Annotated in this window: 53 protein-coding genes, 1 tRNA gene and 1 rRNA gene (1 of these 55 cut by a window edge); 21 read left to right on the top strand and 34 right to left on the bottom strand. The window is 44.4% G+C overall.

What is annotated here, in order from left to right:
• Positions 1-101 (top strand): 5S ribosomal RNA (gene rrf, locus LZG94_RS21895); the annotation flags it as partial.
• A 503-nt stretch (positions 102-604) separates the two neighbouring features.
• On the opposite strand, the gene dxs is transcribed toward rrf, so the two are convergent.
• From dxs to mutL, 4 genes are all read right to left on the bottom strand, one after another.
• Positions 605-2,551, bottom strand: a complete 1,947-nt coding sequence (gene dxs / locus LZG94_RS21890) for a 1-deoxy-D-xylulose-5-phosphate synthase (RefSeq protein ID WP_233793867.1) — start codon at positions 2,549-2,551, stop codon at positions 605-607.
• 90 nt (positions 2,552-2,641) lie between these two features.
• Positions 2,642-3,556 carry a rhomboid family intramembrane serine protease gene (locus LZG94_RS21885; protein ID WP_233793856.1) on the bottom strand — a complete coding sequence of 305 codons (915 nt, stop codon included), beginning with the start codon at positions 3,554-3,556 and terminating at the stop codon, positions 2,642-2,644.
• A 9-nt stretch (positions 3,557-3,565) separates the two neighbouring features.
• Positions 3,566-4,351 carry a rhomboid family intramembrane serine protease gene (locus LZG94_RS21880; RefSeq protein ID WP_233793855.1) on the bottom strand — a complete coding sequence of 262 codons (786 nt, stop codon included), beginning with the start codon at positions 4,349-4,351 and terminating at the stop codon, positions 3,566-3,568.
• A 57-nt stretch (positions 4,352-4,408) separates the two neighbouring features.
• Positions 4,409-6,295: a DNA mismatch repair endonuclease MutL gene (mutL, locus tag LZG94_RS21875; RefSeq protein ID WP_233793854.1), complete on the bottom strand. Its 1,887-nt coding sequence runs from the start codon at positions 6,293-6,295 to the stop codon at positions 4,409-4,411.
• A gap of 238 nt (positions 6,296-6,533) precedes the next feature.
• Here mutL and LZG94_RS21870 point away from each other — a divergent pair, with 238 nt between their 5' ends.
• Entirely contained in the window at positions 6,534-6,698 is a 165-nt protein-coding gene (locus LZG94_RS21870) for a hypothetical protein (RefSeq protein WP_215235197.1), read from the top strand.
• Between the two features lie 84 nt (positions 6,699-6,782).
• Here the strand turns inward: LZG94_RS21870 and nagB are convergent, their stop codons facing one another.
• Positions 6,783-8,723 carry a glucosamine-6-phosphate deaminase gene (gene nagB / locus LZG94_RS21865; protein ID WP_233793866.1) on the bottom strand — a complete coding sequence of 647 codons (1,941 nt, stop codon included), beginning with the start codon at positions 8,721-8,723 and terminating at the stop codon, positions 6,783-6,785.
• Between the two features lie 333 nt (positions 8,724-9,056).
• On the opposite strand from nagB, the gene glyA reads away from it, so the two are divergent.
• From glyA to serS, 5 genes are all read left to right on the top strand, one after another.
• On the top strand, positions 9,057-10,361 hold the full coding sequence (glyA, locus tag LZG94_RS21860) for a serine hydroxymethyltransferase (RefSeq protein ID WP_233793853.1): 1,305 nt from the start codon (positions 9,057-9,059) through the stop codon (positions 10,359-10,361).
• A 228-nt stretch (positions 10,362-10,589) separates the two neighbouring features.
• Complete coding sequence (locus LZG94_RS21855) at positions 10,590-11,291, top strand: tetratricopeptide repeat protein (RefSeq protein WP_215235195.1); 702 nt, start codon at positions 10,590-10,592, stop codon at positions 11,289-11,291.
• Between the two features lie 93 nt (positions 11,292-11,384).
• Positions 11,385-11,897, top strand: coding sequence for a 6,7-dimethyl-8-ribityllumazine synthase (ribH, locus tag LZG94_RS21850; protein ID WP_233793852.1), 513 nt, complete (start codon positions 11,385-11,387; stop codon positions 11,895-11,897).
• Positions 11,898-12,064: 167 nt separating this feature from the next.
• Positions 12,065-13,423, top strand: coding sequence for an aspartate kinase (locus LZG94_RS21845; RefSeq protein ID WP_215235193.1), 1,359 nt, complete (start codon positions 12,065-12,067; stop codon positions 13,421-13,423).
• 55 nt (positions 13,424-13,478) lie between these two features.
• Complete coding sequence (gene serS / locus LZG94_RS21840) at positions 13,479-14,771, top strand: serine--tRNA ligase (protein ID WP_233793851.1); 1,293 nt, start codon at positions 13,479-13,481, stop codon at positions 14,769-14,771.
• 28 nt (positions 14,772-14,799) lie between these two features.
• On the opposite strand, the gene LZG94_RS21835 is transcribed toward serS, so the two are convergent.
• The 3 genes from LZG94_RS21835 to LZG94_RS21825 all read right to left on the bottom strand — a co-directional run bounded on the left by LZG94_RS21835 (position 14,800) and on the right by LZG94_RS21825 (position 18,714).
• On the bottom strand, positions 14,800-16,143 hold the full coding sequence (locus LZG94_RS21835) for a MutS-related protein (RefSeq protein WP_233793850.1): 1,344 nt from the start codon (positions 16,141-16,143) through the stop codon (positions 14,800-14,802).
• A 61-nt stretch (positions 16,144-16,204) separates the two neighbouring features.
• Positions 16,205-17,446: a hypothetical protein gene (locus LZG94_RS21830; RefSeq protein WP_233793849.1), complete on the bottom strand. Its 1,242-nt coding sequence runs from the start codon at positions 17,444-17,446 to the stop codon at positions 16,205-16,207.
• Positions 17,443-18,714 (bottom strand): hypothetical protein, encoded by a 1,272-nt coding sequence (locus LZG94_RS21825; RefSeq protein ID WP_233793848.1) that lies wholly within the window; start codon positions 18,712-18,714, stop codon positions 17,443-17,445. Before LZG94_RS21825 ends, LZG94_RS21830 begins: the two co-directional genes overlap by 4 nt.
• 186 nt (positions 18,715-18,900) lie before the next feature.
• Between LZG94_RS21825 and LZG94_RS21820 the strand changes: the two genes are divergently transcribed.
• Both LZG94_RS21820 and LZG94_RS21815 read left to right on the top strand, forming a co-directional pair.
• Positions 18,901-20,040 carry an acyl-CoA dehydrogenase gene (locus tag LZG94_RS21820; RefSeq protein ID WP_233793865.1) on the top strand — a complete coding sequence of 380 codons (1,140 nt, stop codon included), beginning with the start codon at positions 18,901-18,903 and terminating at the stop codon, positions 20,038-20,040.
• Between the two features lie 172 nt (positions 20,041-20,212).
• On the top strand, positions 20,213-21,142 hold the full coding sequence (locus LZG94_RS21815; RefSeq protein ID WP_215235188.1) for an AraC family transcriptional regulator: 930 nt from the start codon (positions 20,213-20,215) through the stop codon (positions 21,140-21,142).
• Between the two features lie 62 nt (positions 21,143-21,204).
• Here the strand turns inward: LZG94_RS21815 and LZG94_RS21810 are convergent, their stop codons facing one another.
• Complete coding sequence (locus LZG94_RS21810; RefSeq protein WP_233793847.1) at positions 21,205-21,633, bottom strand: nuclear transport factor 2 family protein; 429 nt, start codon at positions 21,631-21,633, stop codon at positions 21,205-21,207.
• 60 nt (positions 21,634-21,693) lie between these two features.
• Between LZG94_RS21810 and LZG94_RS21805 the strand changes: the two genes are divergently transcribed.
• Entirely contained in the window at positions 21,694-22,083 is a 390-nt protein-coding gene (locus tag LZG94_RS21805) for a hypothetical protein (protein WP_233793864.1), read from the top strand.
• Between the two features lies 1 nt (position 22,084).
• On the opposite strand, the gene nadD is transcribed toward LZG94_RS21805, so the two are convergent.
• From nadD to LZG94_RS21770, 7 genes are all read right to left on the bottom strand, one after another.
• Complete coding sequence (gene nadD / locus LZG94_RS21800) at positions 22,085-22,657, bottom strand: nicotinate (nicotinamide) nucleotide adenylyltransferase (protein ID WP_233793846.1); 573 nt, start codon at positions 22,655-22,657, stop codon at positions 22,085-22,087.
• A gap of 12 nt (positions 22,658-22,669) precedes the next feature.
• Complete coding sequence (gene gmk, locus LZG94_RS21795; RefSeq protein ID WP_233793845.1) at positions 22,670-23,239, bottom strand: guanylate kinase; 570 nt, start codon at positions 23,237-23,239, stop codon at positions 22,670-22,672.
• Between the two features lie 9 nt (positions 23,240-23,248).
• Positions 23,249-23,539 (bottom strand): phosphohydrolase, encoded by a 291-nt coding sequence (locus LZG94_RS21790; protein WP_229254751.1) that lies wholly within the window; start codon positions 23,537-23,539, stop codon positions 23,249-23,251.
• A gap of 82 nt (positions 23,540-23,621) precedes the next feature.
• On the bottom strand, positions 23,622-24,221 hold the full coding sequence (locus LZG94_RS21785) for a sigma-70 family RNA polymerase sigma factor (RefSeq protein ID WP_215235184.1): 600 nt from the start codon (positions 24,219-24,221) through the stop codon (positions 23,622-23,624).
• Positions 24,222-24,436: 215 nt separating this feature from the next.
• Positions 24,437-24,940, bottom strand: a complete 504-nt coding sequence (locus tag LZG94_RS21780; RefSeq protein ID WP_233793844.1) for a hypothetical protein — start codon at positions 24,938-24,940, stop codon at positions 24,437-24,439.
• A complete protein-coding gene (gene mreC, locus LZG94_RS21775) occupies positions 24,937-25,776 on the bottom strand; it encodes a rod shape-determining protein MreC (RefSeq protein WP_233793843.1) in 840 nt (279 codons plus the stop codon). The genes LZG94_RS21780 and mreC overlap by 4 nt, the downstream gene beginning before the upstream one ends.
• 34 nt (positions 25,777-25,810) lie before the next feature.
• The gene (locus LZG94_RS21770; RefSeq protein ID WP_215235181.1) at positions 25,811-26,836 is read right to left on the bottom strand and encodes a rod shape-determining protein; all 1,026 of its coding nucleotides are present in this window, start codon (positions 26,834-26,836) and stop codon (positions 25,811-25,813) included.
• Between the two features lie 173 nt (positions 26,837-27,009).
• Here LZG94_RS21770 and LZG94_RS21765 point away from each other — a divergent pair, with 173 nt between their 5' ends.
• The 3 genes from LZG94_RS21765 to LZG94_RS21755 are packed head-to-tail and all read left to right on the top strand — an operon-like array spanning position 27,010 to position 30,144.
• Positions 27,010-28,512, top strand: a complete 1,503-nt coding sequence (locus LZG94_RS21765; protein WP_233793842.1) for a GH3 auxin-responsive promoter family protein — start codon at positions 27,010-27,012, stop codon at positions 28,510-28,512.
• Between the two features lie 21 nt (positions 28,513-28,533).
• Positions 28,534-29,694, top strand: coding sequence for a 1-deoxy-D-xylulose-5-phosphate reductoisomerase (locus tag LZG94_RS21760; protein WP_233793841.1), 1,161 nt, complete (start codon positions 28,534-28,536; stop codon positions 29,692-29,694).
• Positions 29,695-30,144, top strand: coding sequence for a hypothetical protein (locus tag LZG94_RS21755; RefSeq protein WP_233793840.1), 450 nt, complete (start codon positions 29,695-29,697; stop codon positions 30,142-30,144). It abuts the gene before it with no gap.
• Between the two features lie 28 nt (positions 30,145-30,172).
• Here the strand turns inward: LZG94_RS21755 and LZG94_RS21750 are convergent, their stop codons facing one another.
• Genes LZG94_RS21750 through LZG94_RS21725 form a run of 6 tightly spaced genes read right to left on the bottom strand, consistent with a single transcriptional unit; the run spans position 30,173 to position 34,756 of the window.
• A complete protein-coding gene (locus LZG94_RS21750; protein ID WP_215235177.1) occupies positions 30,173-30,937 on the bottom strand; it encodes a glycosyltransferase family 2 protein in 765 nt (254 codons plus the stop codon).
• Positions 30,938-30,975: 38 nt separating this feature from the next.
• A complete protein-coding gene (locus LZG94_RS21745; RefSeq protein WP_233793839.1) occupies positions 30,976-31,806 on the bottom strand; it encodes a glycosyltransferase in 831 nt (276 codons plus the stop codon).
• A gap of 6 nt (positions 31,807-31,812) precedes the next feature.
• On the bottom strand, positions 31,813-32,037 hold the full coding sequence (locus tag LZG94_RS21740) for a DUF2283 domain-containing protein (protein WP_215235175.1): 225 nt from the start codon (positions 32,035-32,037) through the stop codon (positions 31,813-31,815).
• 2 nt (positions 32,038-32,039) lie between these two features.
• Positions 32,040-32,858: a phytanoyl-CoA dioxygenase family protein gene (locus LZG94_RS21735; protein ID WP_233793838.1), complete on the bottom strand. Its 819-nt coding sequence runs from the start codon at positions 32,856-32,858 to the stop codon at positions 32,040-32,042.
• A gap of 27 nt (positions 32,859-32,885) precedes the next feature.
• Entirely contained in the window at positions 32,886-33,821 is a 936-nt protein-coding gene (locus tag LZG94_RS21730; RefSeq protein WP_215235225.1) for a hypothetical protein, read from the bottom strand.
• Positions 33,822-33,874: 53 nt separating this feature from the next.
• Positions 33,875-34,756, bottom strand: a complete 882-nt coding sequence (locus LZG94_RS21725) for a class I SAM-dependent methyltransferase (RefSeq protein WP_215235173.1) — start codon at positions 34,754-34,756, stop codon at positions 33,875-33,877.
• 197 nt (positions 34,757-34,953) lie between these two features.
• Between LZG94_RS21725 and LZG94_RS21720 the strand changes: the two genes are divergently transcribed.
• Entirely contained in the window at positions 34,954-36,147 is a 1,194-nt protein-coding gene (locus LZG94_RS21720) for a M20 family metallopeptidase (protein WP_233793837.1), read from the top strand.
• Here LZG94_RS21720 and LZG94_RS21715 read toward each other — a convergent pair.
• The gene (locus tag LZG94_RS21715) at positions 36,137-36,871 is read right to left on the bottom strand and encodes a polyprenol monophosphomannose synthase (RefSeq protein ID WP_233793836.1); all 735 of its coding nucleotides are present in this window, start codon (positions 36,869-36,871) and stop codon (positions 36,137-36,139) included. The genes LZG94_RS21720 and LZG94_RS21715 overlap by 11 nt on opposite strands.
• A 48-nt stretch (positions 36,872-36,919) precedes the next feature.
• Positions 36,920-37,267: a DUF4296 domain-containing protein gene (locus LZG94_RS21710; protein WP_233793835.1), complete on the bottom strand. Its 348-nt coding sequence runs from the start codon at positions 37,265-37,267 to the stop codon at positions 36,920-36,922.
• Positions 37,268-37,363: 96 nt separating this feature from the next.
• Between LZG94_RS21710 and LZG94_RS21705 the strand changes: the two genes are divergently transcribed.
• From LZG94_RS21705 to LZG94_RS21690, 4 genes are read left to right on the top strand one after another with little or no spacing between them, the layout of a single operon-like run.
• Entirely contained in the window at positions 37,364-38,251 is an 888-nt protein-coding gene (locus LZG94_RS21705) for a DUF58 domain-containing protein (RefSeq protein WP_233793834.1), read from the top strand.
• 4 nt (positions 38,252-38,255) lie between these two features.
• A complete protein-coding gene (locus LZG94_RS21700) occupies positions 38,256-39,200 on the top strand; it encodes a hypothetical protein (protein ID WP_233793833.1) in 945 nt (314 codons plus the stop codon).
• 8 nt (positions 39,201-39,208) lie between these two features.
• Positions 39,209-40,225 carry a VWA domain-containing protein gene (locus LZG94_RS21695; protein WP_233793832.1) on the top strand — a complete coding sequence of 339 codons (1,017 nt, stop codon included), beginning with the start codon at positions 39,209-39,211 and terminating at the stop codon, positions 40,223-40,225.
• Positions 40,225-40,854 (top strand): ribonuclease HII, encoded by a 630-nt coding sequence (locus LZG94_RS21690; protein ID WP_233793831.1) that lies wholly within the window; start codon positions 40,225-40,227, stop codon positions 40,852-40,854. Before LZG94_RS21695 ends, LZG94_RS21690 begins: the two co-directional genes overlap by 1 nt.
• On the opposite strand, the gene LZG94_RS21685 is transcribed toward LZG94_RS21690, so the two are convergent.
• The 6 genes from LZG94_RS21685 to LZG94_RS21660 all read right to left on the bottom strand — a co-directional run bounded on the left by LZG94_RS21685 (position 40,812) and on the right by LZG94_RS21660 (position 44,725).
• Positions 40,812-41,348, bottom strand: a complete 537-nt coding sequence (locus tag LZG94_RS21685) for a DUF2480 family protein (RefSeq protein ID WP_233793830.1) — start codon at positions 41,346-41,348, stop codon at positions 40,812-40,814. The genes LZG94_RS21690 and LZG94_RS21685 overlap by 43 nt on opposite strands.
• Before the next feature lie 73 nt (positions 41,349-41,421).
• Positions 41,422-42,114, bottom strand: a complete 693-nt coding sequence (tsaB, locus tag LZG94_RS21680; protein WP_233793829.1) for a tRNA (adenosine(37)-N6)-threonylcarbamoyltransferase complex dimerization subunit type 1 TsaB — start codon at positions 42,112-42,114, stop codon at positions 41,422-41,424.
• A 39-nt stretch (positions 42,115-42,153) separates the two neighbouring features.
• On the bottom strand, positions 42,154-43,806 hold the full coding sequence (locus LZG94_RS21675; RefSeq protein WP_233793828.1) for a S41 family peptidase: 1,653 nt from the start codon (positions 43,804-43,806) through the stop codon (positions 42,154-42,156).
• A gap of 6 nt (positions 43,807-43,812) precedes the next feature.
• Complete coding sequence (gene rnpA, locus LZG94_RS21670) at positions 43,813-44,229, bottom strand: ribonuclease P protein component (RefSeq protein ID WP_233793827.1); 417 nt, start codon at positions 44,227-44,229, stop codon at positions 43,813-43,815.
• 96 nt (positions 44,230-44,325) lie between these two features.
• Entirely contained in the window at positions 44,326-44,484 is a 159-nt protein-coding gene (gene rpmH / locus LZG94_RS21665; RefSeq protein ID WP_149640067.1) for a 50S ribosomal protein L34, read from the bottom strand.
• Between the two features lie 168 nt (positions 44,485-44,652).
• A tRNA-Met gene (locus LZG94_RS21660) sits at positions 44,653-44,725 on the bottom strand.
• A 230-nt stretch (positions 44,726-44,955) separates the two neighbouring features.
• Between LZG94_RS21660 and era the strand changes: the two genes are divergently transcribed.
• From era to LZG94_RS21645, 3 genes are all read left to right on the top strand, one after another.
• Positions 44,956-45,873 carry a GTPase Era gene (gene era, locus LZG94_RS21655; protein WP_233793826.1) on the top strand — a complete coding sequence of 306 codons (918 nt, stop codon included), beginning with the start codon at positions 44,956-44,958 and terminating at the stop codon, positions 45,871-45,873.
• 58 nt (positions 45,874-45,931) lie between these two features.
• Positions 45,932-47,242: a ribosome biogenesis GTPase Der gene (der, locus tag LZG94_RS21650; protein WP_233793825.1), complete on the top strand. Its 1,311-nt coding sequence runs from the start codon at positions 45,932-45,934 to the stop codon at positions 47,240-47,242.
• A gap of 322 nt (positions 47,243-47,564) precedes the next feature.
• Positions 47,565-47,963, top strand: coding sequence for a hypothetical protein (locus LZG94_RS21645; RefSeq protein ID WP_233793824.1), 399 nt, complete (start codon positions 47,565-47,567; stop codon positions 47,961-47,963).
• 56 nt (positions 47,964-48,019) lie between these two features.
• On the opposite strand, the gene LZG94_RS21640 is transcribed toward LZG94_RS21645, so the two are convergent.
• The 4 genes from LZG94_RS21640 to uvrA all read right to left on the bottom strand — a co-directional run.
• Positions 48,020-48,856 carry a fumarylacetoacetate hydrolase family protein gene (locus LZG94_RS21640; RefSeq protein WP_233793823.1) on the bottom strand — a complete coding sequence of 279 codons (837 nt, stop codon included), beginning with the start codon at positions 48,854-48,856 and terminating at the stop codon, positions 48,020-48,022.
• A gap of 98 nt (positions 48,857-48,954) precedes the next feature.
• Positions 48,955-49,419, bottom strand: a complete 465-nt coding sequence (locus tag LZG94_RS21635) for an RES family NAD+ phosphorylase (protein ID WP_233793822.1) — start codon at positions 49,417-49,419, stop codon at positions 48,955-48,957.
• Positions 49,420-49,429: 10 nt separating this feature from the next.
• The gene (locus LZG94_RS21630; RefSeq protein WP_233793821.1) at positions 49,430-49,861 is read right to left on the bottom strand and encodes an antitoxin Xre/MbcA/ParS toxin-binding domain-containing protein; all 432 of its coding nucleotides are present in this window, start codon (positions 49,859-49,861) and stop codon (positions 49,430-49,432) included.
• A 51-nt stretch (positions 49,862-49,912) separates the two neighbouring features.
• Positions 49,913-50,909: the 3' end of an excinuclease ABC subunit UvrA gene (gene uvrA / locus LZG94_RS21625; RefSeq protein ID WP_233793820.1), read on the bottom strand. It continues 1,868 nt past the right edge of the window; the window shows 997 of its 2,865 coding nt (coding positions 1,869-2,865); its start codon lies beyond the right edge, outside the window; the stop codon is at positions 49,913-49,915.

The following is a 50,909-nucleotide window of genomic DNA, read 5'->3' as shown; positions in this document are numbered from 1 at the left end:
TTGGCCTGGTGTTCACCTCTTCCCATCCCGAACAGAGAAGTTAAGCCCAGAACCGCCGATGATACTTGGGTCAAACCTGGTAAAGTAGGTAGTCGCCACAATACCATTCATAAGACCATCCCCAAAAAGGATGGTCTTTTTTTATGACTGGCGGACCGCTATTAGGCTGCGTGAGCCCTAGAAATAGAGAACTTAACCGGCCCCGCTACAGTGGGACCCTTATGCGTAAGGCAATGCCCGAACGCCAATAAAATGCCGACTCGGGCAGACTTGCAGGTAGTACCAAATTCCTTTATAAAGCTTGCCTCAGAAAGTAGGTTTCCTTCGGAAGTTAACATTTTATATAGTTTCCTAAGATTCTAATACCGAATCCTAGCTTAGAACAGTAAGATTTACTAATTAAAAAGGAAATGGAAAGTAACTAGTCGGAGATTGAGGTAAGATGGAGTAATGCCGTTAGCAACGACAATCTTCCAAATTCATTAACCATAGATTACAGGCAAAGAGACTCCGGATACAGTTTAGTTAGGTGAAGCAAAGATTAATCTAAGGCAACAAAAGTCAACTACGTTAAATAATTAGCTAGCTGTAAACCCGTGGTCAACTATTCTAGAACCGCTGCTTTTGATCGTAATTCGATATTCATTAAGTCTTGAACGGACTTAGTAATCCCATTGGCATCCATACCGCATTCCTGATATAACTCCTGTGGTTCTCCGTGTTCAACAATAGTATCGGGCACTCCGATTCGTTTGACAAGGTTAGAATAGCCACTATCGGCCATAAATTCAAGTACAGCACTTCCAAATCCTCCTTGAAGACATCCGTCCTCTACCGTTACGATTCGTTCGAAAGAGGCGAAAATTTCGTGGAGCAACTTTTCGTCCAGGGGTTTTGCAAAACGCATGTCGTAGAGTGCAGCAGAAATACCCTTTTTTTCCAATAAGTCGCAAGCCTGATTTGCAAAATTGCCAAGTGGCCCAAAAGATAGAATAGCCGCATCTTTTCCGGCTCTTACCATTCTACCGCGTCCGATCGTAATTTCTTCGAATGGAGTCTTCCATTGTGGCATCACGCCAGCACCTCGCGGGTAGCGAATAGTTATTGCCTTGGTTCCTGATTGAAATGTACCCAATTGCGCAGTGTACATCATATTTCGCAGCTCCTGCTCATTCATCGGAGACGCAACGATCATATTTGGAATGCAACGCATAAAAGCAATATCATACACGCCATGGTGAGTAGGACCATCGGCGCCAACAAGTCCTGCTCTATCCAAACAAAAAACTACCGGTAGTTCCTGAATACAAACATCGTGCACGACCTGATCGTATGACCTTTGCATGAAGGTGGAGTAAATGTTACAGAAAACAACTTCACCCCGCGTCGCCATACCGGCCGAGAACGTCACGGCGTGTTGCTCTGCAATTCCTACGTCAAAAGCTCTTTCAGGAATTTCCTCCATCATGATATTCAACGATGAACCCGAAGGCATTGCAGGAGTAATTCCCACGATCTTCTTGTTCTCTTTGGCTAGCTCAACTATAGTGTGCCCGAATACATCCTGGTATTTTGGTGCCTGTGGTGTATCAAAAGTCTTTTTCTTGATCTCTCCGGTTATCTTATCAAAGATTCCTGGCGCGTGCCATTTGGTCTGATCCTTTTCGGCAGGACCGTAGCCTTTTCCTTTAACTGTAAGACAATGTAAAATTTTAGGTCCCGGAATACTTTTGAGATCGTGAAGAACCTCAGTTAGATGACTGATATCGTTTCCGTCAATAGGACCAAAGTATCTTAAACCAAGTGACTCGAATAAATTGCTTTGACGCAGAATAGCCGTTTTCATGACCGTTTCTACCTTAGATACAATATCCTGAGCACTTTTACCAAAATGGCTCATCTTGCCCAGAAGATTCCATACTTCATCTCTAAATTTATTATAAGTCTGAGATGTGGTGATATCTGTCAGATATTCTTTCAAGGCCCCGACATTCGGGTCAATCGCCATGCAATTGTCATTGAGAATAATTAGCAGATTTGAGTCAGTTGCTCCGGCATGGTTCATTCCTTCGAATGCCAACCCGGCCGTCATAGCACCATCTCCTATTACTGCAATATGCTGGCGCTCGTGGTTGTTCTCCAAAGCAGAAGCAACCGCCATTCCTAGTGCTGATGAAATGGACGTGGAAGAGTGTCCAACACCAAATGCATCGTAAATACTCTCCTTTCTTTTAGGAAATCCGGCCAGGCCGCCATAAGTTCGGTTTGAATGAAAAGTATCTCTTCTTCCGGTAAGTATTTTATGACCGTAGGCCTGGTGACCTACGTCCCACACAATTTGGTCGTCGGGCGTATTGAATACATAATGAAGGGCAACACTCAGTTCTACAACTCCAAGACTAGCTCCAAAATGGCCTCCGTAAACGGAAACGTTGTCAATTATAAATTGTCTTAGCTCATTGCATACATTGGGAAGCTGTGAGATATCCAGTTTTCGTAAATCTTCCGGACTATCAATTTTAGCTAACAATTTGCCAGGAGTTATAAGCATACGGCGGGGTATTAAGATAAGATATTCAGCAAACTCTTGGTTTTCAAACAATCAACGAAATTAAGAAATTCGCTGTAAAATCTGTCGACGTTATTTTTGCTGGCTTGCTTTGAACAACTTTTGCTTCTCTTCTTTGGTCAGACTCTCATACCCAGACTTGGATATTTTATCCAAAATCATGTCGATCTCAGTTTGATCAGGCATTTCGATTGTGCCCGAAGACGACGAAGAATATACACTTGTACTACGGTAAACCTGCCTTTCGCGATAGGTAACCTGCATAACAGGACGTTTTCTGAATAACCTCGACCAGCCGGCCATCACTGCATAAATAGGCTTTCCAAGGTCAGTTCCGCTTTGAAGCAATTTGATAAACATATACCCTACAAATGCACCACCCAGGTGAGCGAGATTACCGCCTGCATTCGGGCCGACGGTTTGGGCAAGTGAAAGGATGATGTAAAAGAGCGCAATAAATTTAATGCGTATCGGGCCAAGGAATATCAGATTAAAAGTATAATTCGGAAGAAGTGTGGAAGCGCCTACTGCAACTGAAAATGCCGCCGCCGAAGCACCCAGCATTCTTGAACCTTCAATATGCGCCTGAAAATAAGGAAGTACATTGTACAAAACCATGTAAGTCAAACCTCCCGCAATACCGCCCAAAAAATACAGCGCGATCACACGTTTTGCGCCCAGATATTCATCTACCAATTTGCCAAACCAGTATAGGAAAAGCATATTAAAGAGAATATGAAAAATGTCGTCGTGGGTGAAGAAATAGGTAATGAGTGTCCAGGGCTTATAAATAAACTCACTTGTCGCAGCGGGGAGCTGTACGGAGTTGATAACCAGTTGGTATATACCCGAACTTTGAGAAAGTGTCAGAATAATCTTTGACAGCAGCAATACAAGGAAAACCGCAGTATTGATCAAAATTATTTTTACAAGTGCATTCTCAGATTTAGCGAACTCGCGTTTTACATCATCAACAATATTGCCCATCTTCTTACCTTAATAGAAATTTGTTCTCTGCGTTCCCCAGTAACGAAGTAATATATATGCAAATAGCATTCCTCCGATATGGGCGAAATGCGCTACATTATCCGATTGAGCATTTTTAAAACCCGAATACAATTCATACAATCCGTAGAAAGCGACGAAATATTTTGCCTTGATAGGAAACGGAACAAACAGTAAAAACAGCTCAGTGTTTGGAAACAATAAACCAAACGCCATCAGAATACCAAAAATTGCTCCGGAAGCACCTACCATTGGTATACTAACCAGGCGCTCATAATAGATATTTACGAAATTAATGCTATCCTGAATATAAGTGGTATTGGTTGGATTTTCTTCAAATTTGTTCAAAAAATTAAGCATCGATTCGTAAATCCCCTTCGCGTGTTTGCTCATAAAATCGGCCAGCGCATCGGGCGTAGGATTTTGAGTAAATATCTCAACAGCTTGCCGTATCTGATTGTTCTCAAAATAATCGATTCCTGAAAACAGAAGTCCCGCTCCTATTCCGGTGAAGAAGTAGAAAAACAGGAATTTCTTCGGTCCCCACATCCGCTCCAGAAGTGGCCCGAACATGAACAATCCAAACATATTGCTAAACAAGTGCCCCAGGCTTCCGTGCAGAAACATGTAGGTCACAAACTGATAAGGCATGAATTCAGGCGATAGCAGCGACCTTAATGCAAAATTCCCACTAAGATTGATAATGCTCGTGTCGACCAGATAGAACAGGATATTCAGTATCAGAAGGTTCCTTACAGTAGGGGTTATTGATAACATATAGGTATTTCTTGATCTAACTTTATTTTAGAACTACTTCTGTCCGTTTATTGGTTCCTAACTTCTAAATATGCTTGTCAGCTTATCCATAGTGAGCAAAACGATAATCGGCTCGCCGCTCGGCGTCCGGTTAGGATCCGTGGACGCGAATAATTGATCGATGAGTGTATGTATCTCAACAAATGATAGTTTGACAGCATAACGAACCGAAAACCTGCGGGCAAGTGAGCGCGACAGACTTTCCGGTTTGTTTAGTTTGAGATCCGAATAGCTTTGTTTTAATTGTTCTATCAGCTCTTCAAAAAGATCCTGTTCCCGTTCCTCTGGAAGATCCGCCGGAATTCCGCGAATGATCAGCTCATTCTGGCCAAATTCGTCAAACTCGAAACCCAGACTATGAATTTCCTTCTTAGTTTCCTTTACAAGCTGCATATCGGAATGCGTGAGCCCGACCCTTTTCGGGAAAAGAAGCTGCTGACAAGCGCCGGTCCGGTTGATTAACATCTTACGATATCTTTCGTACAATATCCTTTCATAGGCAGCTTTCTGGTCGATCAGCATGATACCATCTTTGACCTGCGAAAGAATATACCTGTTGTGAAGCTGAAAAAGCATTGCGTCACTTTCCGGGGCAGAAATAACCTCCGACGCCATTCTGTTGACCTTACTGGCTACGGTTTTGGATTCTTCCTGGTACGTGGGACGCGATACAGTTACCGGACTCGTGTCAAAAGCAGCAATTTCACTACTCCGATCTTCCGTATTTTGAAGTCCTTCAAAAAGCTTACTCCAACTGGTTAGGTTCGATTTAGAAGGTCCATGATCTGCTTTTCTGGACTGGGCGGCCCAATCGGGCATGACAGTTCGCGGGATAAAATTGGGATTTGGTTCGGAAGATCCCTGGGTGAAGAAATTGACATTATCATCGAAATCAATCGACTGCGAGAAGTTATACATTCCCACGGCTTTTTTCACCGCCGCCATTACAATCGCATACACCGACTTTTCGTCATCAAATTTGATCTCAGTTTTCGTCGGGTGAATGTTAATATCAATGTGAGAAGGATCAATATCCAGGAACAGCACATAAAACGGGTGACTTCCGTCGGGGATAGTCCCGTCGAACGCACTGATTACTGCGTGATGGAGGTAGCTGTGCTTGATATAGCGGTCATTCACGAAGAAAAACTGTTCACCCCGCGTTTTCCTGGCGAATTCCGGCTTGCCAATATATCCGCGCACACTTACGTAAGAAGTTTCTTCCTGGCAGGAAGCGAGTTGTTCACGGTAACTTTTCCCGTAAATGTCGACGATCCTGCGCACCAGCTTGGCCGGAGGAAGATTAAAAACCTCTGTATCGTTATGATGTAATGTCAAGCTTACTTCGGGATGAGCCAATGCAACGCGCTGAAATTCGTCCAGAACGTGCCGCATTTCTACCGAGTTTGATTTCAGAAAGTTCCGGCGGGCGGGTACATTGAAGAACAGATTTTTAACCGAAATACTGGTCCCCGTTACAGCCGCTACACTTTCCTGCGTCTTGATTTCGGAACCGTCAATGCGGATTAATGTGCCTAGTTCATCACCTTCCTGCCGGGTCCGTAATTCCACCTGCGCCACCGCTGCGATAGAGGCGAGTGCTTCTCCGCGGAAGCCCATTGTCCGGATACTAAACAAATCTTCCGACTTACGAATCTTTGAAGTCGCGTGCCGCTCAAAAGACATTCTGGCGTCAGTTACCGACATTCCGGATCCATTATCTATCACCTGGATCAAAGTCCGCCCTGCTTCTCTGAGCACCACCTGAATATGTGTAGCCTTTGCGTCGATCGCATTTTCGAGCAATTCTTTAACCGCTGATGCCGGCCGCTGCACAACTTCCCCTGCCGCAATTTGATTTGCAATAGAATCGGGTAACAGCTGTATAATGTCGGGTGACGGCATATTGAAATTGATTTTTTACTTATAACAAATAAACAAAAATTTTCGGAACCGGTTCTCGCCAAATGCGGGATTGCTAGTTTTCCAGGCGGAATTTACTTGTTGTTTCAGTGGGGAATAATTATATATTTTGTTGAAATTTTGAACAATTGTCGAACGTTTTTTCGATCAGGCTTTGTTAACTAGAAGTAATTTGCATAAATTGGGAAACTAAACTCCGAGGTACTAACCGATCTTAATTATGAAAGCACCAATTTTTAAAAGATTCAATTTTACGATGGCCTTACAGTGGCTGATATTTCTGCCGATCATTCTGCCATTATGCATTGTATTTGGTGCTTTTCAAGGCATTATGACTATGGTTGAGAAAATGTTCCAAAGAATGTGGGTGGATATGGAGTTGTAGAATATCTTCGCTAATAACGTAATTACTCAGTTATAAAAAGAGAGAGCCAGGATACCCTGGCTCTCTCTTTTTATTGGTATAATCCTAAAATTTCCATCTCACAAAGGCTTCCATCGCCTCATATTCGGCAAGTCCGAGCGAATCGTACAAATGCGCGGTACCCCGATTCCGCTCCTCTGCTCGTTGCCAGAACTCCCTCGAATCTTCTCCCTGGAACACAACTCCGTCCTTTTGGGATTGGTGCTTGAAAATTCCCTGACGTTTTTTCAAAACCTGGTCGGGGCTCATCGGAACAGCCATTTCGATTTCATAAATATCCCACTCTGCCCAGGCGCCGCGATACAGCCAAACCCAGCAATCTTTCATAAAATTCTTATGTTTCGAACGGTGCAATGCCGCTTCGATCGCATCCCAGCAAACCTTGTGCGTACCATGCGGATCGGCAAAGTCGCCCGCTGCATAAATCTGGTGCGGCTTGATCTCTTCGATCAGGTTTTCAATTATCTTAATATCTTCTTCACCGATCGGCTTTTTCTGAACAGTACCTGTTTCATAAAAAGGCATATCCAAGAAATGTGCCTGGCTTGTTGGTATTCCTACAAAACGGCAGGTAGCCTTCGCTTCGCCCCTTCTCAGTAAACCTTTCACCTTACGGATTTCAGGCGTATCGATTTCGCTGTCTTTGGTATGTTTCAGGAATTCTTTTGCGTCGAGGAAAAGTTGATTTGCCGAAGGACTATCAATAGAGAAGCCTTTATTAAAATCAACCACAAAATCAATAAAACGCAAAGCCTCGTCGTCTGCTACTGCGATATTTCCTGACGTTTGATAAGCCACATGCACTTCATGTCCCTGGTCTACCAGTCTTTGGAAAGTACCTCCCATTGAAATGATATCGTCATCGGGGTGCGGGCTAAAAATGAGAACACGTTTCTTTGTAGGCTGTGCACGTTCCGGACGATAAGTATCGTCGGCATTTGGTTTTCCTCCCGGCCAGCCGGTAATAGTATGTTGCAGTTGGTTAAATACATTGATATTGATCTCATAACCAGCTCCATACTGCGCGAGCAAGTCACTCATACCATTATCATTGTAGTCCTTATCAGTCAATTTCAGGATCGGTTTGTTCAGGATCTTCGAAAGGTGTGTTACCGCTTTCTTGATCATTTTATTATCCCAGATCACCGAGTCAACAGCCCAAGGTGTTTTGATGCGGGTCAGTTCTGAGGCTGCGCTTTCATCCAGAACGAACGAAACGTCGGGATGCGCCTGCAAATAGGAAGCAGGGTTCAATTCAGTTACCGGTCCTTCTACGGCGCCTCTGATCACAGAAGCTTTTCTTTCACCCCAGGCTAGCAAAACAATGCGGCGCGCATTCAATATCGGCGCTACACCCAGCGTAATCGCTTTACGAGGTACATTATGCAATCCACCAAACTCCATACCCGCAGCCACTCTGGTAGAATGATCGAGGGTGATGAGGCGCGTGCGTGAGTTGATCAAGGAACCTGGCTCATTAAAACCAACGTGTCCATTACCACCGATCCCGAGAAGTTGAAAGTCCAAACCTCCTACGGCATTGATCTTATTTTCATACGAAGTGCAGTAATCGCGCAGCAATGCAGATGGAACTGTACCATCTGGCAGAAAGTAATTTTCCTTGGCAATATCAACATGGTCAAAAAGCTGCTCCTTCATAAACCGGTGGTAGCTATAAATGGATTCAGGTTCCATTTGATAGTACTCATCAAGATTAAAAGAAATAACATTTTTGAAGCTTAACCCCTCTTCTTTGTGCATTTTCACAAGAAGTGCGTAAACTGTTTTAGGAGAAGATCCCGTCGCAAGTCCAAGGACACAAGGCTTGCCTTCTTTTTGCTTTTGGCGGATCAGATCAGCAATTTCCTTTGCTACTGCGTAAGAGGCCTCCTTTGAATCTGCGAAAATCTGAGTTGGGATTTTCTCATACGTTATAGGCTGGCCGATCGTTCCATTCGTGCCTTTTCCGTTGTTTGAAGCTTGCATCAGTATGGTCTGAGGACTTACCGTTTGTTGGCTCATGTTTCCTTGTTTTATTTTATAAGAGTTCTAGAATAGACAGGGCGGGAATTTACAGCATTTTCGTGTAAGTGCACGACCACGCAACAATATTTGGACGCAAAACTACGACACAAAGCTGATATTCTTAAAATAATTTAAAAACTTCTTTTTACTTAAAAATACTGCTTCAAGCGAAATATAGGCAATTGATCGATCAGCTAAATCACCGGGAACATAAAGTAAGCCTTATTATTTCATTACGAAATAAATGCTCGTATTTTTGCGGCATCTTTCAGTCCATATCATAAAAATACACTCATGTCTACCATCACCAGCGTTGAACGTGACACCACCATTTTCGATCTGATCAACAGAGAGAAATATCGTCAGGAATCCGGTATCGAGCTTATTGCTTCTGAAAACTTTACTTCCCGTCAGGTGATGGAAGCTTCCGGCAGCGTTTTGACTAATAAATATGCCGAAGGTTTGCCAGGAAAACGCTACTACGGTGGATGCGAGGTAGTCGACGAAATTGAGCAGATTGCGATCGATCGTTTGAAAGAACTTTTCGGGGCTACCTGGGCAAATGTTCAGCCGCATTCGGGTGCGCAGGCTAATACTGCTGTTTTTCTTGCCTGTTTGAATCCTGGTGATAAAATTATGGGCTTCAACCTGGCGCACGGAGGTCACCTTACCCACGGTTCACCGGTTAATATTTCAGGTAAATATTTCCAGCCTATTTTCTACGGAGTTGAAGCTGAAACAGGTTTGATCAACTGGGATAAAGTGGAGGAAACTGCTTTGAAGGAGCGTCCGAAACTATTGATATGCGGAGCTTCTGCATACAGCCGCGACTGGGATTATGAGCGCCTGAGAAATATCGCTGACCAGGTCGGCGCACTTTTGATGGCTGATATTGCTCACCCGGCCGGACTGATCGCGAAAGGACTTTTGAATGACCCTTTTGATCACTGCCATATTGTTACCACTACAACGCATAAAACTCTTCGTGGCCCAAGAGGCGGGGTGATTATGATGCGCAATGATTTTGAAAACCCATTTGGAATTAAAACACAGAAAGGACAGCTGAGGACAATGTCTTCGTTGCTGGATTCAGGCGTTTTCCCGGGTACGCAGGGAGGTCCGCTGGAACATATAATAGCCGCAAAGGCAGTTGCATTTGGCGAAGCTTTGAGCGAAGGCTATTACAACTACGCAACGCAGGTTACCAGAAATGCACAGGCAATGGCGAAAGCTTTTGTTGAAAAGGGATACCGCATCATTTCAGGCGGAACGGATAATCACCTCATGCTGATCGATTTGCGTACTAAAAATGGCATCGAATCCGGGCTGACCGGTAAATTGGCTGAAAATACTTTGATCAAGGCTGATATTACGATTAATAAGAATATGGTACCGTTTGATGATAAATCTCCAATGGTTACTTCTGGTATCCGTGTCGGAACGGCCGCGATGACAACCCGCGGGCTCATCGAGTCGGATATGGAGCGCATTGTGGATCTGCTGGATACTGTTTTGGTTAACCACGATAACGATTCTAAAATCGCTTCTGTAAAAGGAGAGGTGAATAACTGGATGAAACAATTCCCGCTATATAGTTAATATTGTAAAGTTGATAAGTGGAAGCGTGAAGGTATCTGTACTTTCACGCTTTTTGCATTTAGCGCAGTGTGGTTTTTGTTTATTTAAAGGACTAACCTATATCATAAATTTATCACAGCGCAGGCAGCCGCTATTTTCGGCTGGATTGAATGCAAAGAATTGTACAGCAACTTGTTTCGACTTAATAAAGTTTTCATAACTTTGCACTCCAAAATTGAATTAATTAATATGAGCAAGAAAAACGCGGATGAGGCTGGGCTGGAAATAATTGAAACTCCGGAAGCTTTAGCTGGCCAGATTAATAAGGCAGAGGCTTTCTTTATCAAGAACCGCAAAATAGTTTTAGGAATTGTTGGGGCGATATTGGTTGCAATCATTGGTTTTGCAGGATATCGCTTTTATATCGATGGCCAGGAAGGAACTGCTCAAAACGCGCTTGCAAGTGTTGTATACGATTTTGAAGCCGATTCGCTCCAAAAAGCATTGAATGGAAGTGGTGGAAATGAAGGTCTTCTTTCTATCGCCGATAGTTATAAAGGAACTGACGCTAGTAACCTGGCGAATTTCTACGCTGGTGTTGCCTTGCTCAAACAAGGAAAATATGACGACGCGATCAGTCACCTGAAATCTTTCAGCTCTTCTGACCTCTTGATCCAGGCTCGCGCGCAATCACTGATTGGTGATGCATACTTTGAAAAAAACCTCCCGGCTGACGCTATTTCATATTATCAAAAAGCATCAGACTACGAGAAAAACGAATATTTCACGCCGGTATACTTAATGAAGCTTGCCCTGGCTCAGGAAAAAGCAAGTAAGCCTGCTGATGCGATCGCAACATATAAACGTGTTATCGAAGAATTCCCGCTTTCGTCGGAAGTGGTGAATGCTAAGAAATACATGGGATTATTAGAAGGACAGGTCGGCAAATAATGGTTAAACCATTCTGTTCTGCAAAAGGATAAAGCCGACATGGTTTTATCCTTTTTTTATTCATTTTACTCAAAGATTTAAAAACAAAAATCAATGTCAAGCGCGGACAAAAATTTAAGTGTGTTCAATACGGCGGACCTTCCGGATATCGCAACAAAACGCTTCGCTATTCTGGTTGCAGAGTGGAACTCCGAAGTAACGGAAAAGCTTTTCGAAGGTGCATATCAGACCTTGGTACAGTACGGCGCCCAGCCCGAAAATATCGAGAGGGGCAACGTTCCCGGCAGTTTCGAGTTGACATTAGGTTCGCAGTGGTTTGCACAGCGGGAAGACATAGATGCGGTAATTGCCCTCGGAGTCGTAATTCAGGGCGAAACCAAACATAACGATTATATTAATCATGCTGTTTCTCAGGGAATTACCAATTTGAGTTTAAAAACAAACAAACCGGTAATCTTCGGTGTACTTACTCCTAATACCATGCAACAAGCCGTGGACAGGGCCGGCGGTATTCACGGAAACAAAGGAGACGAGGCAGCGATTACAGCGATCAAAATGCTGGGATTATATTCGCAAATCACCAAAGGATCATTTAAGCGGGGCTAGTACTGTCAGTTGTAGTCAAGTATTGTCATTTGTTGTCAGGTTTGGTCATTTTTAGTAAGTATCAAAAAACAATTCCGAACCACACGCGACTAACTTGACCAATCTCGATCACCGCGGCACCCAAACATTCACTTATTCAGTCATTCAATCATTCACAATTCATTAATATGCAAGTCTGGAAATTTGGCGGCACTTCGGTTGGAAAGCCTGAACGTATGCATTCGATCAGAGAACTTCTCAACAGCGATCCCAATCGTAAAATAGTTGTTTTATCGGCGTTGTCGGGTTCTACCAATGCATTAATTGCAATTGGTGAGGCTGTAAAAGCATTCGACGACGCAAAAGCTGCGGTTTTGCTCGACGATCTGAAAACGCATTACAGCCTTTTCATCAAGGAGCTTTATGCCACGCCGGAAGGATTGCAAAAAGGGCAGGAGATCGTCGATACTGAATTCGGATATATTAAATCGCTGGTTGGGATCAAACCTTTCACCACCAAGCAGGACAAAGAACTGGTCGCGGAAGGCGAGATATTGAGCACGAAAATGTTTCAGGCTTACCTGGATGAAAAAGGGGATAGCTCGGTTTTGTTATCAGCACTCGATTTCATGCGTATAGACGCAGACGGAGAACCCGAACTGGCGACTATCGAAGAAAAGCTGGTTACTATCCTGAGCCAGTATTCCGACAAACAGACTATCATTACACAAGGATTCATTTGCCGGAACCCGCGTGAAGAAGTGGATAATTTGAAAAGAGGAGGTTCTGATTATACCGCGTCACTGATCGGCGGTGCGATCCGGGCTGACGAAATTCAGATCTGGACAGATATTGACGGAATGCATAATAATGATCCGCGGATCGTAAAACGCACATTCCCTATTCGTGAGCTTACATTTGAAGAGGCCGCTGAGCTTGCCTATTTTGGCGCGAAAATTCTGCATCCGAGCACGATTACGCCGGCGAAGCTAAGGAGTGTGCCCGTTCGTCTGAAAAACACAATGCAGCCGGAGGCACCAGGAACCCTGATTGCAAACCAGACTTCTGACAGGGAGATCAAGGCGATTGCTGCAAAGGACAATATCACAGCGATTTACATTCATTCAACCCGTATGCTGAATGCTTACGGATTTCTTCGCAGGGTGTTTGAGGTATTTGAGAAATACAAAACTCCGGTTGATATGATCACAACTTCCGAGGTTTCTGTATCTGTCACTATCGATAACTCGGAGCACCTTGAAAAGATCAGCGCAGATTTAAAGGAATTTGCAGATCTGGAAGAACACGATCTCGATCAAAATATCATTTGCATTGTCGGAAATTTCAGTGCGGATAAAGAGGGAATTGCGCTAAAAGTGCTCGATGCTTTGAAACATATTCCAATACGAATGATTTCGTACGGCGCTTCCGAGCACAACCTTTCGTTGCTTATTCACTCTAAATACAAGGCTGAGGCGCTAAATGTGCTGAACGAGCGCCTGTTTTATTACGAGGATGCGATGAAAGACATTTTTACTGCTCCCTGATCTATTAGTTTTAAATCATTAAAGTTGTTTGCCAAAAGCGGACAGCAACATAAAGATGTTACAAACCAATTTTATTCGCGAAAACAGGGATTTTACAATCGCTGGATTGACCAAAAAGCATTTCAAAGACGCAGAACAAGCTGTTGACCGCATTATCGATCTTGACAAAAGAAGGCGGGAAGTGCAGCAGGAGCTTGACGATGTTCTGGCTGCTTCAAACAACAAAGCCAAAGAGATCGGCGGCTTGATGAAGGCTGGAAAGCAAAGCGAAGCCGAGGAGGCGAAAGCAGTGACAGCTTCCTTGAAAGAACGGTCAAAAGCGTTGGACGAAACGCACAAGACCATCGAGGCTGAATTATTGGACGAGCTGGTTAAGTTACCTAACCTGCCGCACAGTAGCGTTCCTGAGGGAAGAACTGCCGAGGATAATGTGAATATTCTGGAAGAGGGCGCCAAGCCGGCTCTTCACCAGGGAGCACTTCCGCATTGGGAATTGATTAAAAAGCTAGGTAAAAATCAGGCACCGATCATCGATTTTGAACTGGGTAACAAGATTACTGGCGCTGGTTTCCCGGTTTACAAAGGAAAAGCTGCAAGATTACAACGCGCGATGATTTCCTTTTTCCTGGATGAGGCGGGTAAGGCAGGATACACCGAAGTACAGCCTCCTATTGTCGTGAATGCAGATTCTGGGTTTGCTACGGGACAGTTGCCGGATAAGGAAGGTCAAATGTATCACGACGCGCAGGACGATCTTTATATGATCCCGACGGCAGAGGTACCGGTTACCAATTTATACCGTGATGTGATTGTTGCTGAAACAGAATTGCCGGTCAAAAATGTAGCTTATACTCCGTGTTTCCGGCGGGAAGCGGGCAGCTGGGGCGCACACGTACGCGGCCTGAACCGGTTGCACCAGTTTGACAAAGTAGAGATTGTTCAGATCAATAAACCTGAGGAGTCTTACAAAGCTTTGGATGAAATGGTGGAGCACGTAAAAAGCCTGCTTGGTAAACTGGAACTTCCCTATCGGATATTACGCCTTTGCGGCGGTGATATGGGCTTTACTTCCGCATTAACCTATGATTTTGAAGTATGGTCGGCCGGGCAGGAGCGCTGGCTGGAATGCAGCTCGGTATCGAATTTCGAAACTTATCAGGCAAACAGACTTAAACTTCGCTATAAAGGTGCCGATAAGAAGACGCAGCTTTTGCATACTTTAAACGGCTCCGCACTTGCATTACCGCGTATTTTGGCGGCATTGCTGGAAAACAACCAGCAGGCCGACGGGACAGTCAAAATACCGGCTGTACTTGTTCCTTACTGCGGTTTTGATACAATTGAATAGTAGAAAGAATCAAGATATTGAAAGGCTCTCACATTTGCGGGAGCCTTTTTGCTTTTTCGAAAATGGAGGTAATACCAACTGCATTCATAATCAGGCTGCCCACCTTTTCATAGGCAATTCCATCTGCTATTTTGAATGAATTTTTAAATTGATCACCCAGGACAGTCGTTTTAAAGCACTTGTTGACGGCAAATTCTGCATGCATGTAGCCTTCTGCCAGTTCAAGCAAGTGGGTTGAAATCATAAAATATGACCCGGGATATTTACAAAAACCGTCCAGCACCATTTTAGAGCAGTGAAATGCATCTTCCTGGTTAGTACCCCGAAAAATTTCATCTACCAGTACAAAACACCTGTCTCCCTGCTGCAAAGCCTCAGCAATACTTTTTACCCGCATCATTTCATTATAAAAGTGACTGTATCCCGAAGTAAGATCGTCAGCCAGGTGAATTGACGTAAATAATCTGTCAAAAAATGGCAAAGTTATGCTAGTTGCGGGAACAGGTAAGCCCAGGTGCGCCAGGTATATTGCCAGCCCGCAGGCTTTGAGAAATGTGGTTTTTCCGCTTGTATTGGCACCGGTAATAATGCAGACACTTTTGTTCAGATCAATATGAATATCATTTGCGACACCATTTGGTATCAAAGGATGTTTGATCCCCGTCGCGGCAAATTCCTGGGTAGCGTTATCGAAATCTGGAAAAGTCAGTGCATGTAGTTCGGTGGTTTTCGCAATCGAGCGGTACGCGTCAAAACGATAGAATATGTCCAGCAGCCTGCGAAGTGCTTTTGCATTTGAAACCCTGAAATAGTAGTCAATACTGAATACTTTCGTTTTGGCAATATCATTTTCATTCTGCTTCAAAAAGGAACGAATCGTAGGAGTAGAGAGAAAATTGCTGATGAATTGAATATCATCCTGAATATCCTGTGGTATTTCAAGATCCTGCATATTTATCAACATCAGCTGCATTGCCCGGAGCATTCTCAGCGTCGCCATTAAGCCACTCTGAATGCGATAAAATTCCTCCGGACTTTTGATATAATATACCAATGTGTCCAGCCAGTGCATTACCGCATCCTGCGACATGGAATGCGCCACACTCAGCGAAGAATATCCCTCTGCCGCCATAATATAGGATCGGGGAATATCGATCAGGCAGGTGGCAGGTGTCTTTAAAATGGTCTTTATGAGTTGCTGGAATGCCTGGACTTCGGCGAGTGTGGACCTGGGTTTCGATAGCAGGGTTTTCAGGTAATCACTGCCACCCTGGGTGAGGGTTTTGTCAAAAAACTGCAAAGCACTGAATGCGCCTTTCCGCTCCGCAAGTATTTGAAGTTCGTAAAGTGTATGCTGGTCAACGGGTTGCATTTGAAGATATATGGTTCTCCAAATGTAAAAACGGGCTTGGTTAGTGGCGCGTTAAAGAAAGTTAAACTTCTTTTGACTTCGGGAAAGCCAGCCAGATAAAATAGCCGGTGAGCGCTACAATCGACACCTGCATGGAATAATCCAGCAGCAAGTCCGAGGAAGCGGAGGTATCGGAAGGTGTCATGTAGCAGGGCATTCCCAGCCGCCACCAGAAAGAAGGGTGGACTACACAAAGCACATTATATGCGAAGAAGAGGGTTAACTGCACTTTGTTCTTCCAATCGATCGTGTAGAAGACCAATGGTAACAGAAACAGAAAGATATAGTTACTGTAAGCACTTTGCTGAACGATCATCATCGTCGCGTACAAAATGATCCAAACGCGCGAAAGCATAATGCGGAAGTCGGAGTGGCGCATTCGCCAGGCCGCCAGCGTAGCGAGGCCCACAGACAATACCAGCCCGATCCAGTTCCAGAACTTCTCTCCCACACCAATCGCATTGTGAAACAAAGGATTAATGATCGAGGGTATATTAGGTGCGCGCAACGTTTGTGCTTCGTCGAGTGGCTGCGTGAATTCCCAGCCTACCAGCGGGTATAATATAGCGAGTGAGGCAATTCCTATTAATACCATAGGAATCAGGAACCGCATTTTTTCTTTTTCCAGTAAAAAAAGCGGCACGAGTATTAATACAAATATCGCCTTGGTCATTAATAGCCCGATCGCAAGGATCACTGCATACCATTCAACCCTTAAAGTGCGCTCGCGGACGAGGTAGGCAAGTATTACAAAAAGCCACATCCATACATCTTCCTGCGCGCCCACAATGCAGAGTACCAGCGAGCCGGGCAGCAATAAATATATAATCGATAAGAACAGGAGCTTGCCTTTTGACTGGAAGGCCCTGAAAAAGTGATAGCTGAGCAGCAATGCAACCCCATCCATCGCCGCCATTGTCAGGACGATCATCTTGGCATTGAACCAGAATTTTAGCCAGATACCTAAAAAATAGGGATATAACGGAGAATAAGGCGACCAGAAATCTCTGTAAACTACCTGACCCAGCGAAGCTTTGCTACCTTCATCCCAAAATCCGTTCACGTCGGAAGTGGTTTCCATGCCGGCGACAATATAGATTGCGAGGAAGGGGAGCAGCCTGAGTATTGTCCAGCTTACCAGAAGCGTTTTTTCAACCGATTTTCTATCGAGCCAGGTAATCAGCCTGTTTTTGAAAAATAGCAGGAAAACAATTACAAGAAGGCAAAGCAGACTGATGCCTAATTTGGCCAGAACGATATTCATGCCAATGCGAGGTTTTCGGAAGGTGCGATCTTGCGGTAAGTTTCCCGGAGTATCCAGAGGAAGCAAAGCACATTCAGTATTTCCAGGATGTATTCAAACAAGAATGAAATGTCGCCGAACATGCCGAGTGACGTATATGCGGGCTGTTTGATATAAACCCAAACGAAAGGCTGAACAACAGTGAGCCAGTTCAGTGCCAGCAGTACAACAACGTGGACTGTTTTGCGGATATCAATGATTTCGAAAATCACCGCCATTAGATATGCGATCACATAGGCGCCCATTGCGCTGGCCTGAAATATCATCATACATACAAAGCAAGCGATAAATATGCTCGGTAATACCTGATTAATGTGTTTGTGGCGCGATTTGAAAGCCATGAAAACAGGCACAAATACGGTGAATAATAGTCCAAACCAGTTGAGCAGTCCCGAATTTTTGGCATCGATCTTAACAAACAACTCGATGAACGGTCGGCCGACAGAGAACAGATTGGGCGTCATTAATTGCTCGGTGTGCCTGATCGGCATGAGAAACAGATCGCCGATCTGCCAGTATAGAAAGCCGACAGCCGGCAGACCGATCGCCGCCATGACGATCAGCATTTTTAAAGGTTTTTTAACTAAAACCAAAACCGCAGGAAGCAATAGTATAAATGTTACTTTAATAGTCAGCAAAGCGATCGCATAGAGTATTCCCAGGCCGATCTCGTAATTCACGGTTTGTTTTAAGGTATACCGCCACATCAGCAGCGCCGCGCCCCAGAACCAAACTTCTTCCTGACCATCCACAAGAATGTACATAAAACCCGCAGGCAGTAAGAAATAGATGATAGCCAGCTGCAATGCACGGGGAGAGCGGCTTTTATACGTTTGATAAGTAAGCCACAGAATGCCAGCTTCCATCAAAACCATAAAAAGTACGATCGCGCGCGCATTGTGCCATAGCCAAACGGGAATACTTATGATATATGCATACAATGGAGCGTGGTAAGACCAGAAGTCGCGGTACACGAAACCGCCTGCTTTTGCCGCAACTGCTTTATAGAAAAAGAAAGGAATATCGCCCCTGGGCTCTTCGTTTACTATCAGGAAAATGCCGATCCATGGCACAAAGCGAAAGAGGAGAAAACTAAGGCCAAAGACCAGCTTATCATTGCCTGACTGCCAGCGTGAAAAAAGATCGGACCGGGTAATTGTCCAGATGATTCCCAGTGTCAACCCCAGATTAATGAGGAGCTTAATGTAAAAAACGGTAAGAACAGGCATCTAAAATCTGTCGAAATCAAGGCGCAAACTTAAAACAAGTTTCCTGATAATGAGTAGCTAATAGTAAAGTTTTAATATAAAGGAAAAAAGGTATGCTTGCATACCGTCAGGCAAAAATCTATTTTTGATAAAGATCATATTTTGTAACCACCGTACGGTATGGCATTTAGCGGACAATTAAATGGAATGGATTTTAACCTGAGCGAAGAGCACCTGGCTGTTCGGGATGCTGCCCGCTATTTTGCACAAAACGAATTGTTGCCGGAAGTGATTGAGCGGGATAACGCCCAGAAATTTGATCCTGAGCTACTCAAAAAGATGGGGGAACTCGGGTTTTTGGGAATGATGGTTTCGCCGGATTATAATGGCAGCGGAATGGATACGCTCTCCTACGTACTTGCGATGGAGGAGATTTCAAAGATCGATGCGTCGGCCGGTGTAATTATGTCGGTAAATAATTCGCTGGTATGCTGGGGAATTGAAAAATATGGAACGGAAGCGATCAAACAAAAATATCTGAGCCGGCTTGCCACCGGCGAAATGATCGGCGCATTCTGCTTATCGGAGCCAGAAGCTGGTTCTGACGCCACTTCCCAGCACACCACGGCTGTCGATCGGGGCGGTTATTATCTGCTGAACGGGACCAAGAACTGGATAACAAATGGAAATACTTCGGACGTTTGCGTCATAATCGCCCAGACAGACCCTGAGAAAAGGCACAAAGGGATCAATGCGTTTCTGGTGGAGAAGGGTGTGGAAGGTTTTGAGGTTGGTAAAAAAGAAGACAAAATGGGCATTCGTGCTTCGGATACACATACTTTGATGTTCTCTGATGTGAAGGTTCCGAAGGAGAACAGAATAGGGGACGACGGATTCGGGTTCAAGTTTGCGATGAATGTGCTGAATGGTGGCAGGATCGGTATTGCCGCCCAGGCGCTGGGAATCGCTGCCGGCGCATTTGAGCTTTCCTTGAAATATTCCAAAGAGCGGAAAACTTTCGGTAAGCCGATCAGCGATCATCAGGCAATTCAGTTTAAGCTGTCGGAAATGGCGACAAAAATAGAGGCGGCGCGGTTACTTGTCTATAAATCAGCCCGTATGAAAGACGAGGGAAAAGATTACGTACAAGCTGCGGCGATGGCTAAATTATTTGCATCCGATGTTGCAATGTGGGTCACTACCGAGGCTGTGCAGGTACACGGCGGCTATGGATACGTAAAAGAATATCACGTGGAGCGGCACATGCGCGACGCGAAAATTACGCAGATTTATGAGGGTACCTCTGAAATACAAAAACTCGTAATAGCCAGGGAGCTACTTAAATAGTTGATTTCAGAAGATCTAATCCATTTTATTCTGAATCTTGGATTTAAATGATATCAAAATATCATTTTTTTTGAATTTTTGTCAATCTATACTTGTATTAGTTTTGTACAATTTATTAGATTTGTACAAAAATTGAAAGTTACGGTCAAAAGGACCCTTAAACATATCACGTATGGAAGATTATAATAAGATTATTGAATCTTTAGGGGTGAAATTCGTGAAAGCCCGTCATATACGGATTTTGCAACCTATTACGATTAAAAATTTCTACGACGTCCAGAATTCGCTTACGATTTTGTACGACGGTGAAGTTTCTTTCGGGTCAGAGGAATCGCAGCGTGTGGAGGAAGGCGATATGCTTTTTATTCCAGGCGGAAAACATGCGACTGTGACTTACGGAAATACGCAGACTGCGAAAACGGTTTCGAACGAGGAGTTTATGACCAACCGTGATAACTATATCGACGCTGGTCACGATCCTGCATTAATTGGAAAACTACCCAACTCATTTGGACTGATATCTTTCGAAGCAAAGGTTTTTGATACGGTCAACTTCTTCACTTCCCTGGATGTACCTCCGTTTTTGATCAAAAGAGACGATCAGATTGCAGCGACTATCAACCAGATATTGACAGAAGATATGCTCGATACTCCTGGAAAGGGACGCATTATCAAGATCAAAACGGAAGAGGTGGTTATTGAGATTATTCGTTACATTCTGAAAAACAAATTGTTTGTTGAGCAGCTGGTTACGAACAGTACGTATTTCAAGGATCCACGTCTGATTGACATTTTCGCTTATATTAAAGACAATCTGGGCGGAGATCTTTCGAACAAAGTACTTGCCAACGTCGCGAATGTTTCTGAGGATTATGTAGGTCAATATTTTAAAATGCTGACCGGGATCAACCCACAGGATTATATTGAATACCAGCGTATGGAAAAAGCGGTTGATTTGCTGCGTACTTCGAAGAAAAGTATTCGCGCGATCGGTTCAGATGTAGGCTATAAGGACACCGCCTATTTCTGCCGTCGTTTCAAAATGATGTTTGGTATTCCGGCTGGCAAAATGCGCCGTCGTGAATCGCTGATGAACGTTTAGAAATTACATGAATATCAATTAAAAAGGAGCTCAATAGGCTCCTTTTTTTCGTTTATACGGACTTATTGGACCGGCGTGAGTTGGACTGCCGATACCTGCCATTTTGCCCCGCTTCGGGTGCATACCGCCATAAATGAAAGATCGCCCTGAAAGCTGTTATTTCTGAACCGCGCCCTGATACTCCACAATCCTGTTACAATCGCTACATCGCGATAATTTCTTGTACTAATGCCCGATATCATGCCGGATTCTACAACGAGGAGTCCATCGTTCACTGTTTGAATAAGTTGCTGCCGGTTGATCGTTTGTCCATTGAAGCTTACAACCGTAAAGTCGGCAGTGAGAATGCCTTCCAATGCATTTATATCCTTTTCCTGCAATGCATTAAAAAACTGCCGCGCACAGTCGGTTCCGTCGATTGGTTGTGACAGTTGGGCATTTGCGGACAGAACAAATGAAAACTGGATCAAAAACAGCAAAATGAATTTCATGTCAGGAGAAGTATAAGTAGCTTCGCGGATAGATTTAAACTTAACGAAGGAGTGTTTAAAATGAGATTTCCGGCCAAGATTTATACATGGATATTAATAGGTTTTCTGACAGCGTGTTCTTCGGCACCGGACAAATTAGGAAATTTGGATCTCAAAAAATGGCGTGCTGACCGGGGAGGCTGCAATAACGCACGTTCGACCCAAAAAGCTGATTTTAAGTCTATTGAAAAAGAATTGAAAGGAAAGTTTGCGGATGATATAGGCAAGTTGCTTGGCCGCCCTGATATTCACCAGCTGGGAGAACGAAACCAGAAGTTTTACGTCTATTTTTTACAAAAAGGGCCTCAGTGTGAAGATATGAAGGCCAAATCGGAGGCTGAAAAAGTGATTCTTAAATTCAATGCAGTGGGATTACTTTCAGAGATCACTTATCAAACAAGACCACTTTAGATCAGAGATAAAATTTCTTGATTTTGATCAGCTGCTCCACAGATTCGGGAACCAGGTATTTGATCGAAACTCCGTTTTTCAGGGAAGTTCGGATAAATGTCGCCGAAATATCCAGCAGAGGCGCTTCGATGAACTTTACTGCCAGGTGATTTCCAAAAATGTGCTTTTTTGAATTGGGCCGGTTGTATACGTACAGACCTGTATATTCCAGGATCTGTTCGTAATTTTTCCAGTTAGGAAATTGAGCCAGATTGTCCTCGCCCATAATCAGCTTGAATTGGTGTTGAGGGAATTTTTCCTGGATCCTGATCAGCGTATCGATCGTGTAGCTTGGCTTGGGCATGTGAAATTCCATGTCGCTCGCCTTAAATGCCGGATTGTCCGAGATAGCACGCTGTACAAGGTCAAAACGGTCAAACTCGTGCAATAGGCTGCTGTTCTTCTTGAAGGGATTTTGCGGACTGACAATAAACCAGATCTGTTCCAGATCCGTCGTCGCGTGCATGGTATTAGCGATAATCAGGTGTCCAATATGGATGGGATTGAAAGACCCAAAAAAAAGTCCGATTTTCATCGCGGGGGGAATTTAAAGTTCCAGAAAATCCTTCACCAGGATCTCTGCACTTTCCAATGCATTATTCAACTCATCATTAATCAGTACCACGTCAAACTCGTGCTCGAAACTTTGTTCGTAGCGGACTTTCGCTAACCTGGTAGCCAGCGTCTCCTCGGTTTCAGTTCCCCGTCTCGAAAGGCGGCGCTTGATCTCAGCTTCGGAAGTTACTTTTACAAACACGCCCAGGGCGCTGTCTCCGTAAGCTTCTTTTAGCTTCAATCCACCTTTGACGTCAACATCGAAAACGACGTGCCTACCTTCGTCCCAAAGCCGCTGGATCTCGGATTTTAGGGTACCATAATAATTTCCGGCATAAACCTCTTCCCACTCTGCAAATTCCTGGTCGGCGATTTTCTGCCTGAAATCTGCGAGCGTTAGAAAATAATAATCTTTACCGTCAATCTCGTGGTCCCGCTTTGTACGCGTGCAAGCCGACACAGAGAATGCGAGCTGATTATTAAATGTACTTAAAAGGTGTCTGACAATGGTGGTTTTTCCAGAACCGGAAGGAGCAGAGAATATGATGAGCTTTCCTTTCACACGAACAGATTAACTGTTGATTTTAGACAGGATCGTATTGAGGATACTTTCGGGGCAGGGCTTTTTTGCAATTTTCTGATTGAGTGAATCTTTGATGCATTTTTCCAGGCGGTAAGATTCGATGCAGGGAATGCATTTATCCATATTGACACGAAAATGTTCCTTCTCAGCGTCCGTCGCCTCATCATCCAGAATAGCCTGGATTACCTTCATACACTGAGCGTGATGATCACACGTGTGCTTCATTACTTTGTCTTGCGCAGCTTCTGTCACAGAAGGCGTCGTAGGGGATGCATTCATTACCTAAAATGAAATAAGGAATAATGGAATAAGTTTCAGTTGTACCTTATAACCGAATAGGTTGTAAAAAAAGTTTCACAACCTATGAATCGTATCCCATTGTGCTGGCATAACTCTTCAATTTTTCTTTCAAAAGATTACGCGCACGGTGCAGTCTGGACCTTACAGTACCGATCGGAATGTCCAGGATCTTCGCCATTTCTTCGTACGTAAATCCTTCAATATCACACAGGATAATCACAGTCCGAAAGTCTACTGGCAGTGCATTCAATGCATTTGCTACCTCATCTCCGATCAATTCCTGAACCGCATCAGCACGAAGATCCACGGTATAGGTAGTGTCCGACGCTTCTTCTGAATTGTAAGTCGTCTCTACCTCCTGGTAATCTACTTTCGAAGGCTCTTTGCTTTTTTTACGATAGTCGTTAATAAAGCTGTTTTTCAAGATTCTAAATAACCAGGCTTTGGCATTAGTACCCTGTTCAAAAGAAGAAATAAAACGAAAAGCTTTTAAATATGTGTCTTGAACCAGGTCATTTGCATCGTCTTCATCCATGGTAAGGCGGAAGGCGAAGTTGTACATGGAGTCTATATGAGGCATGAACTCGCGGTTAAATACTTCATAACGAAGATCATCCGTGTATTCATTAGTCGTGAGCGTTTCTGACATGGCAACTGACATAGGAATGCTGAATTTACAAAGATTAATAACAGCTCCAAACGGTGCAAATTAATTTTGACAAGTGGCTCGTTGAAGCTATATAACAGCCACCCCTTCACGATAAAATTACAATAGAGAGGAAATCTGACCGGTTCCCAATGCGATCTAAGTCATCGTTAATTAATGTAGGTACATCAAATTTCGAGCCAAAAATCGACTTGCGTCAAAATGTCATATTAACGTTTGGAAAAAAGTTCCAGTAATATGACGAGGAGAGTAGTAAGTAAGGTGCTGGCACCAATGCGGATCAGCGTATAAAGGATCATTCCAAAATGATTGATCTCCATAAAAAACAGAACCGAATGATGAATCAGGATCAGCGGGAAAATATAGGCAATAAAGGCGCCTAAGCCCTGCGTCCGTATTCCGACCTCAGCGCGCTCTGCTCCCTTGGACTTCATCTGGAAGTGGATCAGGAAAGGGCGGAGGTAAGCGATCAGTACGGTGGCGGCAGCGTGCATTCCAAAAGTATTCGAGAAAACATCCACAGTGAAACCTATTGCAAAGGCTATGAGCAACAGATACATCCTGTCAATGTCAGGCGGCATCAGCAATACGCCCGCAATATAGATAAAGCAGAAGGCATAATTGAACAAGACCATATTGCGCATAAAGAAGATCTGCAGGAATAGATACAGCAGAACCATCAGCGAATATTGTATTGTTTCTCTTAAACTCATCGGACTTCAATCGTACGTGTTTTCAAATTTTCCTGCTCCCCAAGTTGTTGATTTTGTACCACATAAACGTAAGAGAGGTTCCGGAAGTCGGTAGAAAGGCGCAATACAATGTTATAAAACGTCTGATTCGGATGCACAGCTACGGTTTCGACCCTGCCTACCATAATACCCGGAGGAAAGACAGAGTTCTGATCCGAGGTTACCGCAGAGTCGCCCTTGAATATCTTGGTGTACTTAGAAACGTCGATCATGTCAATCAGGTTAGGATCTTTTCCTGCCCATTTGGCATATCCTATTTCCTTACTGCGCACCAGCTTACTCGATACCATGAACTGCGAATGCAAAATTGAGGTAATAACCGAATATTGCTCCGAGCAGAACCGAACCTTACCCACGACGCCGGTGGCCGAAATAACCCCCATACCTGGCCTAATTCCGTGAGCGGTACCTTTGTCGATCGTCAGTACATTGTTCTGCTTGTTAGTCTCGTTATCCACAACCTTCGCGACAGTGTAAGTAAACCTCGCAGCAAATGCAGAGTCGGGTACGTATCCTGCCGGAGAATCGACGGGCTTTCTTTGGCTCAATGTCGTAACCAATGCGTGCAGCCTGGCATTCTCATTTGCCAGGTCCGCATTCATTTCGTCCAGCTTGGTATATTCTCTGGCAGAGTTGGAGAATGCAAGCGTTTTAGCGACGTAGTAATTGGAAGTATTAAAATAAGTGGCGCCCCAATACGTATTGCTGCGCACAATAAGCCACACACTGAGCACTTCCAGCAGTACGAAAACCAAAAAGAAACGATTCCGTATGACGAAATCAACGAGTTGGAGCATGGGCTAAATGTGCACGCTATGCGCGATCCGATCCTTATGAAATCAATACAGGCTTGTAGAGTTCCAGGTTTTTGAGGACTTCCCCAGTACCTTTTACAACAGCCTTTAATGGATCGTCAGCAATATGGACGGGAAGCTTCGTTTTCTGAGCAATGCGTTTGTCAAGTCCGTGAATAAGTGCGCCGCCGCCGGTCAGGTATATACCATTTTTGAAAATATCCGCTGAAAGCTCAGGAGGAGAGATTTCCAGTGCTTTCATTACACCTTCTTCAATTTTGGATATTGACTTGTCCAGAGAGTACGCTATCTCACTATACGTCACGCGGATTTCCTTCGGAATACCGGTCATCAAGTCACGTCCGCGGATCTGATAATCTTCGAGAGGAACTTCCAACTCAGGTGACGCAGAGCCAATTGCCATTTTAATCAGCTCAGCAGAACGCTCACCGATCAGCAGGTTGTGCTCGCGACGCATATAATCGACGATATCCCTTGTAAAAACGTCACCCGCAATGCGGACAGACTGCTCGCAAACAATACCTGACAATGCAATAACAGCGATTTCAGTAGTACCACCACCAATATCCACGATCATTACCCCATTTGGCTGAGTAATATCAATACCGATACCTATTGCAGCTGCGATCGGCTCGTGCACCATATACACTTCTTTTGCGCCTGCATGCTCGCAGGAGTCTTTTACAGCCCGTTTTTCAACCTCGGTAATACCGGAAGGAATGCAAACTACCATTCTGTGGGAGGGTGTAAAAAAGCGGCTGCCCGTGTCGATCATTTTGATCATACCACGGATCATCATTTCGGCTGCGGTAAAGTCTGCAATAACCCCGTCTTTGAGTGGACGGATCGTTTTTATATTCTCATTCGTCTTCTCATGCATTTGCATGGCCGTGTGGCCTATCGCCAAAACTTTGCCCGTGGTTTTATCCATGGCAATGATTGAGGGCTCGTCAACAACTACTGTATCTTTATGAATGATCAAAGTATTGGCAGTACCCAAATCAATCGCAATATCGCTAGTCAAAAAATCAAACAATCCCATATAATTTGTTAAAATTTGCGCTCACTTTGATTTCAGGATGGCAAAATTACAGATTATTGTCCACAAACAAAGGCATTTAAAAAATTTAGGGATATGCCTCAAAGTGGGTAAAAAAACGCCATTTTCGGCTCCTTTTACAGAAATTACAAATCCTGCTTACCTTTGTTTTTACTATGGGAATCAAAGCAATTTTAAGTCGGCCGCTGGCGCGATATATCGTTCAGCAGCAGCAGCAATGGATCTCTGAAAGCATTGCAATTCAGGAAAAATGGAGACAGGAGCTGGTCGCAAAAGCGGCAGCGACAGAGTTCGGTAAAGACCACTTTTTTGGGGATATTCATTCTTACTCGGATTTCAAAGAAGCGGTGCCGGTTGCGGATTACGAGGATCTGAAAGGATATATAGGCAAGATCAAAGAAGGGGCTGACAATATACTCTGGCCAGGGAAGCCTTTATATTTTGCCAAAACGTCAGGTACTACCTCCGGGACGAAGTACATTCCGATTTCAAAGGATTCGATCTCCAACCACATTAACTCGGCACGTAATGCCATTTTGACGTATATTGATCAGACCGGCAAATCTGCCTTTTTAGACAATAAACTGATATTTCTCTCCGGAAGTCCGGTACTGACAGAGACTGGCGGGGTACTGACAGGCCGCCTGTCAGGTATTTCCAACCACCACGTGCCGGCGTACCTGCGCGCCAACCAGCTGCCGAGTTACGAAACCAACTGCATTGAAGACTGGGAAACGAAGCTGGATAAGGTGATCGAAGAAACGATCGACCAGCCCATGTCCCTTATTTCGGGCATTCCACCATGGGTTCAAATGTATTTTGACAGGATCATAGAGCGGACAGGAAAGAAGATCAAGGATGTGTTTCCTGACTTTTCCCTATTTATATATGGAGGTGTAAATTTCGAACCTTACCGCGCAAAGCTTTTTGAATCAATAGGAAAGCGAATTGATTCCATCGAGTTATACCCGGCTTCGGAAGGTTTCTTCGCCTACCAGGATTCGCAATATGACGAGGGTTTGTTGCTTTTGCTCAATACCGGCATATTCTACGAATTCATTCCAGCCGATCAGTTTTTTGAAGAAAATCCGCCCAGATATTCCATAGGAGAGGTTGAGGTGGGAAAAAACTATGCGATGATTGTAAACAACAATGCGGGACTCTGGGGCTATTCGCTCGGAGATACGGTCCGTTTTGTTTCAACAAATCCATATAAAATTCTGGTTACAGGCAGGATTAAGCATTTTATCTCTGCATTTGGTGAGCACGTGATCGGGGAGGAGATCGAGAAAGCATTGCGGTACGGCATGGAGCGTCACCCGGAAGTTGAAGTAGTTGAGTTTACAGTAGCTCCGATGGTAAATCCTGCCGGAGGCGGACTTCCTTATCATGAATGGTTGGTCGAGTTTGCTACTGCACCGCGGGATATGAATCAGTTCGTTGAAGATGTTGACCGCAGGCTGACAGAATTGAATATTTATTACAAAGACCTCATTCAAGGAAGTATTTTAAGAAAACTGGAACTGGTATCACTGCCGAAAAACGCATTCATCAATTTTATGAGAGCCAGTGGAAAATTGGGCGGACAGAATAAAGTGCCGCGGCTTTCCAATGACAGGAAAATCGCGGACGAATTGGTGAAGCTTAAAAATGTGTAAGCGACCTTAAATGAAAAGACAATGAAGAAAAGAATAGCCATTTTAGGGTCGACCGGTTCAATCGGTACACAGGCACTTGAGGTAATAGCAGCGAATCCAGAAGTATTTTCAGTTTCTGTGTTAACTGCGGGTGAAAACGCTGACTTACTAATAGAGCAGGCAGTGAAATTCCTTCCTGCTGAGGTAGTGATTTGTAGTGAAAATAAGTTTGACCAGGTAAAATCTGCACTTGCTGGTTTTCCTGTTAAGGTTTATAAAGGCGCAGAGGCGCTGGTTTCGGTGGTAGAGTCGGATGAAGTGGATATCGTTTTGACTGCGATGGTAGGTTACGCCGGGCTATTACCTACGATTCATGCGATCAAAGCTGGAAAGACAATTGCATTAGCAAACAAGGAAACTCTGGTCGTAGCCGGCGAGCTGATCACCGCTCTGGCGAAGCAATACCAGGTAAATATATATCCCGTTGATTCCGAGCACGCTGCCATTTTTCAATGTCTTACGGGTGAACAAAATAATCCGATTGAAAAAATTGTCCTGACAGCTTCCGGCGGACCGTTTCGTGGGAGAGACAAAGCTTTCCTAGCTTCCGTAACCAAGGCGCAGGCGCTGAAACACCCTAACTGGAGTATGGGCGCCAAAATCACAATTGACTCGGCCACTCTCATGAACAAGGGTTTGGAAGTGATCGAGGCAAAATGGTTATTTGATTTGAAATCCTCTCAGATAGAGGTTATTGTGCATCCACAAAGTATTATTCACTCGCTAGTACAATTCGAGGATGGAAGTCTGAAAGCACAAATGGGCCTGCCGGACATGAAGCTACCGATCCAATATGCATTAAACTATCCATTGCGTCTAAAATCCGACTTTCCGAGATTCAACTTCAAGGATTATCCTTCACTTACATTTGAAAAGCCCGATCTGGAAACGTTCAGGAACCTGGCGATCGCTTATGAAGTTTTGGAAAAAGGAGGTAATGCGGCTTGTATTGTCAATGCAGCCAATGAAATTGCCGTTGACGCATTCCTGCACGATAAGATAGGATTTCTGGATATTTCAGACGTAATTGTCGAGAGCCTGGCTAAGATAGCCTACGTCGAAAATCCTTCATATACGGATTACGTTCAAACAAATGAAGCGACCCGTCGTTTTGCTTCTGAAATGATCCAGGTTAAAGTATAAATGGAAACCACCTTTCTCAAATACTTATCGGTGGCACTTGCCAGTACGCTCAAATTTTTCGGAGGACCGATTACAGGCGTGATATTGAAATTGACCTGGCTTGAAACCGCCGTTTGCTCCGCAATCGGAATGATGTTCACAGTCCTGATCCTTACGTATATAGGAAGTGGGATTCGTGCATTGATTCAGAAACGCAGAAAATCTGAACCTAAAAAATTCACCAGGATCAATCGCATTGCGGTCAATATCTGGAAGCGTTTCGGCATCATCGGCATTGCATTTCTGACTCCGCCGCTATTCACACCCATTTTCGGACCGATATTGGCAGTCGCTTTTCGTGTACCGAAGCATTCGATATTCCTTTGGATGACGCTGAGCGCGGTGATCTGGGGCCTGGGCATTTCGTACATCGCCCATAAAGTCCATTTTATACAGGACTGGATCAAATAGTAAGATGCTGACCCTCAGCGGCTGTTCCTCAGCGGCTGACTTCTTTCTTTGGTGCGATAGTCTTCTTCATAAAATCACCCTGCGAGAAGTATTTTTCAATCAGGCAGTACATTAAAATAAAAAAGTACCTGCTGCCCATTTCCTTGATTTTCAGCTTTGATTCTCCGTATTTACGGTTTGTCCAGCTATTGGGAACCACTGCGTAATTGAAGCCGCGCACCATTGCTTTGAGTGGAAGCTCAATGGTTAAATTAAAATGAGGAGCTAAAAAAGGCTTGATACCTTCGATCGTTTCTCTTTTATAAAGCTTGAATGCGTTGGTAGTATCATTGTATTTAATCCCCATTACAATCCGCACGATAAAATTCGCCACCCGGTTGATCACCTTTTTGAGCGCAGGATAATCAATAACCTTCCCGCCTTTTTCCCACCGCGACCCGAATACACAGTCGTAATCACCTTCCAGCATTTTAAAATAGTACTTCACCAGATCTTCCGGATCATCGGACATATCTGCCATAAACACGGCCACACAATCACCTTTGAATCGTTCCAGACCGTACCTTACCGCATACCCGAAACCATTCGGGCCGGGGTTGGTGTAATATACAAGCGTTGGAATTTGAAGAGAAAGCTCATCCAATACCCGCAATGTGCCGTCTTTGGAATTATCGTTTGTGACGCAGATCTCGTGGGGGATATTGTATTTATTTAATGTGCTGTGTAAGGAAGTAAGAGTGTGCGTTATCGATTCTTCTTCGTTATATGCTGGTATTACGACGCTTAGCTTCATAAATGTGAAATAGTAAAAACAGTACAAATTAAAGATTATTAATTCGAACCGCCAATTTTTTCGAGCCGTGAAAGCTCTTGTTCATACCGTGAGATGGTGGCCTGAGCTGTGTTATGATATTTGTATGCCAGCCATTTATCTACGTTTTCAAACATTTCCTTTCTGTTTTTCAGGAACTTCAAATTTGTCTGCGAGTGGATGTTACTCAATCCTGCACTATGCTTTCGGTAAACGCCCATTACATCAGCCAAATACCCGATTTTTCCCTGAGCTGCCAGCTGGATCATAATTGCCCAGTCGCCCGCAGCAGCTCTTGAATGCCACTCTGCAAAGTCATTATTCAAAAAGTAATTTCGGTACATCCAACTCGCAGTCGCAAAAAACCACTTGTCTTCCAGAATATCCTCAATTGTAGAAATCGCTTTCTGATCGGGGTTATTAAAAAGATGTTCGGGAGATCCGTCTTCGTAAATCACCCGCATATTATGGTGACAAATGCTGATTTCCGGATTTTGCTCAAGATAATCGACCTGTTTTTGAAGCTTTAAAGGGTCAGTCCAGAAATCATCGCCTTCACACATCGCCACAAATTCCCCTTTGCACGCTTTGATCAGTTGAAGTACATTGTTTCTCCCTGCAAATTCACGCGGCTCGCTTGGTCCCTGGTTCTCAGAATGCAGAAAAGCCCGGATGATTCCGGGCCTTTTCCTATCATATTCTCTTATAATGTCCTGCGTACGATCCGTAGAAGCATCGTCGCCAATCACAATTTCAAACTCAAAATTAGTCTGCTGCATCAAAGCGCCATCAAGCATCTGCGCAATGTACTTTGCGTGATTGTATGCAGGAACGCAAACTGAAACTTTCATGTATTTTTAAATGGTAACCAATTCTTTCACAGTGTCGCCACTGATTTGCTGAAATGACAGACCATTTACATTCGTCAGCGTAGTGGCATGTTCAATTGTTAGGGAAACTGGATTTCCATTTATATCCCGGTCAACAAGCATATTCTCATTCAAATCATCCGTAGCAACTACCTCATTCTGATTAAAAACCAGTAAGAGTGTATCTGTGTCTTGAAAATATCTTATGTCCATATTTAACTAAAAACCACCTTCAACTGCTCCACACTTGGGAAATCGGGCGTTACCAGCTCGGTTTCCGGTTTGTAAATATATGCCATCGGGTATCCGCGCTCGATAAATGTTGGCTCGTCGAGGTTATTGTAGCGCAGCTGAACAGACCAGCGGATATTGTTAGTGATATTGTTTCCGGACTGGTGTATCAGAAATGCAGAGAAAACGAGAATGTCGCCAACTTGGAACTCGGTCTGCACGAAATCTTCGTCTTTAAGCTCAGCAGTAATTCCGCCCTGGTAACCCGAAGTCGAAGATTCTCTTAAACCCGTTTTGTGGCTGCCCGGAATTACCTGTAATGCGCCAATATCCGCGCCAGCATCAACCATTGGGAACCAGATCACAGTACTATCGAGAGAACCCTGGCCAGTGCGCCAATCCTGATGCGCGTCGAGTTTCCAGTGCTTGCTGCCGTCTTTGGACAAAAACCGGCTATTGAACTGCATTGCTGCCCGCGCCCCGATAATAGGGTTGGAGAGTCCGACTTGTTTCAGCACATTTTCAATAATAGGGTCTACACCAAGCCTATGCAGCGAAAATGTGTGCTGCACCGTTTTTCCAGTGTTTACAAATGCATTGAAATCTTTCTCGAAAAACTCGAACATTGCATTCTCAAATGCATCGCGGTCGTCGATATCCACCGATTTGCCGGTTACGCGTTTGATCTGAGCCGCGAAAATTTTGCGGGCGTCTGTATATATGGTATTGATAATGTCTTTGTCGAGAAAATTTCTCAAAAGGACATATCCATCATTATTAAACTGTTCCTGAAGTGTACTCATTGTGTTGATCGTGTGATGTTGAAGTAATTAATCTTCCCAAACTGCGTAAGCAAAACCTGCCGCACCAAAGCCATTTCCGTTATATAACAAATACCGCTTCCCATTATGCTGATAAAAATTTGCATAATCGATCATTTCATAGTCGAAATCTTCCGGGTTGTCGGATTTTGCAATTCCTACCAAATGATCTTTCCGCTCCCAGTTAGTTCCGTCTACAGATTCCGCGTAACCGAGTCTATAGCTCTGGTTACGATCGGTGCGGTAGTCACGTGAGTGGCGGTAGGAATAGTACATTTTGTAAAGTCCATCTTCCTTAAAAACGCTTGGCCGGCCTACTGCGTGCAGAAAATCGTCAAAATCAAGCGTAGGAATATCACTGATCTCCCAGTGAATACCATCCTTCGAAGTGGCCGATTGTGCACGATAGTAAGGTTCAGGATAGTCGTGGATCCATTCGCATTTGTGACCTGAAATGTACCACATCCGCCAGGTACCATCTTCGTCGATCAATACCGAAGGCTGCGCAGCCCAAAGCGGGTTTTGAATGCTGCGGTCCATAATTGGTCCGACGAATTTTTTCTTAAACGTCAAACCTCCATCAAGGCTTTCCGCTAATCCCATCGAAAGCCGGTAGGAATTGTGCGTACGGTTCCAGCCGGTGTAATACAGCCAGATATCTCCATTTGGCCGGTCTACAAACCACGCTGGCATTGCGCCGGTTTCATCGTATTCGCCGGGGCCGCCAAGTTCTAAAACGGGCTTGTCGTGAATGTAAAGGATCTTTTTTGGATCGTCGTAGTCAACATCTATGAAGGTCGGCCGGGATTGAGTACTCGCGTCACGGGTCGAGAAATAGATGCGTAGAAAATCTTTATGCTTGTATGCGTAAGGAACCTGCGCGTGGGAGAGGCTGTGCGGCATGCTCCCGTCAGGTTTATATATAACTCCTTTTTTAACCCACATGAAATCGTCTTATTCTGATTGATGAATGTAAAATCGAGACCGAAATGCAAGAGTTAGTCAACCGCTTTTTCAGCACGCAGACGCCAGTTATCGACAAAATCTTTGCCTGGTATCGGCAGGTCAATGTCAATTTCAGGTGCAGTAGACGTAACCTTATATTCCATTACGTAAAATGCGTTACCAAAGATGTAGTGCAGTTTGAAATTCTCAATATTCGCAGGCAGATCCTCCAAAGGTACCTCAGCTCTGAAAAGCGGGTTTGCTTTCAATAACGTTGCATAAGTAGGCGTATTCCGAAGCCACGGCGCTACACTTTCATCTCCCACAACCACTTTCCCACCAGGACGAACCACGCGGGTCAGCTCGTCAAAAGCCCTTTTGCGCTCCGAGAAAGTATTGATTCCTCCAAAGTGAAAAACAGCGTCAAAGGTATCGTCTGCAAAAGGCAGGTAAGAGCCGTTTCCAAGGAAGTAATGCGCATTAACATCATCCGTATTAAGCTTTTCCTGAGCCAGTTTCAACATATTCGGAGAAAGATCCGACAAAACAGCGGTTCCTCCCGGACGAACTTTATCCAGGATCAAAGCTGAATCTTTACCTGTTCCGGCGCCGACTTCCAGCGCTTTCATACCAGGTTTCAATTCCATCAGATCAATAAAGAATTTTCTGGTAGCAGCTTCGTCAGAGTGGTTTAGCGTTTCAAAAACCCAGGAAACACCTTTGTCGTAACGAAGAAATGCCTGATCGTAGAGGTATTGCTCGCGGGCATCTTCTGGAAGTAATTCTTTGGGATACAACATATTAACAATTCCTGTATCGCCTACTTCATACACAGTACCATCTTCGCTCGTCAATGTTTTCTGATCTTCCGATAGTGTCAACGGAGTGCCTGTGAGCGGACAAACCAACGATTCTAAAAACTCCTTATGATTCATTTTGTGCTTTGCTGATTAATTCATGTCTGGTCAAAATTACCTTTTTTCTTCATACAACATTCAATGTTAGGCGCCTTCTTACCAAAAGGACCGGCAAATACAGTTGTGACGACGACCCTTCACAGCAACCTATTTATACTTAACTTTGGCAGGTTTGTTATCGTTAATTGCCCATTAAAGTAAGAATCAGCTTCCCTATGTCTCAGCTTCAGGAAAAAATCAAGGCGCTTGCAAAGGACCAGTCAGCAGCTATTATCGCGCATCGCCGCCACCTTCACAGCAATCCCGAATTGTCTTTTGAAGAATTTAAAACAGCCAAATATGTCGCTGCTGAACTGACTGCCATTGGTTTGCAGCCCGAAGAAGGTATTGCCGGTACGGGCGTTGTGGCGATTATTGAGGGCAAGAATCCGGGTAAAAAAGTAGTGGGCTTGCGCGCTGATATGGATGCATTGCCTATTCTGGAAGCAAATGACGTGCCCTACAAATCCACTGTTCCCGGGGTAATGCACGCATGCGGGCACGATGTACATACTTCGTCGCTGCTCGGGACTGCGCGGATATTGCACCGGATTAAAGACGATTTTGAAGGTACTGTCAAACTGATATTCCAGCCGGCCGAGGAAAAAGCGCCGGGCGGGGCTTCTTTAATGATCAAGGAAGGCGTACTGGAAAATCCAAGACCAGCGAGTATGGTTGGCCAGCACGTTGCACCTAATATTCCCGTAGGTAAAATCGGTTTCCGGGAAGGTATGTATATGGCGAGCACCGACGAACTTTATTTGACCGTAAAAGGAAAAGGCGGGCATGCCGCTGCACCTCACCAGCTGATTGACCCGGTTTTAATGGCATCGCATATTATAGTAGCATTGCAGCAGATTATCAGCCGCAATAGAAACCCTGCTAATCCTGCGGTTCTTTCATTCGGCAGATTCATTGCAGACGGTGTTACCAATGTAATTCCAAACGAAGTGACCATTCAGGGAACGTGGCGTTGTATGGATGAAGAATGGCGCGAGGATGGATTGCGGAGAATGAAGAAAATGGCAGAGAATATTGCCGAAGCAATGGGCGGAAGTTGTGATTTTGAGATTGTGAAAGGATATCCTTTTCTAAAAAATCATCCCGAACTGACCCGCCGGGTGCGCACAGCCGCTACCGGCTATGTAGGCGCAGAAAATGTGATCGACCTCGACCTTTGGATGGCGGGAGAAGATTTCGCATTCTATTCACAGGTGGTAAATTCCTGCTTTTACAGGCTAGGAACCAGAAATGAGGAGCGCGGAATCATTTCCGGAGTACATACCCCGACTTTTGATATCGACGAAAGCGCATTGGAAATTTCGACCGGCCTGATGAGCTGGCTCGCTATTTCAGAACTTAATGCTTGACAGTATAACGCTTGAAATAGCTGCCAATTTTAAGGTTGATCACACCCAAAACAGCTTCTTTAAAAATACCTCTCGACATTTTAGAAGCGCCTTTCGTGCGATCTGTGAAAATGATCGGCACTTCCGTGATGTCGAAGCCATATTTCCAGGAATTGAACTTCATTTCGATCTGGAATGCGTAGCCGATAAAACGGATATTATCCAGGTTGATCGCGCGGAGTACTTTGGCAGTGTAGCAAATGAAGCCGGCAGTCGGGTCCATAATTTTCATGCCGGTTATGGTTCTCACGTAAGTTCCTGCGAAATAAGACATTAATACCCTGTTAATCGGCCAGTTAACTACATTTACACCCGTAATATACCTCGATCCGATCGCCACATCGTGCCCGTCGATCGCGCACGCTTTGTATAATTTGAGCAGGTCTTCGGGGGGGTGGGAAAAATCAGCGTCCATCTCGAAAATGTATTCGTAACCCCTTTCCAGCGCCCATTTAAAACCGTGGATGTAAGCGGTACCCAATCCCAGCTTGCCTTTCCTTTCTGCAATATGAAGGCCGGGATATTCATTCATGAGTGTTTTAACAACATTGGCAGTTCCGTCGGGCGAACCATCGTCGATGATCAGCAAATCGAAAGGGTGTGCCAGGCTGAATACTTTGCGAATGATCGCTTCAACATTTTCAATCTCGTTGTAGGTTGGGATTACTACAATACAATTATTCACAGGACAGGGCTGATTTAGTTAAATGCTTGATCTTAAAGTGGATAAAATTTAGAGCTTAATATCATTATTTTTCTCCCGAATCTCAATTTTCTTATTTACTTTTTCGTAAATGCGCGTCATGATCTGCGGGTGTGACATATAGTAAGAATAGCTTTTGCTGTAAGTCAACGTATCCACTTTGTGTTTTTTCCAGATATCTGCCTTCAACTGCCCGAATATCATCAGAGAAGAATCCAGTGAGCGCAATTGAAGCCGGTTCACGCGCGATTCGGCCAAGTGAATATCCGCCAGTATCGTAGCCATTTTATCTTCCGGCAATGTATTGGCAGGTGGTTTTTCCTCTTTGGAACAACCCGATATAACCAGGCAAAAAAGCAAGAAAGAAGCGAGACGCATAGGTATATTAGTGGCTAAAAGCAGCAACACTATCAAAATTCCTATCTTTGTTTAGATAGAACCGGTGACAAAGGTGATAATTTTTTCGCAAAACTTATGTTTGAACAATTCCTGGGAAAGCTGAGAAAATACGAAATCCGTATGCGAAAAGCCGTAACCAGCGAGCGTCACGGGAATTTTCACTCGGTGTTCAAAGGTTCTGGTCTGGAGTTCGACGATTTGCGGCTATACCAGTACGGCGACGACGTCAGGGCGATAGATTGGAATACCTCTGCCAAGGGTCACGGCACATTTATCAAGATTTTCAAGGAAGATAAAGAGCAAACCGCCTTCTTCATGCTCGATGTAAGTGCCTCACAGCACGTTGGAGAGGTAAAAAGGCTTAAAATTGATATTGCGAAGGAAATTTGCGGCGTACTAACATTGTCTGCGATCCAGGAAGCGACCCGCGTTGGGCTGCTGTGTTTTTCCGATCGGAATGAAAGATATATCCGGCCTTCTGACGGAATGAAACATGGTTACGGGGTCATTTCGGAACTTTACAAACTGGTACCGGAATCGACTAAAACCAATATTGCCGACGCGATTTTAGTCACGTTAAATGTTCTTAAGCGGCGCAGTCTGATCTTTCTGATCTCCGATTTTATCGATAATAATTACCATCATAGCCTGAAAGCGCTCGCAAGAAAGCACGATCTCATCGTGATCCATTTGTACGATTCACGCGAGATAAATCTGCCGGGACTGGGTATTATTCCCCTTTTCGATGCAGAGAAGCAGAGTACGGTGTGGGTTAATACTTCTTCCAAACACTATCGCCAGGAAATGAGCAGCCGGTTTGACCAGAGAAGTTCTGAGTTGAAACGACTTTGCCACCAAAACAGAGCCGATTACATCGCGATCAACACCCAGGAGGATTATATACCGGCCTTGATCCATTTATTTAAAGTAAGGCGTTATACAAAAAGCAGCGCAGCACAGTAATAAAATGGCAAGAAGTAATTTCGTTGATACACTTCGTGGGATCGCCGTTTTATCGGTATTTATGCTTTGCCTGGACACAGCTGCACTTTCTCAGAGGGTTCGTACTTCCGGGGTCCGTCCGTCCGGGGTATTTCTGACAGATAGTATTGAGGTCGGAAAGCCCGTTTACTTTTCCCTCAGCGTAAAACACAACCCCGGAACGGAAGTTTTCTTCCCCGATTCAACCTACGACTTTTCTCCTTTTGAAATCATTGAAAAAAGGAATTTCGTCTCTAATACGGATGAAAAAGGTACGCTCGACAGTGCAGTTTACCATTTGATTTCTTTTGATGTTACTCCAAAACAATCACTGCGTTTGCCCGTTTTTGTTTTTGGTAAAAAGGACTGCACAGCCGTTTATACAGCTCCCGACTCGGTGTTTCTAATCAGTACTAATCTCATTAAACCGGATGCAAAAGGCACTTTAACCCCTGAAACGGGCTTGCATCCGCTGGGTTCCGAATTCAATTTCTCTATCCTGATCGGCGTAATCGCATTGATTATCGGCGTGTCGGGAAGTATTTATTGGGTTTTTGGTCACGATATTTACAAACAATGGCAGCTTATTAAATTGCAGCGCCGGCATTTGGAATATGTCAGGTCTTTCAATCGATTGATGAGAAACGCACGTGAGAGAAAGAATATCAAAGACGCGGAAAAGGCGATTATTGTCTGGAAAAATTACCTGGAACGGCTCGAAAAGCTACCTTTTGCCACTTATACTACCCGCGAAATTCTGGACGCTATTGCAGACGAAGAGCTGGCTGATGCATTAAAAAATATGGATGGTATCATTTACGGACAGGGGGAATCGAAGAATATGCACGTGTATCTGGAAGTTTTGAAAACAGGGGCAACCAGGCTTTACAGGAACAAAAGGAAATTTATACTGGATAGTCCGGTCAGCTGATTTAGAATATGGATGCTTGGTTTTCGCCGCGGTGGTTTTCCTATAATATGTTCAATTCGTACGAATGGGTGTATCCGTACCTGTTGTACCTGCTGCCTTTTATCCCGGTTCTTTTCTGGCTGCGAAATGCCCTACACCGGAATCACAAACAGCGCCTGGCGATCACTTACACGCCCGGCGACAGCCCGCTCAATTTACTTACATTACTGAGGTTCGTCCAGCCGGTTTGTGTGGGACTTGCCGTAATGTTGATCGTGGTCGCATTGGCCCGGCCACAAGTTGTTACAGAACGCACAGATCAGTTTTCGGAAGGGATCGACATTATGCTGCTCCTTGATATTTCCGATTCGATGACCGAAAAAGATCTCAGCCCAAACAGGCTGGAAGCTGCCAAGCGAGTAGCGCGACAATTTATAAGAGGAAGATTACAAGACAGGATCGGGCTGATCATATTCGCTGGTGAAGCTGTGTCACTATGTCCGTTAACTACTGATTATGAGCTGCTTTTTGGTTTTTTAGATGAAATAAATCCCAAGATGATTCCTACTGCGGGAACTGCGATCGGCAGCGCGCTCGCTGTTGCAGTAAACCGGATGCGGGAAATGCCGGGCCAGAGTAAAGTGGCTATTTTGATAAGTGACGGGGATAATACTTCCGGAAATCTGGATCCGACTACCTCTGCGCAGCTTGCCAATGCATTTGGTGTGAAGGTTTACACCATATCTGTTGGCCGGCCGAAAAGAGCTTCGCGCTCGGATAGTACCAGCTCTGCTGCTTTAATCGATGAAGGACAACTTCAAAATATTGCAGGTTTGGGGAATGGAAAGTATTTTCGTGCTACGGATAATAAAGGCTTGGAAACTGTGTTTAAACAGATTGACCAGCTCGAAAAAGTCAAGTCGCGGGATATGCTGTCGCGTGATGTCAAAGATTTTTACCGGATATACCTTTATTGGGCCGTGCTTTTCCTGCTCATTGCGATTGGAACAAAAAGCACATTTATGGCCAACATTCTCGAAGATTAATGCTGAAACCTTTTTATAATATAGAAGCGATCGAAGCCGGCCTCGATGAGGTTGGGAGGGGCTGTCTGGCAGGTCCTGTGGTTGCGGCGGCTGTTATTTTGCCAAGAGACTACAAGCATTCGTTTCTAAATGATTCGAAGCAGTTGACAAAAGTACAGCGGCTGGAACTGGAAAAAGAAATTGTACGGGAAGCTTTGGCATGGGCAGTGGCGGAAGTTGATAATCTTGAAATTGACAAGATCAATATATTGAAAGCCAGCTTTTTAGCAATGCACCGCGCCGTAGATAAGCTGACCATGAAACCCGAGCATTTGCTGGTGGACGGAAACCGCTTCACGCCTTACCCGATGATCCCGCATACCTGCATTATCAAAGGCGACGCACATTATCTGTCCATTGCGGCGGCTTCGGTATTAGCTAAAAATTACAGAGACGAACTAATGTCCAATCTGGCGGCACAGTTTCCTTTTTACGGCTGGGAACATAATGTTGGGTACCCCACGATCCACCATCGCAAAGCAATAGGTTTGCACGGTCCGTGCTCTTACCACAGAATGACTTTTAAGCTTTTAAAAGAAGAAGTGGATCAGTTGGTGGAAGAGGGGATAGAAGATTTAGGCTTTTTATAAAGCGGAACAGTGCTGCAAGGTTCGCCGAACATCAGACTTTGCACTACTGGTTTTAATAAGCGACTGACCTCCACATAAGCCAAAACCGGCACTTCAACCTTACTGCAACCTTTTACAACTACTCTTTTCCCAGCGAAAGAGTCAATATCCAATTTTTGGATCGCATTGTGAAAAAGCAGGTCTTCCAGTGCATTCAGATCTCCGAAAATGACCGTTTTTGCATGAGGTTCGAGCTGTACAGCAAGCAACATGTAAGCCCAGGTAGGAACGATCGCATCTTCCGAACAAATAATCGCAACGTGCTTTCCAGCATACTGAGCCCAGTCATGAACTTTCAGGAATTCACGAAAATCCTTCTCCCGAAGTATCATTCCCTGCCATAAATTGTCTTTGATATCATATAAAACACGTTCTCCCGGCTGGTATAGTTCTTCCAGATCCAGTGAAACGATTCCACTTGTAGCGACGCGGTTTACTATTTCCTCTGCTTCCATTTCAGGTTTCTATTTACTGAAAAACTAACAAGGAAAGTTTTGAGTTCGTTTTAAACGAGAAGTAAAAAGTAGATCAGAGCAGAGTTTTGGACTTTTTAGGTGCCGGGGACATGAAGTCTTTGAGATAGTAAGGCTCAAAAGCAGCTACATCTTCGAATTTTCCTGCATAAAATGCATCTATGGCTAGTAGTCCAACCGTTTTCGCTGACGGAAAAATATCGTGTTCGGGAAATGTAGCATTCGGATTTCCACCAACCAGTGCTTTGAACTTGGCAGAACCATCGCCAAAGAAGACGATCTTGTTCGTATTCAGGAGCTCTTCAAATGAATTTTCGGTGAGAATAACCGCCTGAGTTGGCAATACAATATTATTTTTCGAATCAAATATGGCAGCATAAACCTCCATTCTCCGCGCATCGATCATCGGACAAAGCAGATGATTTTCATAGAATTTGCCTAATTGCAGCGCCATTGCTTCGAGGGTATTAATGGCCAATAGTGGCTTGTCCAGCGCATAACACAAGCCTTTCGCTGTCGATACGCCCACTCGCAAGCCTGTGTAGGAGCCTGGCCCCATCGCGACTGCAATCGCGTCCAGATCGGCCAATGTAAAACCTGCGTGCTCGACGCAGTTCTGCATCAGCGTCGTGAGCATGGAGGAAGAAGATTTGTCTGTGAAAAGTTCGTAGCTAGAAATCAGGCTGGCGTCGCCGACAAGCGATACCGAGCAGCCCCGCGTGGAAGTATCAATACTTAGAATGAGCATAAAAAATAAAGCCCGCCGGAACGACGGGCTGGAATAGACTTATTTCTTTTTCAAAAGGTCACTATATCTCGCAGGCTCTTTGAAGAGTGCCAGCGCCGCTTTTACCTCGGGATCCTCGTTGAAAGAAGCTTCCCGCATTCCTTTTTCAAGGTAGTAATGCTTGATAATTTCTTCTTGTAAAATCCCTTTTATTTCCGGTTTCAATATCTGCAAATCATTATCCTTGTTGTGTCCGAGCTTGGATTTCAAAGCTTTCAGCTGGTCTTCGATCACTTCCAGCGACTTTTCCTTTTTCGCCGAAGCTTCCAGTTCGCTCAGCTCACGTTCAACCTGCGTGGTGTAATCATATTCCTTATCGCCCAGCCATTTCACAAAAGCCGCATAATCGGAATCAGACAGCTGAAATTCTTTGGCTGGCTTGATAGTAGGATGTTCGAAATGATATTTCACTGCATAATCAAAGAACAGCCGATTGCGGCCCAGGGAAGTGGCGAGCGGAGAATAGGTTTCTTTTTCGGTAAGAATATCCGGCAAAATACCGCCACCATCAAAGACGGTCCGGCCATTTTTGGTTTTAAATTCCGTCATTAAAGAATCCGGGATCTTACCTACGCTACCGTCATCATTCCGGTGGCTGTAATCGATCGCCTGAATACACCTGCCGCTTGGAATGTAATATTTGGCAGTAGTAATCTTCATTTTTGTGTTGAAAGAAAGGTCGCGCGTAGTTTGCACAAGTCCTTTTCCATAAGTCCGCTGCCCAATCAAAACACCCCTATCGTAATCCTGAATTACGCCTGAAACGATCTCAGCTGCGGAGGCGCTTCTGTTATTGGTCAAAACTACAACCGGAATATCTGTATCCAGCGCCGGGTTATAGGCAGTATAGGTTTTATTCCAATCGTTTACTTTCCCTTTTGTAGAAACGATCTCTTCGCCTTTGGCTATAAAAATATTAGATATCTCAATCGCCATATTCAGCAACCCGCCCGGGTTATCGCGCAGATCGAGTACTACATATTTCATTCCTTTTCCCTTTAATTCCTGAAATGCATTGCGCACTTCACGGGATGCTGTGGCAGTGAAATCTTTGAGGTCAATATAACCTACATTTTCATTCAGCATACCATAATAAGGTACATTGGTCACCTTCACAATATCCCTGTTCAGGCTGATTTCCAGTGGCTTGGTAATACCGTACCGCTTTACCGTGAGCGTAACGTTGGTCTGCGACTGGCCTTTCAATAATTTACCCGTATCAAAATCTTCACGCGTCGACAGGTCGATTCCATTTATTTTTGTGATCTCATCTCCCAGCTGCAGCCCAGCTTTTTGTGCTGGAGTATCTTCATAAACCATCATCACCGTATGCTTTCCTTCGCCGGAATTGACGATCGCGCCGATACCGTTATACTTCCCGGTCGTCATCGTCATGTAATCCTCAATATCATCCTCCGCGTAGTAAACCGTATAAGGGTCAAGCGAGCGTAGCATATTATCTATGCTAGTCTTAATGAGCTGATTAGGGTTAATTTCATCTACGTAATAGGCATTCAATTCCTTGAAAAGCGTCGCGTAAATATCGAGGTTACGCGCGATTTCAAACAGACGGTCGTCTTGCCGGAAAGACACGAAGGCCAGGCCGCCTATAACGGGCAGAGCCAGCAAGATGGAGCGAATATACTTTTTCATCTGCATTCAGGAATTAGGATGGATTTTTCGATGGGCGGCCGGCAGCTTTTCCAGTTTGGTAAGCGATTGCTTCATAGCCGTTTCAATAACGTCGTAGGACATTATTTCTTTTGCAAGATATAAAAAAGCAATGTAGGAAGGTCTTGATTCCGGGGTTAATGTAACCAGGGATTCCTTGTTGAGCCGGTAGGCTTCGCGGCAGCGGCGACGGATCAGATTGCGATCGACAGCCTTTTTAAAATTTCTCTTGGAGACCGAGAAAAGTACTTGTGGGAGTGGAGAAACGGGACTCTGATCATATATATAGAGTACCCTAAAAGGAAAAAGGTAGAACGTGTGGACCTCCGAACTACCTTTTTTGAAAAGCCTGCCGATGATGCTGTGGCTGCTTAAACGCTCATTTTTACCAAATGTTTGTTTCAAGTCTTTATAGAAAAAAATGTCTGATAAGTTTGATCGGTCAAACTTATCAGACTATGAAAGACCTTGCGTCCCAGACCCAAACCAATCAAACCTTGATTATTGCTTGTGACGTTTTTCGTCAGAGACTGTTAGTTTCCAACGACCTTTTTTGCGGCGGCCGGCAACTACTTTACGTCCATTTGGAGTGGACATTCTCTCACGGAATCCGTGCTTATTTCTCCTCTTGCGATTCGATGGTTGAAAGGTACGTTTCATCTCAGTATCAAATTATTGCGATATAAATCTCTGTCTGCCCGTAATTTGGGCTTGCAAAGGTAGACAAAAAATTAAATTATGTCAAAGTTTAAAATCTTTTTTGCAAAAGCCTGCTTGTAAACCTTTTAAATAAAAAAGTCGCTAAACTGGTTAGCGACTTTAATCGAGTAGCGGGAGCTGGACTCGAACCAGCGACCTTTGGGTTATGAGCCCAACGAGCTACCAACTGCTCCATCCCGCGGCGTTGAATTGGAGTGCAAACATACGTCTAAATTTTTATGATGCCAGCTTTTTTGAAAAAAAATTTACAACTATTTGAAAATTCTATTCGCGAATACTCTCTCTTCTATGGCGATATGCTGCCGGGAAAACCGTAGTTTTGCACTCAAATTAGGATGAAGCCCTTAATTGTCAGGGATTTCTGAGAATTTTCCGCTAATTTCTAATTCCAGTTATGTATTAATAAAGGTTATGGAAGAAAATCAAGAAGCTCCTCTGCGTAATCATCGGGCTGGTTTTGTTAGCATTATCGGGAAACCGAATGTTGGAAAATCCACGCTGATGAATGTGTTGGTAGGGGAGAAAATGTCGATCATCACGTCAAAAGCGCAGACGACCAGACATCGTATTTTAGGGATATTGAATGGAACGCATGAAGAAATTCCTTTTCAATTAGTGTATTCGGACACGCCGGGTGTAATTAAGCCCGCTTATAAGCTGCACGATTCGATGATGACCTTTGTAAAAGGTTCTTTGGAAGATGCCGACGTGGTTTTGTTTGTGGTTGAAGTGGCAGAGAAAGTTGCGGAACACGAAGTTTTGCCGCTTTTGAAGCGTACTGATGCACCGGTAATTTTGGTATTGAATAAAATTGACCTGTCGGACCAGGAGCATGTGAATGCAAAAATGGCTGAGTGGGAAGCGGAGATCCAACCCTCGGCTATTGTTCCTATTTCGGCGCTCGAAAATGCGAACATTGCTACTTTATTTGATGCTGTAATAACCCGCCTGCCTTTCCACCCGCCGTATTTTCAGGAAGACGAACTAACCGACAAGCCGGAGCGTTTCTTTGCTTCCGAAATGATCCGCGAGAAGATCTTTCTGAATTATCGCCAGGAAATTCCATACAGCTCCGAAGTAGTAATCACAGAATTCAAGGAAAAGGACGATATTATCGTCATCCGTGCAGAGATTTTAGTAGAACGTAAAAGCCAGAAAGGTATCCTGATCGGCGAGAAAGGGGAAATGCTTAAAAGAGTAGGTTCGCAGGCTCGCCACGATCTCGAAGCATTTTTTGGTAAGAAGGTTTTCCTGGAACAGCACGTGAAAGTTGAACCCGATTGGAGAAGCAAAGAAAATAAGCTCCGCCAGTTCGGATATGAAGATTAATATAAATGAATGAAAAACGGTAGCAACCCTATCGTTTGGACCAGATCAAATAAGTAAAATGGCAAATATTATTTCAATAGTAGGACGTCCGAATGTAGGTAAATCTACCTTGTTCAACCGTCTTACTGAAAGCCGCAAGGCTATTATGGACAACCAGAGCGGCGTAACACGCGACCGCCATTATGGTTATGGAGAGTGGACTGACCAGTATTTTACAGTTATAGATACCGGTGGATATGTAGTGGGTTCGGAAGATATTTTTGAAGGCGCGATCCGCGATCAGGTGGAATTGGCCATTGAAGAATCGACGGTCGTATTGTTTATGGTTGATACAATGACCGGTTTGACGGATCTGGACAAGGATTTTGCAAATGTTCTGAGACGTTTTAATAAACCGGTTTACCTGGTTGCCAACAAAGCGGAGACGCAGGAACGTTATCAATCGGCGGCGGAGTTTTATGAATTAGGTCTTGGCGACGAGATTTTTGCAATTTCCTCTCAAACCGGTTTCGGAACAGGTGAGTTGCTCGACAAAGTGATCAGTCATTTTGATACAAATGGAATTGAGAACCCTGAAGAAGGTATTCCCCGCATTGCAATTATGGGCCGCCCGAATGTTGGTAAATCTTCGTTCCTGAACGTTTTGACAGGAACCGACCGGAGTATAGTGACCGACATTGCAGGAACTACCCGCGACGCGATCCACACGCATTACAATGCATTCGGAATGGAATTTATCCTGACCGATACAGCCGGAATCCGCCGGAAATCTCGTGTGAAGGAGGATATTGAATTCTATTCGACCTTGCGTTCGGTGAAAGCAATGGAAGAATCGGACGTTTGTATCATTTTGCTCGATGCGACTTTGGGTCTGGAAGGCCAGGATATGAATATCATCGGTCAGGCGGATAGGGCGAAAAAAGGGATTGTGATTATGGTAAACAAGTGGGATTTGGTCGAAAAAGACTCGAAGACTGCTGATACATATAAAAAAGCATTGCTTGAAAAGCTGGCTCCGATGAATTATATGCCGATCATTTTTGCGTCGGTAGTTGAAAAGCAGCGCATTCACCAGGTGATGGAGAAAGCAATGGAGGTTTATCAGAATAAAACCAAGAAGATTACTACCTCAAAACTGAATGACGTAATGCAGGCGGAAATCGAGAAATATCCGCCGCCGGCGCACAGAGGGAAGTATATTAATATTAAATATATGATCCAGCTGCCTACGCCTTCACCGACATTCGTGTTTTTCAGTAGTAATCCAAAGCACGTGAAAGAGCCTTATTTAAGGTATCTTGAAAACAGGATGAGAGAGAATTTCGATTTTTCTGGTGTACCAATCACCATTTTCTTCCGGGAAAAATAAGGATTTGAAATAGTCATAATGTTGAAAACGCCGACTCTTAGGAGCCGGCGTTTTCGTTTTATCCCTGGCTCGCTAAGGTTCAGGCGCTTAATCCCGCGTTTCGTCTTTTTTGTTTTCCGCATGCAACTTTCGCAGCTAACTTTACATCTGTAAATCAGTTAGAAAATTTCTATTCAATCCGTACCCAAAAATTTTTCATAATTTTTGTTAAAAACAAGGTACTATGTATTGCAAGATACCTAACAAAACATATATATTTGTAGAGTCAATTAGTTACAACAATTCTGAAAGGATTTTCTGAAAGACTGAAACCAGCAATGCCATGAAAACGATCAAACTCTTAATATTTCTAGCTCTTTTCAGCTTTCAGGCGGAAGCGACCGGATATGTTCACAACATGTTCGTCGCGCACAGAAAGTTACAATCAGGAAAAGAAGTGGTAACCGAAAAGATTGCCACTAGAAAAGTGAAGTCAGCTATTAAAATATCAAAACCTGCCGTTCAGGCGAAACATAACGCAAGCTTTTTGAATGCAAGCCTGTCGACTCAGGTTGCTGAATCTGCTACGTTGAATGAGAGGATTCTGGAAGAAGGGCCCGCTTCTTTTTTCGATAGTGAAAAAAGCGAAAACTCAGACAAATCAATTGTTCACAAGTTAATCGGAGCCTTTCGCTGCATGTTATATGCATTTGTCGGCCTCACTCCCGTCAGCAATTCGTAGCCATAACTTCTATCTTTAAATGTAAGGAGCTGCCAGTAATGGCAGCTCCTCTTTTTTTATCCCACTACATTGGTCAATGTGCCAATCGGCTCGATCGTAATGTGCACAGTATCATTTTTTTGTAGTGTAAAGTCGGAGGAAGGCACGATTCCTGTACCCGTCATCAGGTAGGCGCCGTGCGGAAATGACATTTCGAGGAAAAGATAATGCAGCAGTTCTTCCGGTTTCCGTTTCATTTGTGCCAGGGTAACCTCTCCATTGAAAACTTCCTCTCCATCGCGCACGATAGATAAATCTATCACGGTGTCGTCCGTCAATGCAAATTCAGGCACGTATAAGCAGGGTCCCAATGCGGCACTTCCGGTGTAAGATTTGGCCTGCGGCAAATACAAAGGGTTTTCTCCCTCAATGCTACGCGAGCTCATATCATTCCCGATCGTATAGCCAACCAGCGTTCCCGAAGAAGAGGCGAATAATGTCAGTTCCGGCTCAGGAACATCCCACGTAGAATCGCGGCGGATCCGCACAGTTCCATGATTTCCTACTACACGCCAGGCGATGGATTTGAAAAAAAGCTCTGGTCGCTCGGCCTCGTACACGCGGTCGTAGAAACTGCCGCCACCGGCTTTTTCGGATTCCTCCATGCGCGCAGTCCGACTTTTAAAATAGGTAACTCCCGAAGCCCAAACTTCCTGAGAACCAATAGGTGCCAAAATTTCAGGCATCGGAAGATCGTCCGTAAACACGATCGGGATCAGCTGTTCAGTCTGAACTTGAAGCCACTCGTACAGATTATCCCGGTTTACAGCAATATCCCAGTCAGTTTCGTGCAGTCGATAAAAAACGTCTTCTTTTTCAAGAATAATGCCGTTTTCTGTTTTATATAGTTTCATAGTACAAAGCTATTTTTTGCCTCAATAAGGCTTTGGAACATTTTCTTTACTGTGAATTACGCCCTGAAAGTCAGTTTAGGCTATTGAATAAAATGCTATCAACCCTTCCAGATCCGGCGGTCGATGGGAATTCTCTCCTGTGAAAGCAAGGTTACCTGTTCAAAATCAGGATGCCGGGGATGAATGATGATGTTGAAGGAAAAAGGGACTATTACAGAAGGTAGCCCCACGGCCAGCGTATCCGGATTTATTAGCCACTGGTGAAGCCAGAATTGCGTACGATCATAGTTTCTGTCCTGCCAGAAATCCGGCATTTCCGCTCTCGAAAAATAACGGATATCATCAGGCATATCAATGGATGAAAGCCAGTAAACCGGCAAATCCTCATATCGGACTCCCGGCGCGTGCGCCAGCGTCTCAATCAGTCCTAATTCGGGCGTAGTCGTCGTGTATAATACACCAATACCTTTCGGGTTCCAGCGCGCACCGAACAGGCGGCTGCCTTCTGTGGAAAGTGGGTTGTCTTTAAATTTTTCCCGGATGATCCTGTAAACAACAGCCATAATTGCAGCGTCAGGCTGGAAGGCCGTAATCCAGGCGGCCGAGTACATCTTCCACCAGCCCAAAGCCGGTAATCGTATCCATTAATTGTAACGGCGATTGGTCGTCAAGCTCACTCAGGGGTGTGCGCAGCCAGTTCCGCACTGTATTACTTTTGCCCTCGAATGTGTCGAGGGCATGGTTTAAGACATTCTTTAAAAGCAGCAGCCGCTCGGAAGCATCAGTTCCGAGTTTTTTATCAGCCTGAATGCGGTGCAAATTACGCGGCGTCATGCCCAGTACATAGGCAACTTCATTATCCGTCAATCCAACCAGATCCGAAACTTCATCAGCAGTGGCGCGCAAAACGCCTTCGCGTGAAATCCGGATCAGACTGAAATCAGATGAATGCTTTGATCCATAGGGAACAAAGTCTTCGTGAAACATGCTAACGGGCGCCGACATAATCTTTAATTAGTGAATTATGTCTTAAATATAAGTGACTTTTGTCAAAGATCAAATCTTACCCTTCAAAAATTCAGCCGTATAATTGTTTTCAATCTTGATCATCTCCTCGGGAGTACCGGCGAAGGTGAGCAGCCCGCCATCGTCGCCACCTTCGGGACCTAGGTCGATGATCCAGTCTGCGCTTTTGATCACTTCCATATTGTGCTCGATAATAATCACGGTATCACCCTGATCCACCAATGCATTGATCGCTTTCAGAAGCTTTTTAATATCATGAAAATGAAGTCCCGTAGTTGGTTCGTCAAAAATGAAAAGCATTTTTCCTTTGCTGGAAGAACCTTTTCCCAGGAAGGAAGCCAACTTAACCCGTTGAGCCTCACCGCCTGATAATGTATTCGATGATTGTCCCAAACCGACATAACCCAGCCCTACTTCCTGCAATGGCAGCAATCTGTCCACCAGCTTGGGTTCAGAGGCGCGGAAGAATTCAATAGCTTCATCGACGGTCATATCAAGGATTTCAGCTACATCTTTATCATGATATTTTACCTCCTGGATTTCCTGCTTGAAACGTTTTCCATTGCAGCCTTCACAAGTCAGGTAAATGTCCGCCATGAATTGCATCTCGATCTTCACCTGACCTTCGCCCTGGCAGATCTCGCACCTTCCGCCGTCGACATTAAACGAGAAATGCGAAGGTTTATAGCTCCTCGCCTTCGATAACGGCAGGTCGGCCATCATTTGCCGGATGTAGTCGTAAGCTTTAATATAAGTAACCGGGTTCGACCGCGACGATTTTCCGATCGGGTTCTGGTCGATCATTTCCACCGCTTCAATCCGGTCCACGCTGCCCGTAAGTTCATCGAAACGTCCTACCTCTTCGCTGAATTCACCTTTCATCCGCATTAAGGCAGGGTAAAGCAGTTTTCGGATCAAAGTCGATTTACCCGAGCCGCTGACGCCGGTAACCACTGTGAGTACATTCAAAGGGATTTTCACATCCAGCTCTTTCAGATTGTTTTCTCTCGCGCCTTTTATTTCAAGA

This window comes from Dyadobacter sp. CY343, assembly GCF_021390335.1.
Lineage (GTDB): Bacteria > Bacteroidota > Bacteroidia > Cytophagales > Spirosomataceae > Dyadobacter.
This window is presented reverse-complemented; position numbering and strand designations above follow the sequence as displayed.

Excerpts from the sequence above, each read along its gene's own strand:
- dxs (WP_233793867.1), bottom strand. The coding sequence starts at position 2,551 with ATGCTTATAACTCCTGGCAAATTGTTAGCTAAAATTGATAGTCCGGAA.
- LZG94_RS21885 (WP_233793856.1), bottom strand. The coding sequence starts at position 3,556 with ATGGGCAATATTGTTGATGATGTAAAACGCGAGTTCGCTAAATCTGAG.
- LZG94_RS21880 (WP_233793855.1), bottom strand. The coding sequence starts at position 4,351 with ATGTTATCAATAACCCCTACTGTAAGGAACCTTCTGATACTGAATATC.
- mutL (WP_233793854.1), bottom strand. The coding sequence starts at position 6,295 with ATGCCGTCACCCGACATTATACAGCTGTTACCCGATTCTATTGCAAAT.
- LZG94_RS21870 (WP_215235197.1), top strand. The coding sequence starts at position 6,534 with ATGAAAGCACCAATTTTTAAAAGATTCAATTTTACGATGGCCTTACAG.
- nagB (WP_233793866.1), bottom strand. The coding sequence starts at position 8,723 with ATGCAAGCTTCAAACAACGGAAAAGGCACGAATGGAACGATCGGCCAG.
- glyA (WP_233793853.1), top strand. The coding sequence starts at position 9,057 with ATGTCTACCATCACCAGCGTTGAACGTGACACCACCATTTTCGATCTG.
- LZG94_RS21855 (WP_215235195.1), top strand. The coding sequence starts at position 10,590 with ATGAGCAAGAAAAACGCGGATGAGGCTGGGCTGGAAATAATTGAAACT.
- ribH (WP_233793852.1), top strand. The coding sequence starts at position 11,385 with ATGTCAAGCGCGGACAAAAATTTAAGTGTGTTCAATACGGCGGACCTT.
- LZG94_RS21845 (WP_215235193.1), top strand. The coding sequence starts at position 12,065 with ATGCAAGTCTGGAAATTTGGCGGCACTTCGGTTGGAAAGCCTGAACGT.
- serS (WP_233793851.1), top strand. The coding sequence starts at position 13,479 with ATGTTACAAACCAATTTTATTCGCGAAAACAGGGATTTTACAATCGCT.
- LZG94_RS21835 (WP_233793850.1), bottom strand. The coding sequence starts at position 16,143 with ATGCAACCCGTTGACCAGCATACACTTTACGAACTTCAAATACTTGCG.
- LZG94_RS21830 (WP_233793849.1), bottom strand. The coding sequence starts at position 17,446 with ATGAATATCGTTCTGGCCAAATTAGGCATCAGTCTGCTTTGCCTTCTT.
- LZG94_RS21825 (WP_233793848.1), bottom strand. The coding sequence starts at position 18,714 with ATGCCTGTTCTTACCGTTTTTTACATTAAGCTCCTCATTAATCTGGGG.
- LZG94_RS21820 (WP_233793865.1), top strand. The coding sequence starts at position 18,901 with ATGGATTTTAACCTGAGCGAAGAGCACCTGGCTGTTCGGGATGCTGCC.
- LZG94_RS21815 (WP_215235188.1), top strand. The coding sequence starts at position 20,213 with ATGGAAGATTATAATAAGATTATTGAATCTTTAGGGGTGAAATTCGTG.
- LZG94_RS21810 (WP_233793847.1), bottom strand. The coding sequence starts at position 21,633 with ATGAAATTCATTTTGCTGTTTTTGATCCAGTTTTCATTTGTTCTGTCC.
- LZG94_RS21805 (WP_233793864.1), top strand. The coding sequence starts at position 21,694 with ATGAGATTTCCGGCCAAGATTTATACATGGATATTAATAGGTTTTCTG.
- nadD (WP_233793846.1), bottom strand. The coding sequence starts at position 22,657 with ATGAAAATCGGACTTTTTTTTGGGTCTTTCAATCCCATCCATATTGGA.
- LZG94_RS21790 (WP_229254751.1), bottom strand. The coding sequence starts at position 23,539 with ATGAATGCATCCCCTACGACGCCTTCTGTGACAGAAGCTGCGCAAGAC.
- LZG94_RS21785 (WP_215235184.1), bottom strand. The coding sequence starts at position 24,221 with ATGTCAGTTGCCATGTCAGAAACGCTCACGACTAATGAATACACGGAT.
- LZG94_RS21780 (WP_233793844.1), bottom strand. The coding sequence starts at position 24,940 with ATGAGTTTAAGAGAAACAATACAATATTCGCTGATGGTTCTGCTGTAT.
- mreC (WP_233793843.1), bottom strand. The coding sequence starts at position 25,776 with ATGCTCCAACTCGTTGATTTCGTCATACGGAATCGTTTCTTTTTGGTT.
- LZG94_RS21770 (WP_215235181.1), bottom strand. The coding sequence starts at position 26,836 with ATGGGATTGTTTGATTTTTTGACTAGCGATATTGCGATTGATTTGGGT.
- LZG94_RS21765 (WP_233793842.1), top strand. The coding sequence starts at position 27,010 with ATGGGAATCAAAGCAATTTTAAGTCGGCCGCTGGCGCGATATATCGTT.
- LZG94_RS21760 (WP_233793841.1), top strand. The coding sequence starts at position 28,534 with ATGAAGAAAAGAATAGCCATTTTAGGGTCGACCGGTTCAATCGGTACA.
- LZG94_RS21755 (WP_233793840.1), top strand. The coding sequence starts at position 29,695 with ATGGAAACCACCTTTCTCAAATACTTATCGGTGGCACTTGCCAGTACG.
- LZG94_RS21750 (WP_215235177.1), bottom strand. The coding sequence starts at position 30,937 with ATGAAGCTAAGCGTCGTAATACCAGCATATAACGAAGAAGAATCGATA.
- LZG94_RS21745 (WP_233793839.1), bottom strand. The coding sequence starts at position 31,806 with ATGAAAGTTTCAGTTTGCGTTCCTGCATACAATCACGCAAAGTACATT.
- LZG94_RS21740 (WP_215235175.1), bottom strand. The coding sequence starts at position 32,037 with ATGGACATAAGATATTTTCAAGACACAGATACACTCTTACTGGTTTTT.
- LZG94_RS21735 (WP_233793838.1), bottom strand. The coding sequence starts at position 32,858 with ATGAGTACACTTCAGGAACAGTTTAATAATGATGGATATGTCCTTTTG.
- LZG94_RS21730 (WP_215235225.1), bottom strand. The coding sequence starts at position 33,821 with ATGTGGGTTAAAAAAGGAGTTATATATAAACCTGACGGGAGCATGCCG.
- LZG94_RS21725 (WP_215235173.1), bottom strand. The coding sequence starts at position 34,756 with ATGAATCATAAGGAGTTTTTAGAATCGTTGGTTTGTCCGCTCACAGGC.
- LZG94_RS21720 (WP_233793837.1), top strand. The coding sequence starts at position 34,954 with ATGTCTCAGCTTCAGGAAAAAATCAAGGCGCTTGCAAAGGACCAGTCA.
- LZG94_RS21710 (WP_233793835.1), bottom strand. The coding sequence starts at position 37,267 with ATGCGTCTCGCTTCTTTCTTGCTTTTTTGCCTGGTTATATCGGGTTGT.
- LZG94_RS21705 (WP_233793834.1), top strand. The coding sequence starts at position 37,364 with ATGTTTGAACAATTCCTGGGAAAGCTGAGAAAATACGAAATCCGTATG.
- LZG94_RS21700 (WP_233793833.1), top strand. The coding sequence starts at position 38,256 with ATGGCAAGAAGTAATTTCGTTGATACACTTCGTGGGATCGCCGTTTTA.
- LZG94_RS21695 (WP_233793832.1), top strand. The coding sequence starts at position 39,209 with ATGGATGCTTGGTTTTCGCCGCGGTGGTTTTCCTATAATATGTTCAAT.
- LZG94_RS21690 (WP_233793831.1), top strand. The coding sequence starts at position 40,225 with ATGCTGAAACCTTTTTATAATATAGAAGCGATCGAAGCCGGCCTCGAT.
- LZG94_RS21685 (WP_233793830.1), bottom strand. The coding sequence starts at position 41,348 with ATGGAAGCAGAGGAAATAGTAAACCGCGTCGCTACAAGTGGAATCGTT.
- tsaB (WP_233793829.1), bottom strand. The coding sequence starts at position 42,114 with ATGCTCATTCTAAGTATTGATACTTCCACGCGGGGCTGCTCGGTATCG.
- LZG94_RS21675 (WP_233793828.1), bottom strand. The coding sequence starts at position 43,806 with ATGAAAAAGTATATTCGCTCCATCTTGCTGGCTCTGCCCGTTATAGGC.
- rpmH (WP_149640067.1), bottom strand. The coding sequence starts at position 44,484 with ATGAAACGTACCTTTCAACCATCGAATCGCAAGAGGAGAAATAAGCAC.
- era (WP_233793826.1), top strand. The coding sequence starts at position 44,956 with ATGGAAGAAAATCAAGAAGCTCCTCTGCGTAATCATCGGGCTGGTTTT.
- der (WP_233793825.1), top strand. The coding sequence starts at position 45,932 with ATGGCAAATATTATTTCAATAGTAGGACGTCCGAATGTAGGTAAATCT.
- LZG94_RS21645 (WP_233793824.1), top strand. The coding sequence starts at position 47,565 with ATGAAAACGATCAAACTCTTAATATTTCTAGCTCTTTTCAGCTTTCAG.
- LZG94_RS21640 (WP_233793823.1), bottom strand. The coding sequence starts at position 48,856 with ATGAAACTATATAAAACAGAAAACGGCATTATTCTTGAAAAAGAAGAC.
- LZG94_RS21635 (WP_233793822.1), bottom strand. The coding sequence starts at position 49,419 with ATGGCTGTTGTTTACAGGATCATCCGGGAAAAATTTAAAGACAACCCA.
- LZG94_RS21630 (WP_233793821.1), bottom strand. The coding sequence starts at position 49,861 with ATGTCGGCGCCCGTTAGCATGTTTCACGAAGACTTTGTTCCCTATGGA.